We start from the raw sequence: 57,671 nt of genomic DNA, 5'->3' as shown, positions 1-57,671 counted from the left end.
GGCGGACGCAATGCGCGACCTGCTCGACCTCGGAGATTCGAAAGGTCGTCCGAACCGAAACCCGGTCGCGTGGAGCGCGGACGGAAGTCGCATCTACTTCACCTGGTCGGCGACCGATCGCTGGGAACGCGGCCTCAAGCGACTCGACACCTCGACCGGCGCGGTCGAGACTCTCGTCCTCGACGAAAATCTCTACGGGTCGTGGCGGTTCTCGGACGACGGCGGCACTATCGTCTACTCGATGTCCGACGGCGATCGTCCCGCCGATCTCTGGGCGAACGACGGCGAGTGGTCGAATCCGATGAGGCTGACCGACGCCAATCCGCAGCTCGCCGAGGTCTCGCTCACCAGAAGCGAGCTCGTCGAGTACCTGGACGTGGACGGCAACAACCTCTACGGTATCCTCTACTATCCGGCCAACTACCGGCCGGGAACGAAGTACCCGCTCGTCGCGGAGATCTACGAACAGTTCTTCAACAACGGCTTCAACGAGAACATGAACCTGATCACTTCGCAGGGATGGTTCGGGTTCAGGCCCTCGGTCCGCTTCGAGGAAGGCTACCCGGGCGAAGCGTGGCTCAAGGCGGTTCCCAACGCGATCAACAAGATCGTCGAACGCGGGCTAGTGGATCCGGAAAAGGTCGGTGTCTACGGGCAGAGCTACGGCGGATACGCGACCAACCTGCTCATCACCCAGACCGACCGCTTCGCCGCCGCCGCCAACGTCTCGGGCAAGGTGAACATCATCTCCTTCCTGGGAGATTCGCCCAAGATCACCACGCGGAACTACGCCGCCGCCGAGGTCGGGCAGGATCGGATCGGCGCGACCCTGTGGGAGCAGCCGCACAAGTACGTGGACCATTCGGCGGTCATGTTCGCGGACCGCATCGAGACGCCTCTGCTCATGCTCTCGGGCGAGGGCGACTGGAACGTGCCGGCGACGAACCAGCGAGAGATGTATTACGCCCTCCGCCGCTTGGGCAAGGAGGTGGTTTGGGTCCACTACACCGCAGGTGGGCACGGAGCCGGGCGGGCGAGCACCGCCGCGGATTTCGTGGATCACTGGCAGCGCATGTTCGACTGGTTCGGCGAGCACTTCGGGGAAGAGCCGCCGATCGGTTAGGACAGAGCCTCGGGAATCGTGGCCTGCGAGCGTTCATGCCGATCCGGGTCGTTCGGAGTCGGTCGAGAGCTGCTCGGGAGGGGGCCGCAGGTCTTGTCGTTGGCGGAAGAGACCCTTACCCGGCGACGCTTCGTTCGTCTGGGGCTGGGAGCCGGGATTGCCGGTCCCCTGTTGGCCGCCTGCGAAAGGGACGGAGGCGGAAGCGAGGATGGTGGCGTCAGGTCGCCGACAACTCTCACCCGGCTTCTTCCTTTGGGCGACTCGGCGGTTCGCATAGCCTCCTCCGCCGCTGCGGATGAGGCGACGATCGCTTATGCCTCAAGAGATTCCATGACCATCCACGTTCATCCGGGATGGCGAGACCGGGCCCTGGCCGCCCTCGGAGCGCACATCTCGGTCAGCACCGGGCACTGGCGCATTCGCGGACCCGCCGATTCGGCGAAGGAGCCGCTGACGCCGGGATATCCGGAGCGGGAGTTCGAGGAGATCCGACGACAGCCGAAGATAGACGACCTGGTGGCCGCCCGGGGCGACATCCGAATCGTGCAGGCGAGCGAACGGATCGTGCGGGTCTACGAACCCGCCTGCGTCGAGGTGCCGGCGGTGGGCGTGGTCGAGGGTGGTCCCTGGCGAGTCCCCGGTTGCGTAGATTACGCGGGTCCGGAAGACGGGTCGGTGGAAGGTGCCGGGTGGACCGAAGGCGCGGCTCCGTCCGCAAACGTCGAAGCCTGTCGGGAGGACCTGCTTCGGGTCGGCGCCGCTTCGGTCGCGGAGGGCGGATGCGGTGAGGAAGAGGTCGTTTCGTCTGCGCGGACCGCGGTCGACGTTTTCGCTTGGACCGGCTGACTCCCTGAAACCTATCCCCTCTCGATCCCCGCACTTCCGGTCCGGACCACGAATCTCGCCTTCGTTTCGACCTCACCGTCGGGCTCGGTGATCACAGGCACCACCCGATAGTCGCTCGTCCAGCTCTCGGGAGTCAGCGTCGCGGTGACGTATCCGCGCTGGCCGTTGTGGAACTTGATATGAGGGTTGTTGGAGAGAGCGGCCGCGCCCCACGAGGTCGTCTCCCGGCCATTTCCTCCCGAGCTGATCGACGTGCCCGCGAACTCCGTTCCGATCGGTGCGGATGAAATCGAGGCGAAGTCGGTCTTCAGCTCCGAAGCCCAATTCGAGTGGGTGTCGCCGGTGAGAACCACGGGGCCGGGCGTGCCGGTCCGTTTAATCGTTTCCAGCAGCTCCCGGCGCTCGTGCGGGTAGCCGTCCCAGGCGTCCATGGAGAAGGAGTCCTCGCCGTCCGATCCGCTGTTCACTTCGGCCATGACGATCTGTTGCGCGAGCACGTTCCAGGTAGCGTCGGCCGATGCCATCCGCTCGAGGAGCCAGTTCCGCTGTTCGTCGCCGAGCAGGGTGCGTCCCGACGCGTGTCGCTCGGCGCACTCGCCTCGGCGATCGCCGCACGGCTGGTCGTCACGGTACTGTCGGGTGTCGAGCACGCTCATGTCGAGAAGCTTACCGAACCGGAGCGCCCGGTAGAGACCCATGTTCGGTCCGAGGGGCATAGCGGATCTGCGCAGCGGCATGAACTCGTAGAAGGCCTGGTAGGCAGCGGCGCGGCGCAGGGCGAAGCCGTCGAGGGGTTGATCGTCCTCGGGAATCCCTGCCGCGTAGTTGTTGTCCACCTCGTGATCGTCCCAGGTGACGACCCAGGGGGCCGAAGCGTGGGCCGCCTGGAGGTCGGGGTCCGAACGGTAGGTAGTGTAACGGGCGCGGTAGTCGTCGAGGGTGACGATCTCCGGTCCCTCGTGATGGCGGACGAGATCGCTTCCCCAGGAGGTTTCGTAGATGTAATCGCCCAGATGCACGATCAGATCGAGATTCTCCTCCGCCATGTGGCGGTACGCCGTGTAGAACCCGTGTTCGTACTGCTGGCAGGATGCGAAGGCGAAACGGAAGCGATCGATATCGGCGTCCGGCAACGGCGCGGTGCGGGTGCGCCCGATCAGGCTCGCCTCGCCCCCCGCGATCCAGCGATAGAAGTATTCCCGGTCGGGTTCCAGGCCGCCGACCTCGGCGTGGGCCGAGTGACCGAGAACGGCCGGAGCGACTATCGAACCGGTGGCCACGATTTTCGAGAAGCTCTCCGAGGACGCGATCTCGTAGGCGAGGGAGACGTCCGTGGCAGGACCGCCCGACGCCTCGACCGCTTCCGGCGCCAGGCGGGTCCAGAGAACGACCGAATCCGGTCCGGGATCGCCGGACGCGATGCCGTGCGGGAAGGGATCGACCGGGGTGCGGCGGAGAGCGTCGTCGCCACGCGAGCACCCGACGCCGCCGAGGGCGACGAGGCCCGCCACCGATCCGCCGACGCGGAGGAAGTCGCGTCGGGTGGCCTTGGCGTGAAAAAGGTCGTACCACTGCTGTTCGCTGGTTTTCATGGGCTGTGCGAGGGAGTTGTTTCGGGAACCGTCTACGACCTCAGAACGAGACCTACCCGCCCAACTGGAAGAGCGTCAAGATCGAGTTCGCTTCTTCTCCGTAGTGGAGTACCACGAGCAGACAGACAGGAGCTTACCCATGACGTTCGTCCCAAGCGGTTAAGGTGATATCGTGCCCAGGGACCACGCCCCGAGGTTCCCCTTCGCTACATCGATCTCGATCGGCGGGGGTGAAACGAATCTACGTGGACGCCCACGCTCCAACAAGGCGCGTAAGAGCGTCCGCCCTCGGCGAGGCTACGGCCAGGCACAGGTGGTCGGTCACACGGGACGCTGGCGGGAACACCGCCGCGAGCCGTTCGAAGGGCCACGCTCGCGAGACGCCCGTCCACGTTCGGCGCTCGTTATACTCCCCGCATGAAAGCCGTAATCTTTCACGGAACCGAAGAGCTCGAGCTGGCCGCCTTAGCCGATCCCGTCGTCGAGGCCGACGACGACGCGATCGTCCGGGTCCGCGCCGCCGGCCTCTGCGGCTCCGACCTTCACCCCTACTTCGGTCGTGAACGCGGGCTCGATCCAGGCACGGTCATGGGCCACGAACTGGTCGGCGAAGTGGTGGAAACAGGCCCGGACGTCTCTCGCTTCAAGCCGGGGGATCGGGTTGCGGCCCCCTTCTCCACCTGCTGCGCAGCCTGTGGAGCCTGCCGGAGAGACCTGCCGTCCCGCTGCGATCGCGGTCAGCTCTTCGGCTGGGTCGAGAACGGCGTCGGACTCCAAGGCGTCCAGGCGGAGTTCGCCCGAGTGCCGCTCGCGGACACCACCCTGGTCCATGTACCGGCCGAACTCGACGACGGCATGGCGGTTCTTGCTGCGGACATCCTTCCCACCGCCGCCTTCGCCGTAGAGCTCGCGGGCGTATGCGACGGCGGCAGCCTGGCGATCATCGGCTGCGGACCCGTCGGCCTCCTGGCGGCCTTCGTGGCGCGACGAAGAGGCGTCCGCGCGCTCTCGGTGGACATCAACCCCGACCGGTCGAAGCTGGCAACCCGGTTCGGGGCCCGGGAGGCGACCGATCCCGAAGCTGCGGCCGCCGAAGGCCGTGCCTTCGACGCCGTGATCGATGCGGCCGGCACGGCCGCCGCCTCGCGTCTGGCCTACTCGCTCGTCCGACCGGGCGGAGCCGTCGCGGCCGTGGCCGTGAACACCGACCCGCACCTCGCCATATCGCCTTCGGAGCTCTACGACAGGAACGTCACCTATCGAACAGGAAGATGTCCGGCGAGACGTTACATGGAGTGGGCTCTTGAAGTCCTGGAGGCGGATGACGGGACGCTCGCCTCGCTCGTCTCGCACCGGCTTCCGCTGACCGAAGCGATCCGGGCCTATCGGGCGTTCGGATCCGGGAAGGTCGGATGGAGGAAGGTGGTGCTGATCCCTTAGGAAGGACGGCGCCCGCCCGGTTCGCGCCGGCCTCGCGCGTTCATCCGTGCGGGTGCCCTACCTCGTAGTGAAGGGACAGCGCGTCCCCACCGAAGTCGTTCTCCAGATCCCGCCACACCGAATGCACGTGGTTGGCGTTTCCTTGGGTGTTGTCGTACTCGATCAGGAATGGCGGTGCGTGCACGCGGTAGTAGTGGCCCTCGCCCGGCTCGGTCGAACCCGCCCAGGCGAAGTAGAGGTCGTCCGGCGAGATCTCGTCTCGGATCCGCGCCATCCACGCGCGCGCGGCGTCGGCCTCCATGTTTCCCACATACTCGGCGATCACGGCGAAGAGCATTTCGCGCTGGGTCTCGCCGAGAGCCGAAGCCGCTATCCCCTCGAAATGTTCCAGCCTCGCCTCGCGCTCGTTCCCGGTGATGATGTCCCGGGGGGCGTCGGTGGCGATCATCGCCAGCGCTCTCTGCCCATCGGCCATGCTCAGCACCAGAGCTCGTGCCAGGTCCTCTTCGCGGCCGAGCGGTCGCCAGCCCGCCTTCGGGCCGGACGGGACGGTCGCGGGGTTGGCGCCCAGAAACGCCGGGCCCACCATGAGGTCGTTCGCCGGCGACGAAAAGTTCAGCGAGAGATGATGGCCCTCGAAGCGCCACGCCCACGCCTCGCCTGCGGCCGGAACGCCGAATACGGTGACGAAGTAGTTCTCCGGATCGCGCCGCTCCGGACGATTCTCGATGATGCCGAGGATCCGTTCGAGCTCGATAACGGCGTTGGTTTTGTGGTACCCCTGGCTGCTCAGGGTCGCCTGGAGCATGGCGTGAACGGCCGAGCGCTGCTCCAGCGTCATTGCCTTTAGAGGAAGGCCGTTCCTCGACACGGGCGTGAAGTTCCAGTTGAACCGCTCGTCGTGGCCGAGGTCGTAGGTGACCTTGGCGAGAGCGTCGTCGCCGAGGAGATCGAGGAAGAAGGCTGCCGCCTCCGCGACCCCGTCGTCCGAGGTCTCGGGGGAACGTCCCGATGCGGCGGTCCAGGCGGCCGCGACGAGCGTCGTCGTGCACGCGACGCCGACGAGGAGCTTGATATTTCTGGTGCTGTTCATGTTCGTGCTTCCGTTGCGAGCTCTCGAGGCTCTCGCGTCACTCTCTCGAGATTCGAACACTACGATCCGCAAGGCTCCCGTGCAAGGGCGAACGGCTTTCGCGCCCTGCGGCATCTTCCACCCGGATCGTCAGGATGTCGATGTCGCGATACTGCTGGTGGCGGATGGACGAGGCGTGGTGCCGCATTAGTCGCAGCGGGGTCTCGGCTTCGTCCGGGACCTCGGCCGAGGCGGTCAGCATAGCGAGCTGGTCCTCGATGTTGGTCGCGTCGGTGGTGGCGATGAATTCCAGGTCCGCCGCCTCGCGGTCGGCGCGAGCGATCACCAGCAGTCTGCGCTCCGCGGCGCCGGTCCCGTTCCCGGCGACACTGGTCAGAACCTGCATCGTCTCCTCGCCCACCGCCCGCAGCCGGTTCTCCATCTCCTCGGCCCATCCCTTGCTCGCCGCGAACTTCACATACTGCACGCCCAGCCCGACGGTTACGGGTAGCGGCGGCTGGTCGTCGGGCTGGTAGCGGACGCCTGGGCGGGTTCGCGACATGGGCTTGTCAGGCGGTCGGAGGTCGCCGGTACGCCTCATCGGCATTGAGAGCGCATGAAGTCTCCCGGGCGAGTGGACCGGTTCAGGAAGAACGTAAGTTCCTTCGACGTCGAGCGCCAAATCGGCCGACGCGGACCGCAGGGCAAGGCCCACCTCTCCCGGCGGCGATGCGTTTCGGTTGCAGGCGGATCCAAGTGACCTCAGGTGGCGGTGGCGAATTTGAAGCCGGACATCCTTCCACTCCGTGACGTATCTTTCTTGCCCGCACAGCAAACCTGCTGCGCTACCCGGCGCACTCCATGCCGGAGCATCCCCAAATCGACCGAACGAGGAACATCCGCATGCTGACCGCTCCCTCATCTTCCCGACCATCTTCCCCCACGACCCCGCACCCGACCCGAGTCGCCACGACCGTGTGCTCGTTGGCATTCCTGACCCTCGCCGCCGTTCCCACGTTATCCGCCCGGCCGCTCATCGCGCAGGGATTCTCAGACGTCGAATTCGAGGTGACGCACGTCGCCGGAAACGTCTGGGTGCTCGACAGCGGAAGAGGCGGCAACATCGGCGTCTCCTACGGCGAGGACGGCTTCCTGATCATCGACGACCAGTTCGCTCCGCTCGCCGACAAGATCCGAGCCGCGCTCGGCGAGATCGCCGGCGGCGATTCGGGTGCGCCCGAGTTCGTCCTGAACACCCACTGGCACGGCGACCACACCGGCGGCAATGCCGAGTTCGCTCCGGACGCCACCATTATCGCCCACGAGAACGTGCGCGTCCGCCTCTCGACGGAGCAGCGACGCGGGACGAACGTCACTCCTCCGGCCCCGGCGGAGGCGTGGCCCGTCATCACCTTCCACGACGGACTCTCCATCCACTTCAACGGAGAGGAGGTCAGGGTCCGGCACCTGCCCGACGGCCACACGGACGGTGACGCCGTGGTCCATTTCCTCTCCTCGAACGTCGTCCATCTGGGCGACGACTTCTTTGCGGGCCGCTTCCCGTTCGTGGACATCGCGAGCGGAGGGAGCGTCGAGGGACTGGAGCGCGCCATCGCGCACGTGCTGGAAAACGCACCGGACGACGTGCGCATCATTCCAGGCCACGGTCCCCTTTCCGACATGAACGACCTGCGCCTCTATCATCGCATGATCGTCGAAACCATCGAGAGCGTGCGCGGCCAGATCGCGGCCGGCGGCAGTGTCGACGACGTGAAGGCCGCCGGCGTGTCGGACGAATGGGACGGATGGGGAAGCGGGTTCATCAGCACCGACCGTTGGCTGGAGACCGTGTTCCTGAGCCTTTCGGGATCGGAAGGCGACGGACCCATGGAGCACGGACACAGGTGAACTCGTTGTTTCACCGAATGATCGGCTGTCCGCCAACCCGTCGATGACCCCACCCCACTTCACCGACGCCGTCTTCGAATTCCTCGCGGAGCTCGCCGAGAACAACGACCGCTCGTGGTTCCAGACCAACAAGCCCCGGTACGAGGCGCATGTGAAGGAACCCGCGCTTCGGTTCATCTCGGACTTCGGACCGTCGCTAAGGCAAATCAGCACGCACTTCCGGGCCGACCCCAGGGCCAACGGAGGCTCTCTCTTCCGGATCTACCGCGACACGCGCTTCTCCAGGGACAAGAGTCCGTACAAGACCCATGCCGGCATTCACTTTCGCCACGAAACGACCAGCGACGCCCACGCTCCGGGATTCTACCTGCACCTCGAGCCTGGCCACTGCTTCGCCGGATGCGGCGTCTGGCGTCCGGCCGGACCCGCGCTTCGAAGGATCCGGGCGCACATCGACGAGAGCCCGGGCGCCTGGAAGGACGCTTCCCGGAGCGAGCGTTTTCGCAGGTCTTTCGAGCTTGTGGGAGATGCGCTCGTCCGCGCGCCGATGGGCTTCAGCGTCGGGCACCCGCTCATCGAAGACCTCAGACGCAAGGATTTCATAGGGGTTGCGAAGCTCGACGCGGGAACTGTGACGGCGCCGGACTTCATCGACACCTTCGCGGATCTGTGCCGCGACGGGGCCGGTTTTCAGCGATGGCTTTGCCTTGCGCTCGGGGTGCCGTTCTGAACAAGTTGGCGGCTTTCCCCCGGTGACTCTCAAGCGACAGAACGGATGATCGCGGAGGCCATCGTTGTGACGCTCACCCTTGGGCTAGACGTCGTCCTCGACGTGGATTCGGATCCCCAGGCCAATTTCCACGACCTCCCCTTGCTCGACCCGCGATTTCGGGGAAGATTAGGAAGCGTTCGAGATCGCGGCGGGAGCCGGCGTTCCCGCAAGGCCGCTTCTCGCCAACCCCGATCCTCACCACTAGGGAGTCCAACGTGAAGCAGAGTACACTGACCACTTTCGCGGCCGTGCTGGCCATCGTCGCCTTCCCGGTCCCGTCGTTCGGGAGCCAGGATGCGAACATGAGCTTCTTCATCACCAGCGAAGGTCCCGGCGACGGCGCCAACTTGGGCGGCCTCGAAGGAGCGGACGCGCACTGCCAGAGTCTGGCGGAGGCCGTCGACGCCGGGGAAGCCACCTGGATGGCCTACCTGAGCGCGATACCGGCGGACGGCGAAGAGGCCGTTCACGCCCGCGACCGCATCGGCGGCGGACCATGGCACAACTACGGCGGGGTCGAAATCGCCCGCGATCCGGATCAACTCCACACCGACGACGCCAACCTCACCAAGGAGACCATCCTCACCGAGACGGGCGAGATGGTGAACGGGCGGGGCGACTCCCCCAACATGCACGACATCCTGACCGGATCGACGCTCGACGGAATGGCCTACATGGGCGGCGAGGGCTACGACAACTGCGACAACTGGACTAGCGCGAGCGACGGTTCGGGAAGCGCCCGCGTCGGACACCACGACCGTACGGGCGGGGGCGAGAACCCGACCTCCTGGAACTCGGCCCACTCTTCCCGGGGATGCAGCCAGGCCAACCTTCAGGCCACGGGCGGCAACGGCTTCTACTACTGCTTCGCGACCACTCCGCCGAACCCGCCGTCGCCCTCCCTTCTCGGTGCTATGAGGACCGTGCGATGAGGGACGCTCGCCGGCTTTCGGCTCGGACCCGGGCCGTCTTGGTCCGGACCGCCGTCACCATCCTCCTTAGCTTGCCGGCGGGCGCGGGCGCGGCGCAGGAACGCGGCACGCCCGAAGGCGAATGGCGCTTCTGGGGAGCCGACTACTATGGTACGCGCTACACCCCGGCTGATCAGATCGGCCCCGATAACTTCCGGGATCTGGAGGTCGCCTGGATCTGGAAGGGCGACAACTTCTCTCCCAACGAGCCCGATCCCCTGCTCCGCTCCACACCCATCTACGTGGACGGCAGGCTCTACACGGTCGCCGGCCAGCGCCGGACCGCAGTCTCCATCGACCCGTCCACGGGAGAGACCTTGTGGACCTTCCGCGAACCGCCGACCAAACGCTGGGAAGACTCCATGCGCAAAAACTACGGCAAGGGCGTCACCTACCATCGGGTGGGGGACGAGGACCGCATCTACCTGGTCACTCCCGCCTTCTTCCTCTGGGCGCTCGATGCGGAGACCGGCTATCCGGTGGAGAAGTTCGGCGAGAGCGGAGAGGTCGACCTGCTGGAGTACCTGGGTCCGTGGAAGCATGATCGGGAAGACGGCCTTCCGCCCGAGATCGGCTACATCACCAATTCGACGCCGCCGATGATAGTGAACGGCGTGGTGGTGGTCGGAAACTCCCACGAGCAGGGCTACTACCAGACCCGAAAGGAGAACGTCCCCGGCAACATCATGGGCTTCGACGCGGGGACCGGGGAGCACATGTGGACCTTCAACGTCATCCCGCAGGAAGACGAGTTCGGCAACGACACCTGGCTGAACGACGCCTGGCAGTGGACCGGCAACGTCAGCGCCTGGGCGCCCATGACCGCCGATCCCGAGCTCGGCCTCGTCTACGTGGGCACCGACCCGCCCACCATCGACTACTTCGGAGGCTTCCATCCCGGCGAGAACCTCTTCTCCACCACGATCCTCGCGATCGACGTGGCCACCGGCGAACGGGCCTGGCACTTTCAGACGGTCCACCACGACATCTGGAACTACGACAACCCGGCCCAGCCCTCGCTCCTCGACGTGACCATCGACGGCGAACCGCGCAAGATCCTCGCCCAGACCACTAAGCAGTCGTTCGTCTACGTGCTGGATCGTGAGACCGGGGAACCCATCTGGCCCATCGAGGAGAGACCGGTCCCGCAGACCGACGTGCCCGGCGAGTGGACCTCGCCCACCCAACCCTTTCCCACCTGGCCGGCGCCGTACGAGATGCAGGGGCTCGGCGAGGACGACATCGTCGACTTCACGCCCGAGCTCAGAGCGCAGGCCATGGAAATCCTGAGCCGCTTTCGGATGGGTCCTCTCTTCAACCCGCCCATGGTCACTGACGAAGACGGGATACTCGGCGCGATTCACTGCCCGGGGGCGAACGGCGGCACCAACATCCCCGGGGGAACGGTGGCCGACCCGGAAACCGGAATACTCTACACCGCGAGCCAGCGAGGATGCAGCGCTCCTCGGCTGCGGCCCGGGACCGAGGTCGATCCGGAGTCGAACGTCGACTACGTCTCGGTGGGTCCGGGAGGGGTGCCCAGCCTTCGGGGGCTGCCTTTGTGGAAACCGCCTTACGCGAGCATCACGGCCATCGACATGAACACCGGCGAGCATCTCTGGAGCATCCCGAACGGGTTCACGCCCGAGCGCATCCGCAACCACCCGGATCTCCAAGGCGTCGAGACCGGCAACACCGGAAGCAACGGCCACGCCACCGCCGTGGTGACGAAGACGATGTTCCTGTACGCGGAGGGACGGGGTCAGGCGCCTCTCCTCCACGGTGTCGACAAGATGACCGGCGAGCACCTGGGTTCGGTCGAGATCCCCGCTCCGACGACGACAGCTCCCATGAGCTACGTGCACGAAGGCGTTCAATACGTCGTTCTCTCGGTAGGCGGAGCCGGCATGAGCGGATCGCTCGTGGCGCTGCGCCTGCCTCCTCAGTGAACCATGACCGGACCCGGCCCTCCGGTCAGGTCCGGGCGCTTCTGGCCGGCGCGGCCGCTTTCGCCGCCTTAGGCCCTGGGGCGACGGCCCAGGGCCAGTCGCCGGAAAACGAGGACCGCGGAATCGAGGCGGTGGCCGGCGTGGCGATCGGGCACCGCACGCTCTCGGAGAGGCCGACCGGATGCACCGTGATCTGGGTTCCGGGAGGGGCTGTGGGAGGCGTGGACGTGCGCGGCGGTGCGCCGGGAACGGTCGAGACCGACCTGCTCGACCCCGTGAACACCGTTTCGGTGGTGCACGGTCTCTTTCTCTCGGGCGGATCCGCGTTCGGGCTCGCGGTACGCGACGGTTTGGTGCGGGCGCTCGATGAGCGTGACATCGGGTTCAAGGTCGGCTCGAAGAACGTGCCGATCGTGGCCGGCGCGATCATTTACGATCTCGGACTCGAGGGGGAGACCAAAGTCCGACCCGGCCCCGAGTGCGGATACGAGGCGAGCGAGATGGCGGCGGAGCGGATGGCGCGAGCCGAAAGCGAGAATCCTCCGCCACCCGCCCTCGTCGGACGGGTCGGCGCAGGTGCAGGCGCCACCGTGGGCAAGCTCATGGGAGCCGAACGGGCGATGGCGGGCGGATTCGGCAACTTCGCCATCCGGATGGAGAACGGTCTGGTGGTGGCCGCAGCGGTCGTCGTCAACTCGGTCGGCGACGTGATCGACCCGGGAACCGGCGAGGTGGTGGCCGGGATCCGGGATCCGGCGAGCGGCGAACTGCTCGACGCCCGGCTCGTCCTGCGCGGGCGTGCAGCGCCGGGGCGCAACGCTGCGGGAGCCGGAGCCGCACTCACTTCTCTACCCGGAGCGAACACGACCATAGCCGTGGTCGCCACCAACGCCGTCCTCACCAAGGCACAGGCGACCAAGGTGGCTCAGATGGCCCAGGACGGCATCGCCAGAGCTATCTATCCCGCCCACACGCCCAGCGACGGAGACACCGTCTTTTCACTTGCGACCGGCACTCTGGAGAGCGGCGCCGACGTGATGCTGGTGGGAGCGCTCGCGGCGGACGCGCTCGCCCGGGCGATCGTGCAGGCGGTACGCACCGCGAACTAAACTATCCGGCAGGCGGCTGAGGTACCGCGGCCGAACAGGTTTACGGGCCGCCGACCCGGCACCTACCAGACTATGTGGAACTCGGTCTGGCGTCTGAACGCCCAGTGGCGGTCGCCCTCGGTGTCGAGGTAGGCCTCTTCCTCCTGCCTGCATCTCGCGGGCTTCCCGCCCCACTCGTCGATCGGGACGGTCGCCTGTAGCTCGATGGAGTGCCAGGTGGAGGGCAGCAGCACCGCGTCGCCCCTGCCGGGCACGCCCTCCTGACGGTCCCACAGCCCGATGAGCGGGCCGGCCCCGTGGCCGTGATCGCCGATGGGATGCGTATAGATTGTGCCGTCGATCCCTTCCTCGCGCATCTGGGCCAGAGCCGCACCGAGTATCTGATTGCCGGTCAGCCCCGGTTCCATGTTCTCGAGAAGGATGTCCTGGAGGCGGTTCGATCGGGCCAGGCAACGAACAAGCCCTGCGGGAGGCCCGGTCTCGCCTTCGCGCAGGACGTAGCCGAGATGCTGGGTGTCGGTGTGGAGATTCATCGCCTGGGTGCCGAAGTCGGTCCAGAGCAGGTCGCCCCGCTCGATGACGACCGGCCCGTCCGCCGGAAGCTCCCCGTCGCGCTGGACGTCGACCGAGGTGTGGAACCAGGTTGTGTAGCCGAGATCGCGCACGCGCTGGCGTAGCCACCAGCGCACGTCCTCGGTCGTGGTCGCGCCGGGAGTGACGACCGCGTTCGAGAACGCCTCCGAGATCACCGCGTGCACGGTCTCCTGGATCTTTCGGTAGCGCCGCATCATCTCGGGCGGACGGAGTGCGATGTAGTTCATCGCGAGGCGGGGCTCCCGCTTGACCCGCGCTACGTATTCGGCTCCCAGCCCTTCCTCGAGAGCCTCCCGTTCCCCGGCGTGCAGTCCGTCGGAAAAAGCCCAAACCGGGTCGATGTTGAGGACGATGTTCTCAGGATCGCGATCCTCGACGACCTCCCTCAGCAGCGTCCACTGCTCGCTTCCCCACAGCTCCACCGTCTCCCGGGTAGGCGCCGGACGGGTGGAACGGTATGCCGTGAAGAGTCCGCCCTGGCTCGTTCCGCCGAGGGCGAGCCGTTCCACGCTGCCGTCTTCCTGTCTGGTGAAGACGTAGATGGATCGACGCCGGGCCGCGAAGGTCGTGGGCGACTTGATGGCGTCGAAGACGGGATCTTCGGCGTATTCTCGCATGGAGAGGATCCACATGCGGACGTCGTATTCCGTCATCAGCCTGGGAAGTACGCGCTCGAGCCGGAGGCGGAGCCACTCCTGCTGTTCCTCGGCCTGCTGCCTGAGCGAGGGAAGAGGCTGGATCCGGGCGGGAACGCCTTCGGGGAGGACCGCAGGTGCCTGAGCCCCGGCGCCGGCGGGCAGAAGTGAGGCGCACGACAGGGCACCCGCGAGCAGCGCGGCGAAAGGCGGCCTCGGGGTTCGGGCGGCGAGCCGGGACACCGATTCCGTACGGCCGCGTTCCTCCGCGGCGGACTTCTCCGGAGTGGAGCGGGGGCGGCAGGAAGCGTTCATGGTGTTCCCATTGTGCAGGTCTCCAGTATGGTGCTCGCCAGCGCCGCCACCCTGCGCGGCGTGTCGTCGGTCCACCTCGAATCCCGGAATTCCCAAGCAGCCTGATCGCAATCGCCGGTCTCCAGAGCCCCCAGCGCCAATTGGAAGCTCAGCAACCCGTCGGAGCCCAGCTGGAACGCCGCGTCGCAGAGGGCGATGCGCAGACCTATCGGCTGTTGCATCAGCGGCGGCCATCCGGTCTCGAACCGCCCGCATTGGGTCCGCGCGTCGGCCAGCGCCTGTTCCAGCGCCTCCCTCCTTGTGACGAGCGGATGAGCGTGGGTCACACCCGCGTGCTTGCCGATGCCGACCGTCCAGCCTTCGGCGTCGGGATAGGGATGTGCGCGGTAGCCTTCCTGCTCGGCCAGCCGCACCAGCAGGCGCACGGTCGCGCCTTTCCCGAGGATCGGCTCGATCGCGCCGTGCCGACCGACCGTCTCGTGGGCGAGGGCGGTCCAGCTTGCCCGTTCGGCGGCTTGGGCAGCCCCGTCCGGTGCGGCCATGCCGGGGTTCAGGGTCAAAGGTGAGGACGTCCAGCGCCATCCGTCAGGGAAGCCGGTCCGAGCGATCACGACGCCCAGGACGACGCCGAGCACGATCCAGACCGCCGCCGGAACGCGCCGGTTGTCGCTCACGTCGCGCTTCTTCCGACGACGAATTCGCTGCCGAACGGCGCCCCGGTGCCGACGGCGGGGAGGTCGTCGACCACGTAGCCGGCGACAGCGGCGAGAATCTGACGTAGCATGAGGGCTCCGGGCTGCAGGTCAATCGTTCGCGGCCGCAGGCGCGGTCACGCGCATCGGTGCTCCGCCGGATAACATATGCCGGCGCCGGCGCCGGCGGTAGGTCGAACGACAGCCCGTGGACAACGCCAACAGAGGCTGCGCGACGCCGTCTCAACTCGGTAGGCCACGCTCGGTGTCGCTCTCCGGGCGAAGAGCGGCGCTGCAGTCCCTCAGCGCGCGGAGCTTCATGGCACTCGGTGTTCGTGAAACTCAGCCATGGGCAGCTAAACCCGAATCTCTATGTCGCGCCACCTTCCCCGGTCGAAACGCAGCATGCTCAGCAGACCGCGCACCATATGGCCGACCACGATGGCGAACCAGACGTGACGTGCCTCGAGGCCGAGCGTCCCGGACGCCACCGAGCAGATCAGGAGCGGGACGGCCACCTGCGAGATGAGCGAGATGTAAAGCGGGCCCCGGGTGTCGCCCGTGCCCTGGAGGCCTCCGGTATAGGTCAGCGCCAACGTGACGAAGAACCCGGAGACGCACAGGAAGGCCAGGAGCTCACGCCCGATCGCGACCACGGTTTCGTCTTCCATGTTGAAGAGCGAGAGAAGATGATCGGGGAGGAGGACGAAGAGCGCACCAGCCATCGTCGCCACACCGAGTCCCATGATCGCTGCGGTCCTCACCGCCCTGACGGAGCGCTCCGGGCGATCCACGCCGAGATTCTGGCCGGCCACGGTGGCGGCCGCGCCCATCAGCCCCACCGAAGTCCAGGTGATCAGCGAGAAGAGTTGAGCGTAGGCCACCGAATACGCGGCCTGCGCCTCCGCGCTGTTCGCCAGCGAGCCGATGAAGCCTAGGAGCAGGACGCCGCCCACGTTCATGGCGATGCCCTGGAAGCCGGTAGGAAGCCCGAAGCGGAAGAGCTCCCGTATGATCTTCCAGTCGGGACGCAACCCCATGCCGCGGGTGAAGTGGACCACCCATTTTCCCGAGATGAGTCGGTAGAGCGAATAGAGACCGACTGCGCTTCCCGCCAGAACCGTTCCGATGGCCGCGCCGGCCGTACCCCAGACGGGAATGAAGACCAGGTTGAGCGCCAGGTTGAGCACGGTGAGCGCGATGCCCAGCCGAAGGGGTGTCTTGGCGTCCCCGGCCGAGCGCAGCGCTCCGCTCAGCATGAAGAACATCATCATGCCGAAACTGAAGAGGAACATGATGCGGAGATACGGCAGCGCCTCCGCCTGCACGGACGGTTCCGCGTTCACGAGGTCGAGCAGGACCGGGGAGAGGAAGTAGCCGAGCGGCGCCATGACCCCTACCGCGAGGGCCAGCGCGACGAGGAAGGCCTGGTAGACGGCGCGGTCGACCTTGTCGGGCTCGTCGGCCCCGGCGAACCGGGCGACCAGGATGCCCATTCCCGTGAAGATCGACGCGATGAAGACGATCACCACGATGAAGATCTGCCCGGCCACCCCCACTGCGGCGTTGCCCGTGAATCCGACCGTGTGGCCGACCATGGCGTGGTCGACGATCCCCTGGAGACCGCCGATCACGTTCTGAAGCATGGTGGGCCAGGCGAGCCGCCACACCGCCCTTCCCACAGGACCCTCGACGATCGACCTGTCGAGCGACCGCTTCCTTACGGCCAACTCGTCGAACCCTGGGTGACGATCGGGAGGGCGGTCCCCGCTCGACCGGCGATGACCGATGAACTTGGCTTGACGTGGCGGCGCCAGCGGGCGCTCTCGAACGGCATCCGTGAAGATAGCGACAGGCGGCGGACGCCGGAGAGGCTCGGAGCGACAGGATGCAAGGGAATCCTCGATGCGCGTGGCGTGTTTGCGCCATGCCCTTGCGAGCCCGGCCCTCCGCAGGTATCGTGGCGTCAGGACCGGGCGACGCGAGATCGCGTTGCGCGCCATCGCCCGCACAATTCTCGACCCGTCCAACCTCCCTCCGTCCGTCCGCATGCTCCCCGTTCCCCGCCTTTCCTTCCTCCGCTCCTGTTCGCTCCTCGCGCTAGGCCTGACCCTGCTCGGCGGGAGGCCTGGAGCTTCAGGTCAGGAAATCCCGACCTCCGCGCTCGATGCGCTGCGTTTCCGCCACATCGGACCCGTGGGCAACCGCATCACCTCGGTGTCCGGGGTGCCCGGCGACCGTTTGACCTACTACGTCGGCGCGGCGTCCGGCGGGGTCTGGAAGACAGAGACCGGCGGCCTCCAATGGCGCCCCGTCTTCGACGATCACAAGATCCACGCCATCGGCGAGGTGGCGGTCTCACGTTCCGATCCGAGCATCGTCTGGGTCGGGACCGGAGAGCCCTTCATCCGCTCGAACGTCTCCATCGGAAACGGCGTCTGGCGCTCGCTCGACGCGGGCGAGAGCTGGGAGCACATGGGGCTCGACGCCACCGGGCGCATTTCCCGCATCATCGTTCATCCCACCGACCCGGACGTCGTCTACGCGGCCGCGATGGGTCACGGCTATTCGCCACAGCCGGACCGCGGCGTTTACCGGACCGTCGACGGGGGGCGGAACTGGGAACACGTTCTCTTCGTCGACGAGGAGACCGGCGCCAGCGATCTCGTCATGGACCCGTCCAATCCGCGCACGCTCTTCGCGGGCACCTGGCAGCTCGCCATCCGCACCTGGAACCGCCGTTCGGGCGGCCCCGGCAGCGCCATCCACATGTCGCGGGACGGCGGCGACACCTGGACCCGACTCGAAGGCGCCGGCCTGCCGGAAACCGACGTGGGCAAGATCGCCCTGTGCACGAGCCCCGACAACCCACGGCGCATCTACGCGCTCATCGAGACCGGCGACGGCGTACCTTGGGAGGGAGGCGAGACCACCGGCGGCGAGCTTTGGCGCAGCGACGACGGCGGCGCGAACTGGGCGCTGACCAGCTACGACCGCGACCTCGCAGGGCGCACCGCCTACTATAGCCGCTGCGAGGTGAGTCCCGACAACGAGAACGAGATCTTCTTTCTCGCCGCGGCGTACTCCTATTCGCTCGACGGCGGGGTGACCTCGGAGTCGGCGGCCTTCGGCCAAGCCCCCAATTGGGATCACCACGACATGTGGATCGATCCCACCGACGGCGAACGTCAGGCTGTGGCCGGAGATGGAGGCGTCTCGTTTTCGAACGACCGGGGCAGGAGTTGGTTCCGGATTCAGCTTCCGGTTGCTCAGATGTACCACGTCACTGCGGACGACGCCATACCCTACAACGTTCTCGGCAACCGCCAGGACGGCCCCTCCACCCGCGGCCCGAGCAACTCGCGCCTTCAGGGCGGCTTCATCGCGGGCGGGATTCCGCGCGGCCTCTGGCACACGGTCGGCGGCGGCGAGTCGGGATTCGCCACGCCTGACCCGACCGATCCGCGGATCGTGTGGTCGAGCGCTTCCGGGGCGGGTGCCGGCGGCGGCATCGTCGTGCGCTGGAACTCGGAGAGCCGCCAGTACCGCGAAACCGAGGTCTGGCCCGAGACGACGACAGGTCATCCCGCCGACTCCGTCCGCTACCGCTTCCAGTGGACCTTCCCCCTTCTCATCTCCCCTCACGACAACGAGACCGTTTACGTCACCTCGCAGCACGTGCACCGCACCCGGAACCGCGGTCAGAGCTGGGAGGTGATCTCTCCCGACCTCACTACCAACGACCGATCCCGCATGGGGATCAGCGGAGGGCTCACACCGGACAACATCGGGGTCGAGTTCTGCTGCGTCATTTACGCGTTCGACGAGTCGCCCCTGGAGGAGGGAGTTTTCTGGGCGGGAACGAACGACGGCCTCGTGCAGGTGAGCAGGGACGGCGGCGAAAGCTGGACCGACGTCACCCGAAACGTCCCCGACCTCCCGCCCGACGGCGTGGTCAGGGGAATCGACGCCTCCCGCCACGCCACGGGGAAGGCCTACATGGTGATCGAGCACCACCAGGTGGGCGACTTCGAGGCCCGCGCCTACAGGACGGAGGACTACGGCGAGAGTTGGACCCCGATCTCCGGCGGCATCGACGACGGCGTCCTCAGCTACACGCGCAGCGTCCAAGAAGACCCCGTGCGACCCGGTCTGCTCTACCTGGGGACGGAGGCGAGCCTCTGGCTCTCCTTCGACGACGGCGATTCCTGGCAGTCGCTCCACACGAACCTTCCCCATTCCCCCATGTACGGCATCGTGGTCCAGGAGCGCTTCAACGATCTCGTGATCGGCACCTACGGGCGCGGATTTTGGATACTCGACGATGTCACGCCGCTCCAGCAGCTCACTGCCGAGGTGGCGGCATCGCCGGCGCATCTCTTCAGCCCCCGGGAAGCGTGGAGATTCCGACCGGTTTCGGAAGAGTTCTCCATGTCGGACGATCAGTCGGACGGCGAAAATCCGCCCTACGGCGCGTCCATCAGCTACTGGCTGCGCGACGGTGTCGACGGCCCGGTCTCGCTGGAGATAGCCGACGCCTCCGGGGAGACCGTGCGAGAACTGGCGGGAACCGGGCAGGCTGGAGTGAACCGCGTGTGGTGGGATCTGAGAGGAGAACCGATCCGCGACATTCGGCTGCGCACCAAGCCGATGCATGCCGACGACTTCGAGCTGGGCGAGGAGCGGGAGCGCCCCTTCCCCGGCGGACTGTTCGGCGGACCCGGTCCCAGCGCCCTGCTCCAGAAGCCTGGGACCTACACGGTCACTCTGCACCTGGACGGGGTGGAGGCGGAGGGCGCCGCGATGACCCGGGAGCTCGAGGTTCTCAAGGACCCGCACTCCGAAGGATCGGAGGAGGAGATCGCCGAGCAGTTCGGGATGCTGACGGAGCTGCGGTCGAGCGCCGACAGCGCTGCGGCTCTCGTCAACGCCGTGGAGTCGGTGCGTCGGCAACTTCTCGATGTCGCGGATGCGCTCAGAGAGCGTGCCGATGGCGATGACCATGACGGACTCGATACGCTGGCGGAAGCCGCCGACTCCTTGGAAGCGAGGTTCGTCGAAGCCGAGGAGGGGCTCTTTCAACTCCGCGCCACGGGCACCGGCCAGGACGGGATCCGCTACCCGACCAGGCTGATGGAGAGACTCAACTATCTGATGTCCGCCGTGAGCGTGGCCGATTTCCGCCCGACCGATTCGGCCGTGGAGGTCAAGGTCATCCTCGAGGAACGACTGGCGCGGATCGCCGGAGACATTTCGCGCCTGATGGAGGAGGATCTCGCCGAATTCAACTCACGGTTGACGGCGGAAGGCATGAGGGTGATCTCGTGAATACGGCCGTCCGCATGGCCTGTCGTCGGTTGACCTCGGCGGCGCTGCCGGCTTGTGCGCTCGCAGTGGTGCCGGCCGCGTTGGCGGCTCAGAATTATCCGCCGGCCACCGGAGCCGAGCTGGTCGACGCGAGCGGCGAACGGATCTACTCAGGGTCGTGCGCCAACTGCCACGGGATGGACGGAACCGGCCTGCCCCCGTCCCTGGTCGGATTCGAAGAGGAGCTTCCCGACTTCTCGGACTGCGACTTCGCGGCTCGGGAACCGGACGGCGACTGGATAGCGGTCGCCCACGAGGGAGGGCCGGTCAGGGGGTTCAGCGAGATGATGCCGGCGTTCAGAGGAGCCCTGACCGAGGAGCAGCTTGCCCGAGTCATGGGCCACATCCGGACCCTGTGCACCGACGAGGCCTGGCCGAGGGGGGAGTTGAACCTGCCCCGAGCGCTGTTGACGGAGAAGGCGTATCCCGAAGACGAATGGGTGATCGAAGCCGACTTCGACATCGAAGACGGAGGCGACGCGGGTGGAGCCTACGTCTACGAGCATCGTTTCGGCCCTCGGAGTCAGCTTGAAGTGGCCGTTCCTTTCCGCTGGAGGCGGGAGGGCGGCGAGGTGTCTCGCAGAGAAGGGGAAGGCGGGGCGCTGGTCGACGAAGGCGAACCGACCGGAGATTTGACGGTCGGCAACGTCTCCCTCGGTTGGAAGCACGCCTTCTACCATTCGCTGGAACGAGGTGCCATCCTCTCGATCATGGGCGAGGCGATTCTCCCCACGAGCCCGCGCGAACAGGGTGGCGAGGGGGCTCTGGAAATCTTCCTCTCCGCAGGTCAGCTCCTGCCCTCGGACGCGTTTCTGCAGGCGCAAGGGGGGATGGAGGTAGGGGCCCACTACCGTTACGGGCTTCCTTTGTACGAGGACGGGCGCGACCAGGCCTTCGCACGCGTCCTGCTTGGATTGAGCCGAACCGAGGGACCATGGGGGCGCACATGGTCTCCCATGCTGGAATTCCAGGCCAAGCTGGGTCTGGAGGACGGCGGGACCACGACCATGGACCTCGTGCCGCAAGTGCAAGTGGCGCTCAACACCCGTCAGCACGTGCTTGCCAACGTCGGGGTCATGCTCCCGGTGGGGGAGGCCGTTGACTCCCGTCGGCCCCGACTCTTCCTTTACCTGCTTCTCGACTGGTTCGACGGCGGCTTCTTCGAGGGGTGGTGAGGGTGATATCGACCAAATCGCGAAGCCGGCGGCCCGGCGCGGCGCCCCTGGCGGCCGCAGCCCTCGCTCTCGCCGCTCTCGATGCGCCCGCTCAGGAGAACCCCGGCGAACTCTTCCGCACCTCGGGTCGCTGCATCGCCTGCCACAAGGGGGTGTTCGGCCCGGACGGCGACGACCTCTCCATAGGGTTCGACTGGCGCGCCTCCATGATGGCCAACAGCGCTCGCGACCCCTACTTCCAAGCCGCAGTCAGACGCGAGATCATGGACTATCCGAACGCGGCCGCGGACATCGAGGGCGAGTGCGCCCGCTGTCACATGCCCATGGCGAGCGTCGCCGCAGCGGCGACTGGAGAGATCGGACAGGTCTTCGCCAACCTACCCGTCGGGGGCGCCGGAGGCGAGTTCGCCGATCTTGCGGCAGACGGAGTGTCGTGCGCACTTTGCCATCAGATCCAGCCCGACGGTCTCGGCGAGGAGGAGAGCTTCACCGCTCGCTTCCACATCGCGGGAATGGCAAGCGGATCGTCAAGCGGAGCAGGCGCCGGCGATCCCAACGCACGAGCTCTATTCGGTCCATTCGAACCCGACGCCGGCGGCGCGGGCATCATGCACTCCGCCACCGGGTTCGAACCTCGTCTGGGCGAACACGTCACCTCTTCGGGATTCTGCGCCAGTTGCCACACCGTCATCACCCGTCCGGTGCGCGACGGCGGAACCGAAACCGCGTTCCCCGAACAGTCGCCTTATCTGGAGTGGCTGGCGAGCGACTACGCCGAGGGCGGATTCCTCGAGCGGAGCTGCCAGGACTGCCACATGCCGGAAGTCGCTGAAGACGTTCCCGTGACCATGGTGCTCGGGCAGGCGCGTCCGGAGGTTTCCCGACACGTTTTTCGGGGCGGCAATTTCTTCATGCTCCGTATGTTGAACCGCTTCCGGAGCGAGCTCGGAGTGACGGCCCTGCCGCAGGAGCTAGAAATCGCCGCCGCGCGAACCGCCGATCATCTGCGGACTGCCACGGTCGAGCTCGAACTTGTCGGGGTGGGCGTGGGTGAGGGCAGGCTCGAAGCCACCGTGCTCGTGCGCAACCTGGCCGGCCACAAATTCCCCACCGCATATCCCTCGCGCCGCGCCTGGATCAGGTTCGCGGTGATGGACGCGGACGGGAACAGGGTGTTCGAGTCAGGGGCGTTCGCGCCGGACGGCAGCGTGGCGGGGGACGACCACGATCTCGACGGCAAGGATTTCGAGCCGCATTACGACATGATCGAGTCGTCGGACCAGGTTCAGGTCTACCAGGGCGTCATGGCTAACGCCGCGGGCGAAATCACCACCGGACTGATGTCGGCCGCGAGCTGGACCAAGGACAACCGCATCCTCCCGCTGGGCTACGACGCGGCATCGGCCGATTCGCGGACCCGTCCCGCAGGAGCCGCGACCGACGATTCCGACTTCCTGCCCGGATCGGACGCCGTGCGCTACTCGGTCGCGGTGAACCCGTCGAGCGGCCCCTTCAGGGTCGAAGCCGAGCTGTGGTTCCAGCCCATCGCCTATCGGTGGGCCGAGAATCTGGCGGAGTACGACGCGACGGAGACCGACAGGTTCGTCGGCTACTACCGTGAGATGGCGGAATCTTCGGCGCTCGTGCTCGCGAGGGTCGAAGGGGTGGTTCGGCAGCCCGAACCCGCCCGAAAGATGTCGATGTAGCCTCGCCCGGTGTCATCCCATCAACATTCTCGAAGCCAGCCCCAGAAGTAGGAAGAAGCCGCAGAGGTCGGTCAAAGTGTGGACGAAGACGGACGAAGCCACCGAGGGATCGACTCCTAGCCGTTCGAGCAGCGTCGGAAAGAAGGCTCCGGCGAACCCGGCGACGATCTGGTTCCCCCACATGGCGATCAGCGCCACGAGGCCGAGCCGGACGTCCCCGCCGGGAACGAGCATCGCCAGCAGAGCCACCCCGGCTCCGAGGGCGGCGCCGTTGACGAGACCGATGGCGGACTCCCGTCCGACGGCCGAGAGCGCGGCCTTGCTGGCTCCACCTTCTAGCGTCAGACGTCTGATGGTGACCGCCAGCGACTGAGTGCCGGAACTTCCCCCGAGAGCGGCGATTATCGGCGCGATGAAGGCCAGGGTGGCCACTTGGCGGATGGCGTCCTCGAACACCAGGATCACGGCCGCAGCTAGCGCCGCCGTCACCAAATTGAGCAGCAGCCAGGGCAGACGCGCCCTGACCGATTCGCCCCAGGTGTGGCGGAGTTCGTCCTCGTTGGCGACGCCGGCAAGGCGCAGGATGTCTTCGGTGCCCTCTTCCTCGATGACGTCGATGACGTCGTCGAAGGTGATGCGCCCGAGCAACTTGCCATCGTCGTCCACGACAGGGATCGCAGCGAGGTTGTAACGGGCGATGAGCCTGCCCACCTCTTCCTGATCCACATCGGGCCGGACCACCGCGACGGGTTCCTCGACGATGGACTCGATGGGTTCGTGGGTTTCGGCGATCACGAGGTCGTCGAGCTTGACGGTGCCGAGCAGCTTGTCGGTCGGATCCACGACGAAGACGGTGTAGAAGTCCTCGACATCCCTTCCCGACTCGCGTACCCGGGCGATAGCCCGCCCGGCGTTCATCCTACCCTCTACCTTGACGAGCTCCGAAGTCATCAGCCCACCGGCGGTGTCATCGTCGTACACCATCAGCTCTCGAATCTCGGCCTCGGCCTCATCCGGGAGCGCGCTGAGGATGGCGCGCCGCTCGTCGGGTCCGAGCTCGGCGATGAGATCGACGGCATCGTCGTCGGCCAGCTCGTGAACGAGCTCGGCGCCTCTTTCGGGGGCGAGGGCCGCGAGCAGCGCTCCGCGGTCGGGGCCTTCCTCCATCTCGGCGAGGGTCTCGGAAGCGGTCTCGGTCGAGAGGACCTCGATTACCGCTACTCTTTGGGACTCCGGAAGCCCTTCGATTATGTCCGCAATGTCGGACGGGTGAAGCCGGGCGAGCCGTTCGGCCAGAGCGGCGTGCTCTTCCCGGGAGCCGTCGGCCTGCGGCTCGCGAGCCGAACGGCCGCCTCCCCGATCCGCCATCGTCTTCCCGCCGCTAGCGGCGGCCTCCTGCGGGGTCGTCCCGTTCGGACCAGGCATCCGTCCGGCGATCCGTCGCCATCACTTGCTCGACCAGTGTCTCCTGTAGATCGAACATGGCCGACGAACAGCGGGCCTCGCCGTCAGGGTGATCGAAACCGATCACGTGGAGGGTGCCGTGGATGGCTAGTCGCGTCATCTCCTCATCGAGCCTCACCCCGTGTTCGGCCGCCTGGCGGGCGGCCTGATCACCTCCGAGGTAGATGTCTCCCAAGGGCCAGAACTCCTCCCCCAGCGAAAAAGCGATGACGTCGGTGGGGCCTTCCTTTCCGAGGTACTTTAGGTTGAGCCGCGCCATCTCCGAGTCCGGGAGCACGGTGATCGAAATGTCGCCTCCCCCGCCCCGCTCCTCCAGCGTTCTCCTGACCGCGCGTTCGATCAACTCCGTCCGGATATCGAAGGGACCGGACTCGATGGAGATCACGGCATCGTCGGTGAACGCCACGGGCGGTCCCGCAGTCAAAACTCTTCCCCCGAGGTCGGGGCCGAATCCGGGGCCGAATCCGGATCGCCCGCCGGTCCGGCATCCGGGGTCGTAACCTCGTCTCCGGCGGCCACCAGCTCCGGGTACACGGTCCGTATGTGTCCGCTTCCGTCCAGCACCCGCACGAACTCGTCCCTGATCTCGGCAAGATCGGCGAGAGTGACCGGCGCCTTGTCGAACTGTCCGTCCAACAGCTTTCCGGTAATCACCTTGCGCACCCGCTCCCGAATCTGCTCCTTGGTGGGGCGGTCGATGGCTCGCACCGCCGATTCGCAGGAGTCGGCGCACATCAGCACCGCCGTTTCCTTCGATCTAGGACGGGGACCGGGATATCGGAAGTGCCGCTCGTCGATCCTCGGCTTCTCGGGCGGTCCGTCGTTCAGGGCCGCAGCGGCTTCTCTAGCCTTTTCCAGGAAGAAGCCGATACGCTGAGTTCCATGGTGCTCGGTGATGAAAGGAAGTATGCAGCGCGGCAAACGGTATTCACGCGCCAGGCGCTCGCCCTCTACCACGTGCTCCTTGATCAGGCTGGCGGAGAGTTCGGGCTCGATCTCGTCGTGGAGATTGCTGGCCCCGCCCTGGTTTTCGATGAAGCACTCGGGCCGGACAAGCTTGCCTATGTCGTGGTAGTAGGCTCCGACGCGTGCCAGCAGTTTGTTCGCACCGATACGCTCGGCGGCGGACTCGGCGAGATTGGCGACCGCGACACTGTGCGCGTAGGTGCCCGGGGCCTGTATTGAGAGCTTTCTCAGCAACGGACGCAGGGGATCGGCCCACTCGGTAAGGGTCTGGACCGTCGTGATTCCGGTGAAGAGCTCGTAGATGTAAAGCAGTCCCAAACTGATCAGCAACGATATGACCACGTTCCCCAGAAGCGCCGGGGTCCGGCCGAGCGCTTCGAGAAACGGAACCTCGGTGAAGAGGGCGTGGGCGACGATCACCAGAGCGCCCACTGCCGAGAGTATCACGATGGCCAGCCACACGCGCGACCGTCTGGGCACGATCATGGAGCAAAGCGCGGCGAGCGCCCCAGTCGCGAAATGAGCCAGCAGGGTCGCGTCCGACCCCTGGTACGCCGGAAGCGCCCAGGTCATGCTCACCAGGACCGCCGAGAGCACCAGAGCGACGCTGGAATTCCAGAGCACGGCCACCGGGAAGATCACGAAGATGAGCGGCAACCACTCGCCCGGCAATTGGGAACTGTGAATGAGCGAAGCCAGGCCGAAGAACGCGAACGCGAGTATGCCGATCAGGCCGATCCAACGGACGTTGCGGTATATCTCCCGGTGCGAGACGAGAATGAAGAGCCAGAAGACCGCGAGGAGAACGATCTGGACGATGAAGAGTCCTAAGAAGCCACTCGTCCGTCCCACCTCGGCCGGACGTCCGGTGACCATGGCGTCCTCACGAGCTTGGAGACGTCTCCGGACCTCCTCGTCGACCGCATCTCCGGGACGCACGATCACTTGGCCGGCATGGATGGTCTCGATTACCGGATCGACGCCGTCCGACGCCTGCGTCCGGTCGCGTCCGGTGGCTACGTTATCGAACCTCAGCGAGTGTTGGAGGTGGGCGCCGAGAAACCGACGGTAGAGATCGACGACCTCGGCGGAAACGTCCGGGGCGAGAAAACGTTCGGTCTCGTCGAGAAACGCGGTCGAGGTCAGCAAACCGGAGGTCGGGCGGATGGAATCGACGCCGCTCGGTCCCCGGACTATTAGGCTGTCGGCCGTGATGGAGGAAGCCTGCATCGGGTCGATGATCGCGTCGAGCCCGTCGACCGCCCGCCGAACCGCCGTCCTCAGAACAAGCCAGATCTCGGGGCCGGCAAGCGCCTGGGAAAGCTCGGAGGAGATCTCGATTCCCCAGATCGAGTCGAGAAGCTCGATGGCCGCTTCGACCCCGGCCGCCTCCCTGACCGAATCCAGTTTGGCGAAGGCGGCTTCCACCAGGACGCGGGTGGAGTCGTTAGCCTCGGGGATATGCCGGAAGGTCGGAGGAACCGCTGCCATCGCGGCTATCCGATCCGACTCCAATTCGGCGGAGCTCTTGCGAACCTCGAACTCGATCTCGGCTACGACCTGCCGCGGCGCCACCTCCCATTCGCTGAAGTCGAGCTGCGAGCGCGAGCCGGCGTCGCGCACGAAGAGCAGCGTGGCCCAGAGAGCCACCGCCACCGCGATCAGCCACCTCGCCGCATGGAAGCTCGCGCCGGCCGGGAGAAAGCTCACTCCGGCGACTTTCGCTCGGCCTCGTCGCGCTGGTAGGCCAACAGGATCTCCTTGACCAGACGGTGGCGGACCACGTCACGGTGATCGAGATGAACGAGCGATATGCCCTCGACCCCCGCGAGTACGCGCTCGACCTCGAGCAGGCCGGAATCCGCTCGGCGCGGCAGATCGGTCTGGGTCTTGTCACCCGTGATCACGACCCGCGAGTTGACCCCGAGGCGAGTGAGCAGCATCTTCATCTGCCCGGTGGTGGCGTTCTGGGCCTCGTCGAGGATGACGAAGGCGTCCTGGAGCGTGCGCCCCCTCATATATGCGAGGGGGGCGATCTCGATGGTCGAGTCCTCCAGAGCCCGGGCGAGCCGGTCCCGGGGCATCATGTCTCCCAAGGCGTCGTAGAGCGGACGCAGGAACGGGTTCACCTTTTCCTGCAGATCTCCCGGAAGGAAACCCAGGTGCTCGCCGGCCTCGACCGCAGGACGAGCGAGTATGATCCGCCTCACCCTCCGTCGCGAGAGCGCGTCCACCGCGCATGCCACCGCCAGATAGGTCTTGCCGGTTCCCGCCGGGCCTATGCCGACCACGACCTCGTGCTCCGTGATCGCCCGGACGTATCTGCGCTGGCCGGAGGACTTGGGCATGATGACCTTGCGGGAACCCGGAAGGGCGAGGCGGAAGGACGCGTCATCGGATGCGTCCCGGTCGGAGACGGCCCCGGAAGGCCCGGAAGCCCCGGTCGACGCGCGCTTGCCGTTGAATGCGGTTTCCACGAGGTCGGCCAGAAGCCGCTCGTCCACCCGTCGTCTCTGGCGGGCGCGCAAGATCACACGGCGCACTACCGGTACCGCTCTGCGCACGGCGTCGTTCTCGCCGGAGACGATCACGGTCTCGCTGCGGAGCACCACCCTGACGCCGAGCAGTCGGTTGAGCTCTCTCAGGTTGCAGTCGTTGACACCTGAGAGCGTCAGGGCGTCGATGCCCTCGGCGTCGAGCCTGTGTTCAACCAGTTTCGCGGTTTCGATCAATATCCGGGGTGATGGAGATGCGCAGTTCTTGGAGATCGGTCGTCGGAACCGGGGCGGGCGCACCCTCGAAGCGGGAGCGGGCGGCGGTGGTCTTGGGAAACGCGATCACATCCCTCAAGCTACGCGATCCCGTAAACTTCTGCACGATTCGGTCGATTCCCAGCGCGATCCCCCCATGCGGCGGCGCACCCGCGCCCAAGGCCTGGAGGAGGAAGCCGAAGCGTTCGTCGACCTCTCCCCTGCCGATGCCCAGAGCCATGAGTATGCGTCGCTGGAGATCGGGCAGATGCACGCGAATGCTGCCGGAACCGAGCTCGGAGCCGTTATACACCAGATCGTACGCCGTTCCCCGGACCGCGAGAGGGTCGGACTCGATCAGATCGAGATCGTCGGGATGCGGCATGACGAAGGGGTGGTGCGAAGGCGTGATGCCGCAGTCGGCTTCCTCGAAGACGGGGAAATCGGTCACCCAGAGCCACGAGTGTTCGGTCGCGCGCTTGCCCGCACGGGCGCCTGCCGCGTCGCGCACCGCGGCGAGCACCGGCGATGTGAGCGAATCCGGCCCGACCGCGACCAGCGCGAGATCGCCGTCGACGAGGCCCATGCCCCGACCTTCCTCCGCGGTCAGGAATTTGCCCAGCGGTCCGCTCCCCGACCCGCCCGCCCACTTGGCCCAGAGCAGACCGGGAGCGCCAGCCCCGCGAGCGACATCCTCCAAGGATCCGATCTGTCTGCGCGAGAGTCCGGCTCCGCCTGGCAGGCGGACCGCCCTCGCCCTCTCGCCCTCGGCGATGGCGTTGCGGACGAAGTTCATGGCGACGCCGGCGAGCGGAACGGAGCAGTCGACGATCTCGAGACCGCAGCGCAGGTCCGGCTTGTCGGAACCGTAACGTTCCATGGCTTCGGCCCAGGTCAGTCTGGAGAAAGGCGGGGTGGCGTCGACCCCGGCCACCCCGGCCAAAGTCGCCATCAGCCCCTCGGTCCAACCCAGAACGTCGTCCACCCCGACCCAGGAGGCCTCGAGGTCGATCTGGGTGAATTCCGGTTGGCGGTCGGCGCGCAGGTCTTCGTCCCGGAAGCAACGGGCGATCTGGAAGTAGCGGTCGAACCCCGCCGTCATCAGCACCTGCTTGTAGATCTGCGGACTCTGCGGCAGCGCGTAGAATTCACCGGGATGAACCCTGCTGGGCACGATGTAGTCGCGGGCGCCTTCCGGCGTCGCGCGGGTGAGGATCGGCGTTTCGATCTCCAGAAAATCGTGGCCGGCGAGGTGGTTGCGAGCCGCGAGCACCAGTTCGTGGCGCATGTGGAAGACGCGCTGGACCTCGAGCCTTCTGAGGTCGAGGACCCGGTGGCGGAGGCGCAGCTTCTCCGAGGGGGTCTCGTCTCCGGGGCTGCGGTACACCGGAATCTCCGGCGTCCGCGCGCCGGACACGATTTCGAATTCGTCGACGAGAACCTCCACCGATCCGGTCTCGAGATCGGGGTTCGCGTCAGGTCGTTCCCTGACCGTTCCGGAAGCGCGCACGACGAATTCCGAGCCAAGGGAGCGGGCCAGCTCGAGCGGTTCGGCGGGTGTCCATTCCGGCCCGAAGGAGAGCTGGCCGATGCCGCTCCGGTCCCTAAGGTCCAGGAAGATCAGGTTGCCGAGATCGCGGCGACGGTGCACCCAGCCTGCGAGCGTGACCCGATCGCCCGCGCTCACCCGGGAGATGGAGGCAACGAGATGGGTTCGAAGGCTTGTGGCTTCAGTGCTCACTGCGGATCAGGCTGGACGTGGATGCTTTGGAGCGGGCTCGACGCTGCGGACCGGATGCACGCGAGGGCTGCGGTGAGGACGGGCGCTGCGAGTAGGGTGGGCTAATCGATGCCGTGGAAGATCCGGTTCCAGCGCACTTCCCTCAGCCAGGGGAGCGGCGAAAAGGATCCCTTGTTGTACGAGTAGTAAGTGAAGGAAACCCGACCCTCGAGCCGCCATCCCTCCAGGAGCCCCCAGTAACGCGAGTCCAGAGAAGCCTCGCGGTTGTCGCCCAGCATGAAGTAGCGGTCCTCCGGAATCACGAGCGGACCCCAGTTGTCGCGGGTGGGATGGTAGGTCGACGGATCCACGCCTGGGGCGAGGACCGTGCGCTGCCAGTACATGGATGGCGCCGTGCCGTCCTCGGCGGGGAGGTGGCTCACGTAGGGCTCCGGGTGCACGTCGCCGTTCAAGTAGAGCGCTCCGTCGGTCATGTGCAGAGTGTCGCCCGGGAGTCCGACGAGCCTCTTCACTAGGGTGAGCGTGTCCTCGTGAGCGGGGTCGAAGACTATGACGTCGCCGCGCTCGGGGGTCGCGTATCCAGGAACGCGGATGTCGGTGAACGGCACCTTGCCGCCGAGCGCCGCACGATTCACGACCAGCATGTCGCCGACCAGGAGGGTGTTCTCCATGGACCCGGAGGTGATGACGAAGGTCTGGATCAGAAAGCTCCTGATCAGCAGGTAGAGAGCCCCCGCGAAAAGGGCTGACTTCAACCAGTCGATGAGAGTCGCCGGCTTCCTCTCGGCCTTCCTTTTCTTGCCGTTCGACGGAGCCGCCTCCGCCGCGTCTCCGGCGGTTTTCGCCTTCCTCAATTCCTTTTCTCCTTCACCGGACCCTCCTCCTCACGCCCGAAGCCCGCTTGCGGCTCCGAAGGTAGTCGAATACGTGGCTGTTCGATCACGCTCCATTGGAAAACGTCGCATCAGGAAAGATACCTAAGAGGAGAGTGGACAAGCCGCCCACGGCGATCACAAGGTGCCGCGCGCGCTGCCTTGGGAGGCCTCGCCCGCGGGTTGCCGGTTCGGACGTTGCCTGAACCACCGCCTCACATCCCACCACCGCGCTTCCGGTTCAAGTGGGGGCTGTCCGGGGCGAAGCCACTCGGCTCCCAACAGCACCGTGACGTCCAGGTAGAGCTCGGGATCGGGTGCGATCTCGAAATCACGAACCCCCAGCGCCCGGGCCACCGAACCCGCCATGGCGCTGTCTCCCGCCCGATCCAGCACCCGCGTGCCCTCCTCGGTGAACTCGATCGCGTTGCCGAAGGAGACTACGTCGAAGCCGAGTTCGCGCAGATAGTCGGTGGCGTCGGATGCGAGACCGGCGACCCCGCCGGCGTTCAACACCTCGACCCGCACCCTCGTCCCGGGAGGCGGACCCGGATCGAGCAGGAGCGAGTTGAGCGCGGGTTCCGGAAGACCGCTCTCGGTCGGGAGGTCCGACCCGACGCACTCGCGATCCCCGGACCTGAACAGGAGCAGCGCCGAGGTGACGCCGATGAACCCAGCCCATCCGAGCATGCCTACCCAGCGTTTCATCGGTGTCCTCCCTGGTTGCGGGCCGGTGGAGACGGTCGATCGAATACGGTCGTCGCGAGTTCGTTCACGGGCTGTCAGATTCCTGTATTTCCGCGTTCGTCGCTTCCGTTCTCGGCACAAAGGGCGTTCCAGAAGGCAACGGAGTGCGAGATCAGCGGCTTGCCCTGACCGATCGCGCGGGTCAATCTTCGCGCCGTCACCTCGGGCGTGAGCTCGACGAGCCTTTCGGGGAGTCCGACCAGCATCGCGTCCCGCCACGGGCCGAGTCTTCTGCCTGGTTCGACGAGATCGGCTACGTAGAGCGCCCTGCCCATGAGGCCGAAATCGGAGTGTCCGGTCGTGTGCCGGGCGACAGCCAGGAGCAGCTCCTCGTCGCGAACTCCCTCGGATCTGAGCCTCGCGGACGCGGCCGGCCCGTGGAGCACGATGTCCGGAAGGATCTCGGCGTCGGCCCTGGTCACCTCTCGCCTGAGCTCGTCCGCAGGCGCCTCGCGGAGCACGTCATGGAGGAGGCCTGCGGCACGCCAACGCTTGCGGTCCGACCGATCCGCACCCAGCCGCTCCGCCCAGGCGTCCATGAGCAGAGCGACCCGCTCGACGTGAGCCCGCCTCCTTGCGCCCAGGACGGCCCAGCCAGGAAGCTCGCCCTCCGCCGCAGCCATGATGATGGGATGCACCGGTCCGGATACACGCGACCCGGCAACCCGTTCGCGAAGGTTCGCGAGTCGGTCAATGGGGCCGAATCCCTCCGGCGGACCCTTCATCTTCCGCCTCCCTCGAGAGCGCGTGGGCTCTGAGCTGGCCGCAGGCGGCGTCGATGTCGCGTCCTCGACTCTCGCGCACGGCGACCGTCACGCCTCGAGCCCTGAGTTCGCGGGCGAAACCGGCGATGTGTCTGTGGGACGACGGGCGCCAGTCGTTGTAGGGTATGGGGTTGAAAGGGATGAGATTGACGAAAGCGCCGACCTCCGCCGAGAGACCGGCGAGGGCGGGTACCAGGCTCAGCTCGTCATTGACTCCTCGGATCATCGTGTACTCGAAGGTGATGCGCCTGCCCTTCGTCTTCCGAAACTCTCGGAGGGCCTGCATCACCTCGCCGATGGGGTAACGCTTTTCGAGAGGGATGAGCTCCCTTCGTAGATCGCTGTGCGGCGCGTGGAGCGAGAGCGCGAGGCCGAACTGCTCGGGTCGGCGGGCGAGCTCGAGTATGCCTGGCACCATCCCCACGGTCGATACCGTGATGCGGCGGGCGCCGACACCGTAGCCGGCGTTCAGGATGGTGAGCGAACTCATGACGGAGTTACTGTTGGCAAGCGGTTCTCCCATGCCCATGTAGACCACGTTGGTGATGCCGCCGCGCCCGGTCTCTTCCGCCCAGCGCGCCGAAGCCCGATACTGCGCCACGATCTCGCCCGCGTTCAGTTGGGCGTCGAACCCGCCCCATCCCGTGGCGCAGAACTTGCACGCCAGGGCGCATCCGGACTGCGACGAGATGCAGAGGGTCAGTCTCTTCCCGGAGGGGATCAGCACCGATTCGACGAGACCGCCCGAATCCAGTCGCCAGAGGTGTTTGACGGTGCCGTCGACGCTCTCCTGAAGCCGGGCGCACTCTGGTTCCCGCACCGAAAATGCGTCGGCGAGCCCGGTCCGTTCCGACTCGGGCAGGTCGGTCATCTCCCGAATCGAGCAGGCATGGGCCTCGAAAAGCCAGCGCTCGACCTGTGCCGCTCGGTAGCCGGGCTGGCCGCGACCCGCGAAGTGTTCCCGGAGCACGGTCCTGAGATCGGCCGGAAGGAGCGAGAGGAGGTCGGTGACGACCGGAGAGGCGGTGGACATGGGAAGGGTGTAACCCTGGGGCCGATCATGGGTTCAAGGTCGTTATGGAGCCGAGTCGATGAGTTCGCCGGGCGGTCGAGCGCACGTGGTCCGGTGGGACGCCGTGTTGACGAGGGAGCTCGCCGCAGAGAAGGATCGCGCGCTTGCGAGGTGGAGGAGCCGAGCCCTCCTCTTCGACGGCAGGCGACGGGAAGTCTTCGTCTACTTCAGGGAAGGGACTCTTAGCTGGAGCCTGCGCCACGACGCCGCGTTTCCGACCTTGTTGGAAGCGGTGGAGCCGCCTTCGACCGCGCTCCCCTTCCCCATGCGTCTGCGCGGCGTGCGAACTCCCGTCGACGAACGCGTCATGGTGATGGAGTTCATGCCGCTCAGGAGCGGACCGAGACCCGCCGATCTGGTGATCGAGCTCCTCGCCGGCCAGCTCAACTGTCTGGCGGTCGAGGCCGGGAGCGGGACGATCCGGCATGCGCTCCGCACTCCGTCCCGGCCTCGCCACCTGGCGCGAGGGCGTCCTTACCTGCCGCCCGCACCCTTTCGACGTGAAGGCGCGACAGGCCTGAGCCTGGATCGTTTCGAGGAGATACTGCAGGAGAACGGACGCTCGCTCGCTTCGCGACTGGCCTGGTGTTCGACCGTCAACCGGAAGGCGCTCCGACACGTGTACGCCGGCGAGGGAGCGGAGGCCGCCCATGCGCTCTGGATGAGGCTGGCCGGGATCGCCACGGAGCCCGGCGTCGCCGCAGAAACGAGCGTTCCGACGGAATCGGGAAAAGGGACCGACGAAGGCGCCGTCATTCTCGGCAAGAGCCAGCCCTATCCGTTCGCATTGCCGGGATCGCCTTCCCGCGAGGTCTCATCGCTCCTGGGCGCCTTCGGCGAGCTGGCCGGCTCCGCGCCTCCCGGCCTTGGAACCCTCGAATCCCATGTCCTCCGATCCGGGCTCGACGGCGCATCGAGCGCCGGCCGCGGGTCAGCTCCGGCCGAAACGCCGGACCTCGGACTCCTTCTCCGTCTCGACGAGGCGAGGGAGCGGATCGAACGCAGGATCACGAGCCTCGAACGTGAAAAAGCCGCCTTGGAGGACCCCGGTGCCGCACGAGCGTTGGGTCACCTGATCCTCGCCCGCTACTCGGAGATACGGCCGGGAACAGCCGAGGCGGAGATCGTCGATCTTTCAGGTGAGCCGGTCACAGTACGGCTGGTGCCGGGTGGATCGGTGCAGGAATCGGCCGAGCGTTACTTCCGGAAGGCCGCCAAAGCGGAGAAGGCGGCGAAGCGGCTGCCCGAGTTGGAAGGAGACCAGAGGCGCCGTCTCGAACGCTTCGCGCGACTGACTGCGGCGCTCAAGGCCGGGGCGGTGAGCGAGGGCGAGGTGATTGCCGCGCTTCCGGCGGACCTGCGCGGATCGCATCAGTCCAAGAGCAAGGACTCGCGGACTTCCGCAGGCGCATCGCTTCCCTACCGGGTCTATCGCACCACCGGGGGATCCGAGATCCGGGTCGGTCTGGGAGCGAAACGCAACGACGATCTCACCTTCCGCCACTCTTCACCGAACGACATCTGGCTCCACGCCCGCCATTCCGCCGGAGCTCACGTGATACTTCGTCGAGCCTCCGCTTCCCAGATGCCCTCCGAGGAGGAAGTGCGCGAGGCCGCGGTCGTCGCGGCGGTGCAATCGAAGGCGAGGGGGGCCGGCGTGGTCCCGGTGGACTGGACGTTGCGCAAGTACGTGCGGAAGCCGCGCAAGTCGCCGCCGGGCGCGGTCGTCCCGGAACGGATCAGGACCGTGTTCGTGGAGCCCGATCACGGGCTCGTCGTTCGCATGAGAGAAGAACAGTCATGAAGAATCCCCCGGACGACCGTGAAGTCCGTCAACCCTCCATGGCGGAACGCAACTCGCGCACGAACGCGGTCCCGGCCCGCAGCCCCCCGGCATCGAGGGCCCGAACCAGAGCGCTGCCCACCACGACGCCTTCGGCGAGCCCCGCCACCCACCTGGCCTGTCGCGGCGTGGCGATCCCGAAGCCGACCGCCACCGGAAGCCCCACCGCGTGGCGCACCGCCTGCACCTCTTCGTCGAGTTCCCCGCGCAAGGAGCTTTCGCCGCCGGTGACCCCCGTCCTCGATATGTAGTAGACGAAGCCCGAGCAGTCATTCGCGATCTCCCGCACCCGGCTGCGCCCGCTGGTGGGGGCGACGAGCCGGATCAGGTCGAGCGACGAGACGCGCATGCGTTCTTCGAGTGCAGGATCGGCTCCGACCGGAAGATCGGTGAGCAGGACTCCGTCCGCCCCGGCGGCTGTCGCGTCGGCGACGAACGACTCCGCGCCGTAGGCCAAGATCGGGTTCAGATAGCTGAAGAGCACCACCGGCGTACGCGGATCGCCGGTCCGGAACTCGCGCAGTCCCTCGAGCGTGGAGGCGACCGAAGCGCCTGCGGCGAGCGCGGCGAACGACGAAGCCTGGATGACTGGACCGTCGGCGAGAGGGTCCGAAAAGGGTATCCCCAGTTCTATGAGATCGGCGCCTGCGGCGGCTATGGCGCCCATGATCTCGGCGGGTCTCTTCCCTTCGGGGTGCCCGGAGGTGAAGTAGGGGATGAGGGCGGAACGTCCTTCCTCCCGGCAGCGCGAGAAGGTTTCGTCGATCCGGGTCGGCATCTCAGATTCTCGCAAGGCGGAGGACATGCTCCACATCCTTGTCTCCCCTTCCCGAGAGGCAGACCAGCACCGGCAGATCCCGGCCCGAGTAGTGATCGCGTTCGACGAGAAGGTGCGCGATCGCATGAGCCGACTCCAGTGCCGGGACGATACCCTCCAGACGGGCCAGCCGGTGGAAGGCGTCGAGCGCCTCTTCGTCGGTGACGGAGACGTAGCGGGCCCTGCCGCTGTCACGGAGCCAGGAGTGCTCGGGCCCCACACCCGGATAATCGAGTCCGGCGGAGATCGAGTGCGCCGGCGACACCTGTCCGTCGTCGTCTTGGAGCAGATAGCTCAGCGAGCCGTGCAGAACCCCCGGCTCTCCTGCTGTGAGCGGGGCCGAGTGCCTTCCGCTCCCAAGTCCCTCGCCGGCCGCCTCGACGCCTATGAGCGCGACCTCTTCATCGGTGACGAAGGTGTGGAAGATGCCCATTGCGTTCGAGCCTCCGCCCACGCAAGCCACCACCGTCCCCGGCAGCGAGCCTTCCATCTCCAGCAGTTGCTCCCTGGCCTCCTTGCCGATGACGGACTGGAAATCGCGAACGATCCTGGGAAATGGAGCCGGCCCCACCACGGAACCGATTACGTAGTGGGTGTCGGCGACGTTCGTCACCCAGTCGCGAATGGCTTCGTTGGTTGCGTCCTTGAGAGTGCGCGTGCCCGAAGACACCGGTCGCACCTCCGCGCCCAGAAGTTCCATCCTGTAGACGTTGAGCGCCTGCCGCGAGATGTCCTCCTCGCCCATGTAGACGACGCATTCCAGGTCGAAGAGCGCGCAGGCGGTGGCGGTGGCGACACCGTGCTGTCCGGCTCCGGTCTCGGCGATGATGCGCCGCTTGCCCATGCGACGGGCGAGCAGGCCCTGGCCGATGGTGTTGTTCACCTTGTGCGCGCCGGTGTGGTTCAGATCCTCCCGCTTGAGAAAGACGGGAGTGTCGTCGAGGAGCTCCGACAGTCGCTCGGCTGCGTAGAGTGGGGTCGGGCGTCCCACGTAATTGGTCAGCAGGTCGCCCAGATCCCGTTGGAACACGGGGTCGTTCCGCGCCGCAGCGTAGGCTTGCGCCAGCTCGTCGAGCGCGCGGGTCAGAGTCTCGGGGACGTAGCGACCTCCGTAGCGGCCGAATCTGGTGATGTCTCTCTCGGTCAAACGTCGGTTCCTAGGTTGGCGAGCTCCGCCGCGAAGGCCCGGAGCAGACCTGCGTCCTTGCCGCCCGACCGGCTCTCGATCCCTGACGAGACATCGACCGCGTCCGGGGCGAAAGCAGCCGTCTTCGCTGCGACGTTGTCGGGAACGAGGCCGCCGGCGAGCACGAATTTAGCGCCTGCGGGAAGCACTTCCCGCACCAGTTTCGGCTCGACGCCGAGCTCGGCGCCGCCGTCTCCCGGTTTCCCGGCAGCGCCCTCGACCACGAATCCGCTCACCGAGGAGGCATAGCGAGCTGCGGCGGTGCACAACGACTCGGCTCCGTCCGCCCTGACGCCCTTCCACACGTCCCAGTCTCCGGCATCGGCGATCCGTCGCACCTCCTCGGGAGTTTCGCTGCCATGGAGCTGGAGCACGTCGGCTCCCAGCGCCCGGGCCCGGCGCTCCGCCTCTTCGGGGGGTTCGTCCACCATGACCGCGACCCTCGGCACGGTTGTTCCGGCAAACATTCGGGCGGCCCTTTCGGGGTCCACGCTGCGCCCGAAACCGTCTGAAGCGATCACCCCCAGGTACGAAGCGCCGAGTCGGGCGGCGAGACGGGCGTCGACCTGGCGCTGGATGCCGCATATCTTCATTTCAGGACCCGGAAGGAGCCGGGAGCGCCTCTCCCTTCGCCGAGTCGCGGCGAGCTCGCGGGCGGCGTCTCCCGGGTCGTCCGCGCGGAGAACCGACTCGCCCACGAGGACGGCGTCCACGCCCGCGTCGCCAAGGCCGGCCACGTCCGCGGCGTTCCTGATGCCACTTTCCGAGACGAGCGTGACATCGTCCGGCACACGTTCCAGGAGCGCGAGAGTGGTGTCGAGGCGGGTGGTGAAGGTGGAAAGATCGCGGTTGTTGATCCCGACCAGCTCGGCGCCGAGATCGAGGGCCCGATCCAGCTCTTCGCCGTCGTGGACCTCGACGAGCACGTCCAAGCCCAGAGCCAACGCTTCCCGATGGAGGTCGTCCAGCAGCCTCCCCGGTAGAATGCGAACGATCAGGAGCACGGCGTCCGCACCCATCGCCCTGGCTTCGAGAAGGTGGAGCGGATCGAGGGTGAAATCCTTGCGCAGCGTCGGAAGCCGTGTGGCCGAACGGGCCGCCACGAGGTCCTTGGAGGAGCCTCCGAAGTAGCTCCGGTCGGTGAGCACGCTCATGCAAGAAACGCCGGCGGCCTCGTAGCTCGCGGCGAGGCGTGCCGGGTCCAGATCGGGTCGGATCGGGCCCGCCCCCGGTGAGCGTCGCTTGCACTCGGCGATGACCGCGACCCTGTCGCCCTTCAAGAGAGAGCTGGCGAAGGACCTGGCCGGGCGAGCTGCGGCCGCCAGTGCTTCCAGCTCGCTCCTGCGGGACGCGAGCTTCGCGAGTTCGGCGCGCTTCGTCGCGGCGATCTCGGCGAGGATGCCGAGGGCAGAGGCCTCAGCCACGTCCTTCCCTTTCGGTCATCATTCGGTTATTGTTGTTCGGTTGATGTTCGGTTCGACACCCCCAGCCGGCCGGAGGGCCTCATGACTCTCACTCGTCGTCAGAACGAAGTGCTGAAGTGCGTGACCAGGTACATCGAGGACAGGGAAATCGCTCCCTCGTTGGCGGAGGTCGCCTCGGAGCTTGGGTACAGATCGGTGGCCACCGTTCACGAGCATATCGCCAATCTCGTGGAGAAGGGATACCTGAGGAAGTCCCCGCGGGCGAGCCGGGCGATCGAGCTCTTGCCCAAGGAGATGGCCGGCACCGCACTCGCGCCGTCGGTCGAGCTGCCGCTCCGCGGGAGGATCGCCGCCGGGCTGCCCATCGAGGCCGTCGAGCAGCAAGAGACGCTGTCGGTACCCGCCGACATGGTCGAAGGCAGGGGACCGTCGTACGTGCTCCAGGTCGAGGGCGAGTCCATGATCGAGGAGCACATCTGCGACGGCGATTTCGTCGTCGTGCGACACCAGGAGACGGCCGAGAACGGGCAAGTCGTGGTCGCGCTCGTCGACGGCGAGTCCGCCACCCTGAAGCGGCTTTATCGGGAACCCGACGGCCGGGTCCGCCTCCAGCCCGCGAACGTGGCGATGGATCCGATCGTCGTCGAGGCGGAAGACGTGCAGGTGCAGGGCATAGTCGTCGGCATGCTCAGGCGCTATTGAGCTCCGAAGCTTCCCGCGCGCCCGCCTGCGCTCCTCAGCTTTTCGAGAACCGCCGAGGCGTCCCCCGAGTCGAGGCTCCGCGCCGCCGCGTCCACACCCTTTTCGAGAGTCTCCACGAGCCCGGCGGCCCAGATGGCGGCGGCGGCGTTCAGGACGGTCGCCGAACGGCGGGCGCCGGGCTCGCCCGTCACTACGGCTTCGAGCGAGCGAGCGTTCTCCGCGGGGCTGCCACCCTGCAGTTTCGCCGGGTCGCACCGCTCCACGCCCAGCTCTTCCGGCTCGATCTCCTGGAATGCGACCGATTCCTCGCGAATCTCCGCGATCCGGGTGCTGCCGCACGGACTGATCTCGTCCATGCCCGGCTCACCGTGGACGACCATGGCCCGGGCGCACCCCAGTTCGGCAAGGGCCCCCGCCACGAGCGGAATCATGGCGGGGTCGCTCACCCCGACCACCTGCCTCTTCGCTCCCGCCGGGTTCGAGAGCGGACCCAGAAGATTCATCACCGTGGTCGTTCCCAACCCCCGACGTACCGGGGCCACGTGACGCATCGCGGGATGCAGATTCGGAGCGAACATGAAGACCATCCCGGTCTCCCCGAGCACCTTCGCCATCTCCTGCGGGCGAAGATCGATCTCGACCCCGAGCGCTTCCAGGACGTCGGCGCTCCCGCACTTCGAGGTGAAGGACCGGTTCCCATGCTTGGCGACCCGCGCTCCCGCTCCCGCTGCCGCTATCGCGGCGGCCGTCGAGACGTTGAAGGTCGTCACGGTTCCGCCGCCGGTTCCTGCGGTGTCCACCAGCGAGTCGGGATCGGGTATCGGCACCCGCACCATCGCGTCTCGCAGAGCTCTGGCTCCTCCGGCCACCTCCGAAGCCGCGACTCCCTTGGCGCGCAGGGCGATGAGCCAGCCGGCGGTCTCGATTCCCGACGCGGAGCCTGCCATGATCGCCCCGAAGACGGCGGCGGATTCGTCGGCCGAGAGGTCGACGCTGTCGAGCGCGCGTTCGATCAAAGATGGAAAGTGGGGTTCCGGATTCACAGCTCGGAAGACTCCGGCTCTGGAGGTGGGCCTGACGGGAGCGGCGAGCACCAAAGTTATGCTTAAGCCGGCGGTCGGGATCGGCAGCAGCGACAGGTCGATATCGTTCGAGGACGCGACCCGCAACGAGGTTTCGGTCCGAGCATGCGCGGAACCGGACCGGTCGGGGGACGAAACCGTCCGGATCCGGATGGTACTTCACTACGACGGTGCGGACTTTTCGGGGTGGCAGTACCAGCCGGACAGCCGAACGGTCCAGGGCCAGCTTGAGGCGACGCTGAGGCGTCTGCTAGGCAAGGGCGGCGGGCGCGTCAAGGTCGCGGGAGCGGGGCGGACCGACTCGGGCGTGCATGCCACCGGACAGGTCGCGGCCGTCGACGTTCCGATCCGCTGGAGCGCACGGGAGCTCCGATCGGCGTTGAACGCCACTGTCGGCAAGGGCATCTGGATCGAATCCGCATCGGTCGCTCGTCCGGATTTCCATCCCCGCTACCACGCCAGAGCCCGCACCTACCTTTATCGGGTCGGCACGGATTCCCTCGCCGCGTCTCCTCACGAGGTCGGACGCTGCTGGCCTCTCCGCCTGCCGCTCGACGTCGGCCTCCTCGCACGCGGGAGCGAGCTCCTGCTCGGCAGCCGTTCCTTCGAGCTCTTCGCCCGCGCCGGTCAATCCGAGCGCGGTCACGTGTGCACGGTCAGCGGCGCCGAGTGGGTTCCCTGGCGGCTGGGCATGGCTTTCCGAATCACCGCCAACCGCTTCCTGCACCGCATGGTCCGTTACCTCGTCGGCACCTTGGTCGATGTCGCGCGGGGCAGGCGTCCGCTCTCGGACATCGATGGACTGCTCCGCAGGAAGCCGGGCCTCGTCACTTCACCGCCGGCACCGCCTTCGGGACTCTTTCTCGAGCGTGTGGATTACGAACCGGCTCTCGGTCAGGAATGAGCTCCGGTCTACCGGAGTCTCCCGGATTTAATAGATTTCAGCTCCCCGGCCTCTTGACGCGCATCCGCTCCCGGGGCGTTTCCGGCCATCTGCCCACCGACCGACGGAACTCGCCGTGCTGATCTTCCTCGACACCGCCGATATCGCCGAGATCAGGCGGGCCGCAGACTCCGGTCTGATCGACGGAGTGACCACCAACCCGTCGCTCGTCTCCAGGATCGCAGGTCGGCGGGATCCTCGCGAGGTTTACGCCGAGATCTGCGGCGCGGTCCACGGCCCGGTATCCCTGGAGGTAGTGTCCATGGACGCCGAAGCCATGGTCCGGGAAGGGCGCGACCTGGCCGGCATCGCAGGGAACGCCGTCGTCAAGCTGCCGCTCACCGACGACGGGCTTCTGGCCTGCCGAATACTCGCCGGGGAGGGTGTAAAGGTCAACGTCACGCTCTGCTTTTCGGTCTCGCAGGCTCTTCTGGCCGCCAAGGCCGGCGCCGCGTGGATCTCGCCCTTCGTGGGAAGGATCGACGACCTCTCCGGACAGGGGGTGGAACTGCTCCGGCAGATTCGCCGCGTCTACGACAACTACGACTACGAGACGGGTATTCTCGCGGCCTCTCTTCGCCATCCGCTCCATGTGGTCGAATCCATGCTGATCGGCGCGGACGCCTGCACGATCCCGCCGAAGGTGCTCGCACAGCTCTCCCGTCATCCCCTCACCGACAGCGGGCTCGCCGCCTTCATGGCCGACTGGGCCGATCTCGAGGGCGGCTCCTGACTCCGACGCGGCCCGTGAACCGAAACGACTACGTTCATCCGCTGGGGAGCCGCTACGCCTCGGCGGCGATGGCCGACCTGCTCTCTCCGCAACGCCGGGTCGAGGTATGGAGGAGGCTATGGCTGGCCCTGGCGGAAACCCAGGCCGAGCTCGGACTCGACATTTCGCCCAATGCGCTCGCCGAGATGCGTACGGTCCTGAAATCGGTCGATCTCGAACGCGCGGCCGAATACGAGAGCAAGCTCCGCCACGACGTGATGGCGCACGTGCACCTCCTCGGCGACGACGCGCCCGCCGCCCGCGGCATCATTCATCTGGGCGCGACGAGCGCCTTCATAACGGACAACGCCGACCTCCTCGTCACCCGTGACGCCCTGCATCTGATCCGCTCCCGCGTGGTCCGCTGCCTCTTGGCTCTCGCTGAGTTCGCGGACCGTTACGCCGCGCTGCCCACTTTGGGCTACACCCACTTCCAGACGGCACAACCGACGACGGTGGGAAAGCGGGCGACCCTATGGGCTCAGGACCTCCTGCTCGACCTCGAGGAGCTCGAACACAGGACCGCCTCGCTGCGCTTCCGGGGAGCGAAGGGCACTACGGGGACACAGGCCTCCTTTCTGGAGCTCTTCGACGGCGACGGCAACAAGGTGGACGCGCTCGACCGGACAGTCTCGCGGAAGATGGGCTTCCACGAGAGCTATGCCGTCACCGGCCAAACCTATCCCAGAAAGGTCGACCAGGCCGTGGCCGCAACTCTCGCCGGAGTCGGGGTCTCGCTTTCGAAGAGCGCCCACGACATCAGACTGCTTTCGCACCTCCAGGAGCTCGAGGAGCCTTTCGGGAAGAACCAGGTAGGCTCGTCGGCGATGCCGTACAAGCGCAATCCCATGCGTTCGGAGAGAATCTGCGCCCTCGCCCGGCACGTCATCGTGCTGGCGCAGGATCCGGCGGTCACCGCCGCCACCCAGTGGCTCGAGCGCACCCTCGACGACTCCGCCAACCGGCGGGTCTCGCTGAACGACGCCTTTCTCGCTCTCGACGGTGCGCTGGTGGTCGCCGAAAACGTCTTTTCGGGGCTGGTAGTGAACGAAGGCGTCATTGCCCGCAGACTCGACGCCGAGCTGCCCTACCTGGTCTCGGAAACCCTCCTTATGCGGGCCAGCGCTCGGGGCGGCGACCGGCAACGGCTCCACGAACGCATCCGGATTCACGCCCTCGCATCACGCGCCGTGCAGACGGAGAGCGGCGGCTCGCCCGACGTTCTCGACCGGATAGCCTCCGACGCCGCCTTCGGTTCCGTCGACCCCGACGAGATCGAGGCGGTGCGCACTCCGGCCGCCGCCATAGGCCGGGCGCCCGATCAGGTCGCCCGCTTCCTGGAAGGGCTCCGTCCGGCCATCGCCCCCTTCCTGGAGGAGGCGAACTCGCTCGAAGACGCGTCGCTCCGCGTGTGAACCGAACCGGTTCGCCGCAGTCCCGCTGAACGGGGCCCGACCACCGACCTCGCGCAGCCAACTCCGACCACACCGGACTCCCCCGACAGAGCATGACCCAACCTTCTCCTTCAATCCATCTCCCTCTCCTGCGCAGCGGCAAGGTGCGCGAAGTGTACGAGGTCGACGACACCACCCTCCTGATGGTGGCCAGCGACCGTATCAGCGCATTCGACGTCGTGCTTCCGCAAGCCATCCCCGGGAAGGGCGAAGTGCTCACCCAGATGACCGCGTGGTGGCTCGACAAGCTCAGGGGCAGGGTCGCCCACCATCTCCTTTCGGCGGATCCGGACGCCATCGTCGAGCGTCACCCCAACCTGGCGCGGTCGCGAGCGGCCTGGGAGCGGAGGGCGATGCTGGTTCGCCGGACCGATCCGGTCCTCGTCGAGTGCGTCGTTCGCGGCTACATCACCGGTTCCGCCTGGGCCGAGTACTCCGGAAGCGGCACCCTTGCGGGCGAAGCGCTCCCCGAGGGGCTCCAGGAGTCCGAGAGGCTGATGCCTCCCCTATTTTCGCCGGCGACCAAGGCCGAGGCCGGCGAGCACGACGAGAACATCACCTTCGCCGCGATGCAGGAGGTCCTCGGGGACGAACTGGCCGGCACGCTGCACGAACTCTCCCTCCGCATCTACCTCTTCGGTCGCGAGATCGCCGAACGGGGCGGTATCATCCTCGCCGACACCAAGTTCGAGTTCGGCATTCCGGTGGGAGCCGGCGACGCCGAACCCATTCTGATCGACGAGGTACTCACTCCCGACTCCTCGCGTTTCTGGCCGCGTGAAAGCTACGACGTTGGCCGCAGCCAGCCCTCGCTCGACAAACAGCCGGTGCGCGACTGGCTGGCGACTCTCTCGGACTGGGATCGCGCGCCGCCGGCGCCGGACCTGCCCGACGAGGTGGTCCAGGCGACCTCCGAACGTTACCGAGACGCCTTCAAGCGACTCACCGGCACGTCGCTTTCCGACTACGAGTCGCCGAACTTCATCGGAGACGGATCGTGACCAACTACGAGGTCGAGGTGCGCATCATGCCCCGCAAGGGACTCCTCGATCCGCAGGGCTCCTCAATCCGCCACGCCCTGCGCTCGCTCGGTTTCCGGGAGCTGGCCGACGCCCGAGTGGGCAAGACCGTCCATCTCGAACTCGAGGCGGAAGACGTCGCGGCGGCGGAGCAGGCCGCGGCGGCGATGTGCCGGAAGCTGCTGGCAAACCCCGTGACAGAGTCCTTCGCCGTGGTCGAGTGCCGGGAACTCGAAGGGTGAGGGCGGCGGTCGTCACCTTTCCGGGCTCCAACTGCGACGTCGATCTCGCCGAGGCCGTCGCGGCGGCAGGCGGAAACGCCGAGCTCGTCTGGCACCGGAACGCCGACCTCGACGGCTTCGACGCGGTGCTGCTCCCGGGCGGATTCTCCTACGGCGATCATCTGAGACCGGCGGCCATCGCTCGGCTGAGCCCCGTCATGCGCGACGTGCGGAGCTTCGCGGCCGGGGGCGGGCTCGTCCTCGGCATCTGCAACGGCTTCCAACTCCTCTGCGAGGCCGGGCTGCTTCCGGGCGCCCTCGTCGTGAACACCTCTCTCCGCTTTCAGAGCGAGACGGTGAGCGTCCGGGTCGAGCGGACCGATACGCCGTTCACCAAACGGCTCGAGCCCGGGGCGGTTCTCGACATGCCTATCGCACACGCCGAGGGGCGCTACTATGCCGAGGCCGCGACGCTCGAACGGGTGACGGACGAGGGACTCATCGCCTTCCGCTACGTGAACCGAAGCGGCGAAACGCACCCCTCCGCCAACCCCAACGGCTCGGCGCATTCGATCGCCGGGCTCGTCAACGCCCGAGGCAACGTTCTGGGCATGATGCCGCATCCGGAGCGCGCCGTCGACATTCTGATGGGTTCGACCGACGGACTCGGCATCTTCGAGTCGCTGACGGCTTCGGCGGCGGTGGGCGCGGCATCGTGAACGAATCTCCCGGGCCCAGGCCGGGCGATCCCGACCTGACCTCCGAGATCTTTCGCGACCACGGCATCTCGGTGTCGGAGCGGAGGCTGATGGAGGACGGGCTCGGACGCGCGCCGACCTTCACCGAGCTCGGCGTTTTCAGCGCGATGTGGTCCGAGCACTGCGGCTACAAGAACTCGAGACCCCTGCTCCGCACTTATCCCACCGAGGGGCCGACGGTGATCCAGGGCCCGGGTGAGAACGCCGGCGTCGTCGAGATCGGAGGCGGGTACGCCGTCGCCTTCAAGATCGAGTCGCACAACCATCCTTCCGCAGTCGAGCCCTACCAGGGGGCCGCGACCGGGGTCGGCGGCATCCTGCGCGACGTCTTCACCATGGGCGCTCGCCCCGTCGCCGTGCTCGATTCCATTCACTTCGGCGATCTCGACACTCCTCGCGTCAGGTACCTCTTCGACGGAGTCGTGCGCGGGATCGGCGACTACGGCAACTGCGTGGGCATACCCAACATCGGAGGAGAGGTCTGGTTCGATCGCGGCTGGGAGGGCAACCCGATAGTCAACGCCATGTGCGTCGGCGTCCTGAAGAAGGACGAGCTCATCACCGCAGTGGCCGCCGGCGACGGCAGCCCTCTGATGGCCGTGGGCGCGCGCACCGGCAGGGACGGCATCCACGGAGCGACCTTCGCCAGCGAGGAGCTGAGCGCGGACGACGACGACGCGTCGCGCCCCAGAGTGCAGGTGGGCGACCCCTTCAAGGAGAAGCTCCTGTTGGAAGCGAGCCTGGAGCTGATCGCCAGCGGCGCGATTACCGGCATTCAGGACATGGGCGCCGCCGGGATCACCTCGTCGGCATCGGAGATGGCGGGGCGCGGCGGAAGCGGAGTCGAGATCGACGCCGCCCTGGTTCCGGTCCGTGAAAGCGGGATGACGCCGTACGAGATCCTCCTCTCCGAGTCCCAGGAACGGATGCTCGTGGTAGCGCTCCCCGGTCGCGAGGCCCAAGTGCGAGAAATACTCGACAAGTGGGAACTCGAGGCCGCCACCATCGGCAGAGTGACTTCGGACGGGCGTTTCAGGGTGTTGGAGGACGGAATTCCCGTCTGCGACATCCCCGCCGGTCTTCTAGTGGACGGCTGCCCCACCTACGTGCGCGAGGCCGTGGAGGGCGAAGAGGCGGTGAAGAGACGGGAGACGGACGTCAATCGGTACACCGAGCCTGACCTCTGGCGGCAAGCTCTGGCGCGGAAGGAGGGCGAGGCGACCGAAGAAGGAGAAGCGTCCGGCGGCGGGACGACCTGCAGCGCGCGATTCCGCAGTGCGCGAGACGGCGCCACACGGGAAGAAGGCGGGCTCGCCGATCTCTTCCTCCACGTGCTTTCCTCCCCGAACGTGGCCTCGAAACGCTGGGTCTACGAGCAGTACGACTCCACGGTGCAGGCTTCGACCGTCGTGGGACCCGGCGGAGATGCCGGCGTGGTGCGCATTCGCGGCGAACGACACGGGATCGCCGCCACGGTGGACTGCAACGCCCGTCACGTCCTTCTCGAGCCGCGCACCGGCGCCAAGGCGGCGGTCGCCGAGGCGGCGCGCAATCTCGTCTGCGTGGGAGCGAAGCCGCTCGCCATCACCAACAACCTCAACTTCGGCGACCCGCGCAAGCCCGCGGTCTACTATCAGCTGGCGGAGGCGGTGGCCGGCGTGGGCGAGGCCTGCAGAGCCTTCGGAACCCCGGTGACGGGCGGAAACGTCTCGCTATACAACGAGACCGACGGTTCGCCCATATACCCGACTCCGGTCATCGGCATGGTGGGAGTCGTCGAATCCTGCGACCGGGTGGTCGGATCGGCGTTCCGCGCCGAGGGCGACGACATCGTCCTTCTCGGCGACAACCGGGACGAGCTCGGCGGCTCCGAATACCTGTACCGCACCTTCGGCGTCGTGGCCGGCGCACCTCCCGGTGTGGATCTGGACGCCGAGCGCAGACTCCAGGAACTCCTTCTCGGTCTCATCTCCGACGGGCTCGTCCGGTCGGCGCACGACGCCTCGACCGGCGGACTGTCGTGCACGCTCGCCGAGTGCACCCTCGGAGGCGGTAACGGCCGTTCCGGGTTCGGCGCCCGGATCACGCTCACCGACGCCCTCGATCCGATAGCCCTGCTCTTCTCCGAGACCAACGGACGGATCGTGATTTCGTGTTCGCCCTCCCAAACCGAGCGGACGCTGGCGCGGGCGGCGGCAGGAGACGTTCCAGCGACCCGCATCGGCCGGGTCGGAGCTCCGGGCGGGGCATTCGCGATCGATATGAGCAGTTCGGGAGATCGTCTGGTCTGTAGCGCGAAATCCCTCGGAATCGCTTATCTTGAGATCTCCTCCATCATGGGCGATTCCTGAGGTCGATGAAGCCTCCTGGAACGCCCTCCGAGCACGGGCAAGAGCAAGATGTGCGGTATCGTAGCCGTTAACGGAGCGCCAAAGGCCTGCGAGGCCGCATTCCTGGCGCTCTACGCGCTCCAGCATAGGGGGCAGGAGGCCGCAGGCATCTACACGTTCAACAGGGACGACGGAGCCCACATCCGCAAGCGCGAAGGATTGGTGGGAGACGTCTTCAAGCCCTGGTCGCTCGCGAAGCTCACCGGAGAGACCGCGATCGGCCACGTCCGCTACTCCACGGCCGGCGGCGGCGGGTCGGACAACGCCCAGCCCACCACGGCGCAGTTCTCGGGCGGCGCTCTGGCTCTGGCCCACAACGGCAACCTCACCAACCACCTGACCCTGCGGAAATGGCTGGTGGAGGAAGGTGCGATCTTCCGGGGCACGTCGGATTCCGAGGTGCTCGTCCACCTCATCGCCAAGTCGCGCCACCACACCCCCGACGCCCGACTCGACGACGCTCTCCAGCACTTGGAGGGGGCGTTCTCGATGGTGCTCGCCATCAACGACGTCGTTTACGCCGCCCGCGACGCTAGAGGCCTCAGACCCCTCGTGCTGGGGCGGCTCGACCCCGGTTGGGTCGTGGCCAGCGAGACCTGTTCTCTCGACATCCTGGGCGCCGAATACGAGCGCGACCTCGAACCCGGCGAGGTCGTCCGCTTCGAGAGCGGCCGGAAGCGCCCGATGCGCTCTCTACCTCCCGCCGCCAGCAGCACGCCCTGCGTCTTCGAACACGTCTACTTCTCACGGCCCGACTCTCGGATCGACGGTCGCAGCGTGGACGCGGCCAGACGCATGATGGGTCGCCGGCTGGCCCGCGAACACCCGGCGGAGGCCGACGCGGTCATCTCGGTTCCGGACAGCGCCAACTCGGTCGCCCTCGGCTACTCCGAGGAGAGCGGCATCTCGTTCGAGCTCGGTCTTCTCCGCCACCACTACGTCGGTCGCACCTTCATCAAACCCTCTCAGCGCGATCGAGATTTCGCCGCGCGCATGAAGTACAACACCGTCGACGAGGTTATCGCCGGCAAGCGCATAGTCGTGGTCGACGATTCGCTCGTGCGCGGCACCACCAGCCGCTCCCTCGTGCGCATGCTCAGGGCGGCGGGCGCCAGCGAGGTGCACTTCCGCATCGGGAGTCCACCGGTCCGCTGGCCGTGTTTCTACGGTATCGACATGCCGACCCGCGGCGAACTCATCGCAGCCACCATGGAACCGGAAGAGATCCGGGCTCGGCTAGGGGTCGAGTCACTCGCCTACCTGAGCCTGGAGGGCATGATCGAGGTAGCCTCGAACGGAAACTCGAGCTTCTGCGACGCCTGCTTCTCCGGAAACTACCGTGCTCCGCTCGTCGATGTCGAAAAAGGTCTCGCCTCCGCCGAAGGGCCTCACTGCAACTGAGGTCCGCCCCCACCGCAATTGAGCGGATCATCCGTGCTTCGATCCATTCCCAAGTCCGAACTCCACATCCACCTGGACGGCAGTCTGCGCCCCGGCACCATGCTCGAGCTCGCTCGCGAGCGCAACGTGGCGCTGCCGGTCGAGACCGCCGACCAGCTCGCGGACTTCATGTGCGTGGAAGACGCTCGAGATCTCAACGAGTACCTTAGGGGCTTCGCGCTCACCCTCTCGATCATGCAGGATCGAGACTCCATCGTCCGCGTCACGAGAGAGATCGTCGAGGATTCGGCGGCCGACAACGCGCGCTACGTCGAGATTCGCTACTGCCCGCACCTCCATGCCAAGGGTGAACTCGACGTCGAGAAGGTCGTTTCGGCAGTGGAGGAAGGTCTGCGCCAAGGCGAGGCCGATACCGGTTGTCGGGCTCAGGGGATCGTCGCCGCTTTGAGGAGTCTTCCGGCGTCGCACTCGATGGAGATGGCCGAGCTCGCAGTCGGCCGTCGCGGACGCGCGGCCTGCGGCTTCGACATCGCCGGACCCGAGAAGGGCTATCCGGTTCGCGATCATGCCGAAGCCTTCAAACTGGCGAGGGAAGCCGGTCTACCCATCACGATCCACGCCGGTGAGGCCTGGGGACCGAGCTCGATCCGTCAGGCGATCGAAGAAGGTTTCGCCCGGCGCATCGGACACGGCACGCGTCTGGTCGAAGATCCGGAGCTTCTCGCCCGCGTCCGCGATCTAGGCGTCACTATCGAAGTTTGCCAGACCTCGAACGTACAGACCCGGGTCGCGGCCACTCACGCGGAGCATCCCCTGCGCCGTTTCTACGAGGAGGGCGTGCGCACGAGCATCTGTACCGACAACCGGCTGATGTCGGGCGTGAATCTCATCGACGAGTATCGCCACGCCCGCGACGACCTGGGCCTCGACAAGGGAGCCCTGCGCACTATCGCCCGAAACGGCTTCGAGGCGGCATTCCTGCCCGACGCGGAACGCGAGGGGCTGATCCGCGAAATCTGGGAGAACTGACGACCGAGCCAACCGCTTCGCGGAGGGCCGACCGCCCTACCTCCGGACCCGCAAACCCTTCCACATGTCCGGGTGGAACAGGAGCAGAACGGTGAAGACCTCGAGCCTGCCCACCAGCATGAGGAAGGAGAGCAGCGCGAGGGCCGGAGCGGGCATCCAGCCGTAGTTGTCCACGGCGCCCACCTCTCCGAACCCCGGACCGACGTTCCCCACGGTGGCAGCGCTCGCCGCGATGGCCGTCAGCGGATCGATCCCCATCGTCGCCAGGGCGACCGCTCCAAGCAGGAGAATCGCCCCGAAGAGAACGATGAAGCCCGTGACGGCGGCGAGGATGTCCTCGTTCACCGGCTTGTTGTCGATTCGGGGGAAGAGGACGGCTTTCGGGTGCAGAAGACGACGGAGCTGGTTGCCGGCGTGCTTGGCCAGCACCATTACCCGCTGTACCTTGACGCCCCCGGAAGTCGATCCGACCATGCCGCCGACGAGGAAGAGCATGAAGAGCAGCATCTGCGCGCCCGCGCCCCAGGTCTCGTAGTCGCCGGCGGCGTAGCCCGTGGTGGTGATTATCGCCACCGACTGGAAGAGACTCTGCCGGACGGCCTCGCCCGTCTCCGCTCCCCCACCAATCCGAAGCGCCGCGATCAGGAGTCCCGTTCCCACGGCCAGCACGGTGAAGACGCGCCACTCGCTGCTCTTCAGATAGACCGGCTTTCCGGTGGCGGCCCGGAAGTGGAGGGCGAGATTGACTCCGCCGCAGAACATGAAGAAGGTGGTCACCCATTCGACGTACGCCGATCCGAATCCGCCGACCGAGAGGTTGTTGGTGCTGAAGCCACCGGTCGCGACCGTGGTGAAAGCGTGTGCGATGGCGTCGAACGCGTTGAGCCCTCCGGCGAGAAGAAGAAGGAAGTGGCTTGCGGTAAGACCCAGATAGACCAGCCAGAGCAGCTTTGCGGTCTGGGTGATCCGGGGTTTTATCCTCTCGGGGGTCGGGCCGGCGGCCTCCACCGAGAAGAGGCGCACGCTTCCAGCCCCCAGGTGGCCCAGAACCGCCACCAGAAGCACGATGATGCCCATGCCGCCCAACCACTGCGAGATCGCTCTCCAGAAGAGAACACCTTTGGGCAGGGACTCGACGTCGCCGATCACCGTAGCGCCCGTGGCAGTGATGCCGGACATGGACTCGAAGAGGGCGTGGAAAGGCGGAAGCGTCCCCGTCAGGACATAGGGGAGAGTGCCCAGAAGCGCCGCCAGACCCCACGCCAGCGCCACGACGGCATATCCCTCCCGGTGCGTGAGGCCGCCCTTGACTCGGTTCGCCCTGCTGAGCGCCGCGCCCGCCGCCAAGGTTACGAGCGCCGCCAGAGCGATCCCGCCGGCATCTTTCCCGCCGTAGAGAGCCGCCACTGCGGCGGCAAGCGTCATGGCGAATCCCACCGCGAGCTGGAGAAGGCCGACGGCGGCGGCGACTCTGCGGAGAGACACTACGTGAAGAGTTTCGCGACTTTGCGCACGGCGTTCCTCAGGGCGAAGACGATCACCTCGTCACCGGGAAGCGGCGCGTCGTCGCCATGAGGAACGATCATCTTGCCGTCTCTCACAATGGCCCCCACGACGGCGCCCGCCGGCATATAGTCTTCGCGGAGCGGACGCCCCGCCACCGGCGTCTCCTGTTCGATCACGTACTCGAGCGCCTCCGCGCTGGCGTCGATCACCTCTGCAAGGGTCGCGACCTTCCCGCGTCTGACGTACCGCATGATGGCATTGACCGTGGACATGCGCGGCGACACCGCGGCGTCGATCCCGACCTTGGGAACGAGCCTCAAGTTGTCGAACTCGTGCACCAGGCTGATGACCTTGGGCGCTCCCGCGCTCTTCGCGAGCAGCGAGACGAGCAGATTGGTCTCGTCGCTCCCGGTAGCGGCCACGAAGCCGTCGACGCCCGACACGCCTTCCATTTCCAGGAGCTCCAGGTGGGTGGCGTCGGCATGCATCACGAGAGCCTTGGGCACCGCCTTGGCGATCTCGTGCGAGCGTGGTTTGTCTCTTTCCACCAGAGTGCAGGAAATGCCGTTGTCGCAGAGGATGCGAGCCAGCCGCTCCCCTTCCGCGCTGCCGCCCGCGATCATGACCCGCTGCAGGTGGGAGCGCTCCTTCCCGGCGAGACGTCCGATGTCCGCGATGGCGTCGGGCGGACAGAGCAGGTAGGTCTTGTCGCCTGCCTCCAGAACGGTGTCTCCACGCGGGATGATCGTCCGGTCCCCGCGCATCACCGCGACCGCCGAGTATCTGCGCTTGCCGGCTTCGGCCTGCTCCTCGCCCAGAACGCTCAGCGAGCGACCGAGCACGGGAGCGTCGGCGTCGAGGCGAAGACCGATCAGGTACACGAGGCCGTCGGCGATGGGAATGACCTCGGTGGCGATCTCGCTCCGGAGAAGGTTGTAGGTCTCCCGAGCGCACTCGCGTTCAGGGTTCACCATCCGGTCGATACCGAGAGCGTCGCCGGAGAGCACGTTGCCGCTCTGGTAGTATTCCGGGGAGGAAATGCGCGCGATGGCCCGTTTGGCGCCCATGCGCTTGCCCGCCATGGAGGCGATGAGATTGACTTCGTCGCGGCTCGTGACCGAGAGAATGAGCCCCGCGTCCCGGACTCCGGCCCGCGAGAGAACGGGAATCGATGCGCCGTTGCCTCCGATGGCGAGCACGTCGAGCTGGTTCGATATGAACTCGATCCTTTCAGGCTCGTTGTCGACGACGACGACGTCCTGGCTCTCGTCCGCAAGCCGTCGCGCCAGATCGAAGCCGACAGCGCCGGCGCCGACGATCAGGACCTTCACGGTTCAGCCCTCCGTTCCGAAGAGCCTGTCGCCGGCGTCACCGAGTCCGGGGAGGATGTAGCCGGACCGGCTCAGCTCGCGATCGAACGAGGCCGTATGAACGGACACGTCCGGGTGCGCGGACTGGAAGGCCAGAGCGCCCTCAGGGCAGGTGACCAGACATATGAACGCCAGGCTGCGAGCGCCCCGCTTCTTGAGCCCCGTGACGACCGCGGTGGCGGTTCCCCCGGTCCCCAGCATCGGATCGAGCACCAGCACGTGCCGAGATTCCAATCCCGGCGGGACCTTGAAGCAGTACTCGGAGGCCTCGAGCGTCTCGTGGTCCCGCTCCATGCCCACATGGCCCACGGCTATGCCGGGGACGAGCCGTTCGACCGCCTCGATCATGCCCAGACCGGCTCTGAGGACGACGACCGATGCCAACGTGCGGGCGGGCACCCGCGAGCCCACCGAGAGTTCGAGGGGAGTCCTTACCGCCACCGCCTCCTCGCCGACTTCGCGCAGGGCCTCGTAGGCCACCAACGCCGTCGCCTCCCGAACGAACTCCCGGAAATCTCGGACGCCGCATTCGGCTGAACGAAGCCGGGTCATCTTGTCGCGGACGAGAGGATGGTCGACCACGACGAGATTCGGGAAGAACTCCGACTTCATGGCCTTCACCCCTGGAGGCCACGTCGCTTCCGCAGTCCGCGACGGTCTCGCGTGGCGGCGCCAGCCACGTTCTTCGGCGCCTGTGCGAGCCCGTCCATTTCCCGCTCGGTCAGGTCGCGCCATTCGCCTGCGGGAAGGGAGCCGAGGCTGACCGAACCGAAACGAGTGCGCGTGAGACGCCTGAGCCCGAGTCCGACCGCGGCCATCATCCTGCGGACCTCTCGCTTCCGCCCTTCCCTGAGCACGAGGCGAAGAGTCGCCTCTCCCCGCGAGCCGAAAGACACGCCGATATCGACCGGTCTTGCCGTCCCGTCCTCGAGGGCGACTCCCCTCGCGAGCCTGGAAACTTTCGCAAGGACCTCGCTTCCCGCGACTTCCACCTCGTACTCCCGATCGACGGCCCCCGAAGGATGCTGGATGGCATGAGCCTTGGCGCCGTCGTTGGTCATCAGAAGGAGCCCCTCGCTCTCACGGTCGAGCCTGCCGACATAGAACAGGTGGGCGAGCTCCCGAGGCAAGAGGTCATAGATCGAGAGTTCCGAGTGGGGGTCGTGCCGGGTGACATCCGCTCCTCTGGGCTTGTTGAGCGCGATCCAGCGGACGCGCCGCTCCCTGACGGCTACACCGTCCACGGTCACTCGGTCGCGTTCCGGATCCACGAGGGCGCCGGGTTCGCTCACCGGCTTGCCGTTCACCGCGACCCTGCCGGCGGCCATCAGGCGCTCGGCTTCTCGGCGCGAGGCGCGACCGCAGCTCGCGACGTATTTGTGCAGTCGGATCGACATCACACCTCGGCTGTCTGGGGAGCGGTGGAGTCCGAGGCGGCTTCAGTGGAGCCTTGATCGGCCTCGGCGGAGTCGCCGGCGTTCGTGCTCTCGTCGGTGAGAACGACGGGAAGGTCGGCAGGCCGCGGCAGATCGTCCAGGCCGGTGAAGCCGAAGTGCTCCAGGAAGCCGTCGGTGGTCCCGTAGAGCAGAGGTCTTCCCAACCCTTCACCGCGTCCGGTCACAGCGATCAGCCCGCGATCCAACAACGTGCGCAGCACCCCGGAGGAACCGACGCCGCGAACGTGCTCGATCTCCACCCGCCCGATGGGTTGGCGGTAGGCGACGATCGCGAGAGTTTCGAGTGCGGGCGCCGAGAGCCTCGCCACCTTCGGAACGCTCGCCGCGCGTTCGAGATAGGGTGCGAACTCCGGTCGCGTGAGAATCTGGTGTCCGCCGGCCGCGTTCACGATCGCGAAGGCCCTCCCCTCGATTGCGTACTCCATCTGGAGCTGCGCCAACGCTCCGTCTACGGCCTCTTCGTCCAGGTCTTCATGGGCTCGCGCGATTTCGTCGGCGGAGAGCGGCACGTCGGAGGCGAAGAGGACCGCCTCGACGATCCTGGAGACATCCAGGCTCACGTTCCCTCCACAGGGTCTGCGCTCTGCCCACCGCTCGTGGCGCGGTAGAGCCATAGCGGCGAAAACTGGCGGACCTGGCGCAGCCGGATCGTTCGCTTCCTCACAAGCTCCAGGCATGCCAGCAGGGTGACGGCGACCTGCATGGCGTCCCTATCCACGATGAGGGAGTGGAACTCGACGCGTCTTGCCGTCCGCAGCCGCTCGACGACCAACGCGGTTTTTTCGGCGACCGTCACCCTCGGAGCCGGCACCGGCGGAGGTTGAGGCGGCCTGACAAGATCGCGCGCGGCTTCCATGAGCTCGTTCCAGCTCAGCCGAAGTTCGACTTCCGGTTTTTCTCGAGTCGGACGTTCCTCAACGTAACCCTTGGAGTAACGGAGCCTGCGAGCCTCCTCCGCCTTCCTGAGGCGGCGTCCCAGCTCCCGCATCTGCTCGTACTCCAAGAGGCGTCGAACCAGTTCCGCCCTCGGGTCCTCGAAGTCGGTCTCGTCGGGGTCGGGCAGCAACATCTGCGACTTGATGCGGAGGAGCATGGCGGCGGTCTCCATGAACTCGCCAGCCTCGTCGAGCTGCAGCGCACCGCTTCCGTGGACGACCTCGAGGAACTGGGCGGTGATCCCCGCGACCGGGATGTCGAAAATGTCCAGATCCTGGGATCGGATCAGATGGAGCAGGAGGCCCAGAGGTCCATGGTAGGCGTCGAGTTCGACAACGAGTGCGTTGGAGGGAGCTCCACCGCCGCCAATGCGTTCCGGTTCCATGGAATTCGCGGCCATGTTCGGCATCATGCGGATCTTTTCACGATCCGGGTGAGCATGCGAACGGTGTCGGCGGAAGCGAGGTGCGGTCAGGCGCCCGAACCGGGAGTCGGAGTCAGCGCACCGCCTCCGGCAGCCTCCTTACCACCACTCGCTGTGCGTCGTACTCGTCCATCTCGATGTAGGCGACGATGCCGTCCGGTCCGAACGCGTCGGGCAACGGGGTGCCCCCTTCGAGAGTGCCGACGTAGCCGTCGGCAAGGTGGACGATGTCGATGGGTCCGTCGATTTCGTGAGGTTTATCACCCCTGCGGCGGATCCAGAGCAGTCCTTCCCAGCTCGATCGGATGCCCCTCAACACCGGGACCTCCGGCCAGAAGACGAGGTTTTTGGGATCCGCTTCCCACTGCTGCATCAATCCACCAACGTCCACCCCGTTCATCACAATCGAAAAGCTGCTTTTCGGTGCTCGTTCTGGTCGCTCTCTCCTTTCCCGTTCGTTGGCCATCACCTCCTCCGTGACGGTCTCGGACGCTATGGCCCGACGGAAAACGCGAAAGATCTCCCCGTCGGGCCCTGCCAACCGGATCTCGTAGTCGGATGAGTCGGAATAGGCGATGCGGCCGTCCGCGAACGAAGTGGCATACATGCCCGGCGTGAACGCTCTCTCGACCTGTAAGTTCACGCTGACCCCTTCCGACAACTGGCCCTGGGGAACTTCGCGCCTTGGCGCCGGCGGCGGCTCCCAGCCCTCGAGCACGACCGCGCTCTCGGCATCTTGACCGGAGACGTTCCAGCGGGTCACCTTTCGACCCGAGAACGCAACGACCTCGTCGCCCTCCCCAAGGGCGCGAAACCGACCCACTGATACCCCCGAAAAACTGAAACTGCCGCCGGCGGCGAGGGCTTCGAAGCCACCACTCGTGGAAACCTGTCGTTCGAATAACCCGTCGGGAGCGAAGATCACGAACGCGCCATCAGCCGCATCGTGGATGATAGTGCGTCCGTCAGGCGTGACGGCGAAGTCCCACGGTCCGCGAAGCTCGCCGGGCCCTTCCCCCTGCCTACCGAAATCCCGGACCAGCCTGCCGTCTCGGTCGAGCACGAACATCCGTGCCACCTGACCGTCGAAGATGTACAGGTGACCGGAATCGTCGAATGCCACCCCTTCCACGTCTCCGAAAGCGTCCCAGCCGGTGGCCTCGAATCCGCCGACGGAGAAGAGCTCCTCGGTCTCGAAAGCCAGGAGGCGGTCTTCATCCGGAAGATCGACCACCTCCTGCGCCGGCGAGGCTGGAACATGGACCGCGGGCGACGAAGTCAGCGCCGAAGCCGCC

Annotated in this window: 48 protein-coding genes (1 of these 48 running past the window's edge); 22 read left to right on the top strand and 26 right to left on the bottom strand. The window is 66.7% G+C overall.

Features of this window, described 5'->3' with window-relative positions; genetic code table 11:
• Positions 1-1,123: the 3' portion of a prolyl oligopeptidase family serine peptidase gene (locus J4G12_00870; protein ID MCE2454361.1), read on the top strand. It extends 1,109 nt beyond the left edge of the window; the window shows 1,123 of its 2,232 coding nt (coding positions 1,110-2,232); its start codon lies beyond the left edge, outside the window; it ends in the stop codon at positions 1,121-1,123.
• 330 nt (positions 1,124-1,453) lie between these two features.
• A complete protein-coding gene (locus J4G12_00865; GenBank protein ID MCE2454360.1) occupies positions 1,454-1,969 on the top strand; it encodes a hypothetical protein in 516 nt (171 codons plus the stop codon).
• A gap of 11 nt (positions 1,970-1,980) precedes the next feature.
• Here J4G12_00865 and J4G12_00860 read toward each other — a convergent pair whose 3' ends face one another.
• Complete coding sequence (locus tag J4G12_00860; GenBank protein ID MCE2454359.1) at positions 1,981-3,561, bottom strand: alkaline phosphatase D family protein; 1,581 nt, start codon at positions 3,559-3,561, stop codon at positions 1,981-1,983.
• A gap of 417 nt (positions 3,562-3,978) precedes the next feature.
• Between J4G12_00860 and J4G12_00855 the strand changes: the two genes are divergently transcribed.
• The gene (locus J4G12_00855) at positions 3,979-5,001 is read left to right on the top strand and encodes an alcohol dehydrogenase catalytic domain-containing protein (GenBank protein MCE2454358.1); all 1,023 of its coding nucleotides are present in this window, start codon (positions 3,979-3,981) and stop codon (positions 4,999-5,001) included.
• Between the two features lie 40 nt (positions 5,002-5,041).
• Here J4G12_00855 and J4G12_00850 read toward each other — a convergent pair whose 3' ends face one another.
• On the bottom strand, positions 5,042-6,094 hold the full coding sequence (locus J4G12_00850) for a DUF3500 domain-containing protein (protein ID MCE2454357.1): 1,053 nt from the start codon (positions 6,092-6,094) through the stop codon (positions 5,042-5,044).
• 37 nt (positions 6,095-6,131) lie between these two features.
• Entirely contained in the window at positions 6,132-6,635 is a 504-nt protein-coding gene (locus tag J4G12_00845) for a hypothetical protein (GenBank protein ID MCE2454356.1), read from the bottom strand.
• Between the two features lie 413 nt (positions 6,636-7,048).
• Here J4G12_00845 and J4G12_00840 point away from each other — a divergent pair, with 413 nt between their 5' ends.
• The 5 genes from J4G12_00840 (at position 7,049) to J4G12_00820 (ending at position 12,782) form a co-directional block, all read left to right on the top strand.
• Complete coding sequence (locus J4G12_00840; protein ID MCE2454355.1) at positions 7,049-7,981, top strand: MBL fold metallo-hydrolase; 933 nt, start codon at positions 7,049-7,051, stop codon at positions 7,979-7,981.
• A 43-nt stretch (positions 7,982-8,024) separates the two neighbouring features.
• Entirely contained in the window at positions 8,025-8,711 is a 687-nt protein-coding gene (locus tag J4G12_00835) for a DUF2461 domain-containing protein (protein ID MCE2454354.1), read from the top strand.
• A 257-nt stretch (positions 8,712-8,968) separates the two neighbouring features.
• On the top strand, positions 8,969-9,685 hold the full coding sequence (locus J4G12_00830) for a hypothetical protein (GenBank protein ID MCE2454353.1): 717 nt from the start codon (positions 8,969-8,971) through the stop codon (positions 9,683-9,685).
• Complete coding sequence (locus J4G12_00825) at positions 9,682-11,673, top strand: PQQ-binding-like beta-propeller repeat protein (protein MCE2454352.1); 1,992 nt, start codon at positions 9,682-9,684, stop codon at positions 11,671-11,673. The genes J4G12_00830 and J4G12_00825 overlap by 4 nt, the downstream gene beginning before the upstream one ends.
• Complete coding sequence (locus J4G12_00820; protein MCE2454351.1) at positions 11,670-12,782, top strand: P1 family peptidase; 1,113 nt, start codon at positions 11,670-11,672, stop codon at positions 12,780-12,782. Before J4G12_00825 ends, J4G12_00820 begins: the two co-directional genes overlap by 4 nt.
• Before the next feature lie 62 nt (positions 12,783-12,844).
• On the opposite strand, the gene J4G12_00815 is transcribed toward J4G12_00820, so the two are convergent.
• The 3 genes from J4G12_00815 to J4G12_00805 all read right to left on the bottom strand — a co-directional run bounded on the left by J4G12_00815 (position 12,845) and on the right by J4G12_00805 (position 16,748).
• Positions 12,845-14,326 (bottom strand): M24 family metallopeptidase, encoded by a 1,482-nt coding sequence (locus tag J4G12_00815; GenBank protein MCE2454350.1) that lies wholly within the window; start codon positions 14,324-14,326, stop codon positions 12,845-12,847.
• A complete protein-coding gene (locus J4G12_00810) occupies positions 14,323-15,000 on the bottom strand; it encodes a hypothetical protein (protein ID MCE2454349.1) in 678 nt (225 codons plus the stop codon). The genes J4G12_00815 and J4G12_00810 overlap by 4 nt, the downstream gene beginning before the upstream one ends.
• A gap of 374 nt (positions 15,001-15,374) precedes the next feature.
• Complete coding sequence (locus J4G12_00805) at positions 15,375-16,748, bottom strand: MATE family efflux transporter (protein MCE2454348.1); 1,374 nt, start codon at positions 16,746-16,748, stop codon at positions 15,375-15,377.
• A 109-nt stretch (positions 16,749-16,857) separates the two neighbouring features.
• Here J4G12_00805 and J4G12_00800 point away from each other — a divergent pair, with 109 nt between their 5' ends.
• The 3 genes from J4G12_00800 to J4G12_00790 are packed head-to-tail and all read left to right on the top strand — an operon-like array spanning position 16,858 to position 23,266.
• Entirely contained in the window at positions 16,858-20,346 is a 3,489-nt protein-coding gene (locus J4G12_00800; protein ID MCE2454347.1) for a sialidase, read from the top strand.
• A complete protein-coding gene (locus tag J4G12_00795; GenBank protein MCE2454346.1) occupies positions 20,343-21,560 on the top strand; it encodes a cytochrome c in 1,218 nt (405 codons plus the stop codon). Before J4G12_00800 ends, J4G12_00795 begins: the two co-directional genes overlap by 4 nt.
• Positions 21,561-21,562: 2 nt before the next feature.
• Positions 21,563-23,266, top strand: a complete 1,704-nt coding sequence (locus J4G12_00790; GenBank protein ID MCE2454345.1) for a hypothetical protein — start codon at positions 21,563-21,565, stop codon at positions 23,264-23,266.
• 12 nt (positions 23,267-23,278) lie between these two features.
• On the opposite strand, the gene mgtE is transcribed toward J4G12_00790, so the two are convergent.
• The 9 genes from mgtE to rlmN form a co-directional block, all read right to left on the bottom strand.
• Complete coding sequence (gene mgtE, locus J4G12_00785) at positions 23,279-24,691, bottom strand: magnesium transporter (GenBank protein ID MCE2454344.1); 1,413 nt, start codon at positions 24,689-24,691, stop codon at positions 23,279-23,281.
• Positions 24,648-25,136 carry an rRNA maturation RNase YbeY gene (gene ybeY, locus J4G12_00780; protein ID MCE2454343.1) on the bottom strand — a complete coding sequence of 163 codons (489 nt, stop codon included), beginning with the start codon at positions 25,134-25,136 and terminating at the stop codon, positions 24,648-24,650. The genes mgtE and ybeY overlap by 44 nt, the downstream gene beginning before the upstream one ends.
• 14 nt (positions 25,137-25,150) lie before the next feature.
• Positions 25,151-27,406, bottom strand: a complete 2,256-nt coding sequence (locus J4G12_00775) for an HDIG domain-containing protein (GenBank protein ID MCE2454342.1) — start codon at positions 27,404-27,406, stop codon at positions 25,151-25,153.
• Positions 27,403-28,410 (bottom strand): PhoH family protein, encoded by a 1,008-nt coding sequence (locus J4G12_00770; protein MCE2454341.1) that lies wholly within the window; start codon positions 28,408-28,410, stop codon positions 27,403-27,405. Before J4G12_00770 ends, J4G12_00775 begins: the two co-directional genes overlap by 4 nt.
• Entirely contained in the window at positions 28,403-30,187 is a 1,785-nt protein-coding gene (gene aspS / locus J4G12_00765) for an aspartate--tRNA ligase (GenBank protein ID MCE2454340.1), read from the bottom strand. The genes J4G12_00770 and aspS overlap by 8 nt, the downstream gene beginning before the upstream one ends.
• A gap of 101 nt (positions 30,188-30,288) precedes the next feature.
• Positions 30,289-31,041 carry a signal peptidase I gene (lepB, locus tag J4G12_00760; protein ID MCE2454339.1) on the bottom strand — a complete coding sequence of 251 codons (753 nt, stop codon included), beginning with the start codon at positions 31,039-31,041 and terminating at the stop codon, positions 30,289-30,291.
• Between the two features lie 156 nt (positions 31,042-31,197).
• Positions 31,198-31,767 carry a LytR C-terminal domain-containing protein gene (locus tag J4G12_00755; GenBank protein MCE2454338.1) on the bottom strand — a complete coding sequence of 190 codons (570 nt, stop codon included), beginning with the start codon at positions 31,765-31,767 and terminating at the stop codon, positions 31,198-31,200.
• Between the two features lie 74 nt (positions 31,768-31,841).
• Entirely contained in the window at positions 31,842-32,531 is a 690-nt protein-coding gene (locus tag J4G12_00750) for an HD domain-containing protein (protein MCE2454337.1), read from the bottom strand.
• Positions 32,497-33,603, bottom strand: a complete 1,107-nt coding sequence (gene rlmN / locus J4G12_00745) for a 23S rRNA (adenine(2503)-C(2))-methyltransferase RlmN (protein ID MCE2454336.1) — start codon at positions 33,601-33,603, stop codon at positions 32,497-32,499. Before rlmN ends, J4G12_00750 begins: the two co-directional genes overlap by 35 nt.
• A 58-nt stretch (positions 33,604-33,661) precedes the next feature.
• Here rlmN and J4G12_00740 point away from each other — a divergent pair, with 58 nt between their 5' ends.
• Positions 33,662-35,446 (top strand): DUF814 domain-containing protein, encoded by a 1,785-nt coding sequence (locus J4G12_00740; GenBank protein ID MCE2454335.1) that lies wholly within the window; start codon positions 33,662-33,664, stop codon positions 35,444-35,446.
• A gap of 28 nt (positions 35,447-35,474) precedes the next feature.
• Here the strand turns inward: J4G12_00740 and trpA are convergent, their stop codons facing one another.
• From trpA to trpC, 3 genes are read right to left on the bottom strand one after another with little or no spacing between them, the layout of a single operon-like run.
• Positions 35,475-36,263, bottom strand: coding sequence for a tryptophan synthase subunit alpha (gene trpA, locus J4G12_00735; GenBank protein MCE2454334.1), 789 nt, complete (start codon positions 36,261-36,263; stop codon positions 35,475-35,477).
• A gap of 1 nt (position 36,264) precedes the next feature.
• Positions 36,265-37,449, bottom strand: coding sequence for a tryptophan synthase subunit beta (gene trpB, locus J4G12_00730; GenBank protein MCE2454333.1), 1,185 nt, complete (start codon positions 37,447-37,449; stop codon positions 36,265-36,267).
• Complete coding sequence (gene trpC / locus J4G12_00725; GenBank protein ID MCE2454332.1) at positions 37,446-38,912, bottom strand: indole-3-glycerol phosphate synthase TrpC; 1,467 nt, start codon at positions 38,910-38,912, stop codon at positions 37,446-37,448. The genes trpB and trpC overlap by 4 nt, the downstream gene beginning before the upstream one ends.
• A gap of 81 nt (positions 38,913-38,993) precedes the next feature.
• On the opposite strand from trpC, the gene lexA reads away from it, so the two are divergent.
• Positions 38,994-39,614 carry a transcriptional repressor LexA gene (gene lexA, locus J4G12_00720; GenBank protein MCE2454331.1) on the top strand — a complete coding sequence of 207 codons (621 nt, stop codon included), beginning with the start codon at positions 38,994-38,996 and terminating at the stop codon, positions 39,612-39,614.
• Here the strand turns inward: lexA and trpD are convergent.
• Positions 39,608-40,630: an anthranilate phosphoribosyltransferase gene (trpD, locus tag J4G12_00715; GenBank protein ID MCE2454330.1), complete on the bottom strand. Its 1,023-nt coding sequence runs from the start codon at positions 40,628-40,630 to the stop codon at positions 39,608-39,610. The two genes, lexA and trpD, sit on opposite strands and share 7 nt — an antisense overlap.
• A 217-nt stretch (positions 40,631-40,847) precedes the next feature.
• Here trpD and truA point away from each other — a divergent pair, with 217 nt between their 5' ends.
• The 9 genes from truA (at position 40,848) to add (ending at position 50,683) form a co-directional block, all read left to right on the top strand.
• Complete coding sequence (truA, locus tag J4G12_00710) at positions 40,848-41,600, top strand: tRNA pseudouridine(38-40) synthase TruA (GenBank protein ID MCE2454329.1); 753 nt, start codon at positions 40,848-40,850, stop codon at positions 41,598-41,600.
• 115 nt (positions 41,601-41,715) lie between these two features.
• Entirely contained in the window at positions 41,716-42,372 is a 657-nt protein-coding gene (fsa, locus tag J4G12_00705) for a fructose-6-phosphate aldolase (protein ID MCE2454328.1), read from the top strand.
• Positions 42,373-42,386: 14 nt separating this feature from the next.
• Positions 42,387-43,826, top strand: a complete 1,440-nt coding sequence (locus J4G12_00700) for an adenylosuccinate lyase (GenBank protein ID MCE2454327.1) — start codon at positions 42,387-42,389, stop codon at positions 43,824-43,826.
• A 92-nt stretch (positions 43,827-43,918) separates the two neighbouring features.
• The gene (locus J4G12_00695; protein ID MCE2454326.1) at positions 43,919-44,866 is read left to right on the top strand and encodes a phosphoribosylaminoimidazolesuccinocarboxamide synthase; all 948 of its coding nucleotides are present in this window, start codon (positions 43,919-43,921) and stop codon (positions 44,864-44,866) included.
• Between the two features lie 26 nt (positions 44,867-44,892).
• A complete protein-coding gene (gene purS / locus J4G12_00690; protein ID MCE2454325.1) occupies positions 44,893-45,126 on the top strand; it encodes a phosphoribosylformylglycinamidine synthase subunit PurS in 234 nt (77 codons plus the stop codon).
• A complete protein-coding gene (gene purQ, locus J4G12_00685) occupies positions 45,123-45,824 on the top strand; it encodes a phosphoribosylformylglycinamidine synthase subunit PurQ (GenBank protein ID MCE2454324.1) in 702 nt (233 codons plus the stop codon). Before purS ends, purQ begins: the two co-directional genes overlap by 4 nt.
• Entirely contained in the window at positions 45,821-48,214 is a 2,394-nt protein-coding gene (gene purL, locus J4G12_00680; GenBank protein ID MCE2454323.1) for a phosphoribosylformylglycinamidine synthase subunit PurL, read from the top strand. Before purQ ends, purL begins: the two co-directional genes overlap by 4 nt.
• A gap of 48 nt (positions 48,215-48,262) precedes the next feature.
• Positions 48,263-49,654, top strand: coding sequence for an amidophosphoribosyltransferase (locus J4G12_00675; GenBank protein ID MCE2454322.1), 1,392 nt, complete (start codon positions 48,263-48,265; stop codon positions 49,652-49,654).
• A gap of 33 nt (positions 49,655-49,687) precedes the next feature.
• Positions 49,688-50,683, top strand: a complete 996-nt coding sequence (gene add / locus J4G12_00670; GenBank protein ID MCE2454321.1) for an adenosine deaminase — start codon at positions 49,688-49,690, stop codon at positions 50,681-50,683.
• A gap of 36 nt (positions 50,684-50,719) precedes the next feature.
• Here add and J4G12_00665 read toward each other — a convergent pair whose 3' ends face one another.
• The 7 genes from J4G12_00665 to J4G12_00635 all read right to left on the bottom strand — a co-directional run.
• Positions 50,720-52,168, bottom strand: a complete 1,449-nt coding sequence (locus tag J4G12_00665; protein MCE2454320.1) for a TrkH family potassium uptake protein — start codon at positions 52,166-52,168, stop codon at positions 50,720-50,722.
• Positions 52,168-53,520 carry a Trk system potassium transporter TrkA gene (gene trkA, locus J4G12_00660; GenBank protein ID MCE2454319.1) on the bottom strand — a complete coding sequence of 451 codons (1,353 nt, stop codon included), beginning with the start codon at positions 53,518-53,520 and terminating at the stop codon, positions 52,168-52,170. Before trkA ends, J4G12_00665 begins: the two co-directional genes overlap by 1 nt.
• Before the next feature lie 3 nt (positions 53,521-53,523).
• Entirely contained in the window at positions 53,524-54,171 is a 648-nt protein-coding gene (upp, locus tag J4G12_00655) for a uracil phosphoribosyltransferase (protein MCE2454318.1), read from the bottom strand.
• A gap of 5 nt (positions 54,172-54,176) precedes the next feature.
• Positions 54,177-54,956 carry an rRNA pseudouridine synthase gene (locus tag J4G12_00650; GenBank protein ID MCE2454317.1) on the bottom strand — a complete coding sequence of 260 codons (780 nt, stop codon included), beginning with the start codon at positions 54,954-54,956 and terminating at the stop codon, positions 54,177-54,179.
• A complete protein-coding gene (scpB, locus tag J4G12_00645; protein ID MCE2454316.1) occupies positions 54,956-55,576 on the bottom strand; it encodes an SMC-Scp complex subunit ScpB in 621 nt (206 codons plus the stop codon). The genes J4G12_00650 and scpB overlap by 1 nt, the downstream gene beginning before the upstream one ends.
• Positions 55,573-56,337 (bottom strand): segregation/condensation protein A, encoded by a 765-nt coding sequence (locus J4G12_00640; protein ID MCE2454315.1) that lies wholly within the window; start codon positions 56,335-56,337, stop codon positions 55,573-55,575. Before J4G12_00640 ends, scpB begins: the two co-directional genes overlap by 4 nt.
• A 112-nt stretch (positions 56,338-56,449) precedes the next feature.
• The coding region (locus J4G12_00635; protein ID MCE2454314.1) for a 6-bladed beta-propeller at positions 56,450-57,671 on the bottom strand (1,222 nt) is incomplete at its 5' end.

It is taken from the genome of Gemmatimonadota bacterium (assembly GCA_021295815.1).
GTDB lineage: Bacteria > Gemmatimonadota > Gemmatimonadetes > Longimicrobiales > Gaopeijiaceae > JAGWBQ01.
The sequence above is the reverse complement of the archived record's forward strand: the minus strand, read 5'-3'. Positions and strand labels throughout refer to the sequence as shown.

Excerpts from the sequence above, each read along its gene's own strand:
- J4G12_00865 (MCE2454360.1), top strand. The coding sequence starts at position 1,454 with ATGACCATCCACGTTCATCCGGGATGGCGAGACCGGGCCCTGGCCGCC.
- J4G12_00860 (MCE2454359.1), bottom strand. The coding sequence starts at position 3,561 with ATGAAAACCAGCGAACAGCAGTGGTACGACCTTTTTCACGCCAAGGCC.
- J4G12_00855 (MCE2454358.1), top strand. The coding sequence starts at position 3,979 with ATGAAAGCCGTAATCTTTCACGGAACCGAAGAGCTCGAGCTGGCCGCC.
- J4G12_00850 (MCE2454357.1), bottom strand. The coding sequence starts at position 6,094 with ATGAACAGCACCAGAAATATCAAGCTCCTCGTCGGCGTCGCGTGCACG.
- J4G12_00845 (MCE2454356.1), bottom strand. The coding sequence starts at position 6,635 with ATGTCGCGAACCCGCCCAGGCGTCCGCTACCAGCCCGACGACCAGCCG.
- J4G12_00835 (MCE2454354.1), top strand. The coding sequence starts at position 8,025 with ATGACCCCACCCCACTTCACCGACGCCGTCTTCGAATTCCTCGCGGAG.
- J4G12_00825 (MCE2454352.1), top strand. The coding sequence starts at position 9,682 with ATGAGGGACGCTCGCCGGCTTTCGGCTCGGACCCGGGCCGTCTTGGTC.
- J4G12_00815 (MCE2454350.1), bottom strand. The coding sequence starts at position 14,326 with ATGAACGCTTCCTGCCGCCCCCGCTCCACTCCGGAGAAGTCCGCCGCG.
- mgtE (MCE2454344.1), bottom strand. The coding sequence starts at position 24,691 with ATGCCTGGTCCGAACGGGACGACCCCGCAGGAGGCCGCCGCTAGCGGC.
- J4G12_00755 (MCE2454338.1), bottom strand. The coding sequence starts at position 31,767 with ATGAAACGCTGGGTAGGCATGCTCGGATGGGCTGGGTTCATCGGCGTC.
- J4G12_00750 (MCE2454337.1), bottom strand. The coding sequence starts at position 32,531 with ATGAAGGGTCCGCCGGAGGGATTCGGCCCCATTGACCGACTCGCGAAC.
- rlmN (MCE2454336.1), bottom strand. The coding sequence starts at position 33,603 with ATGTCCACCGCCTCTCCGGTCGTCACCGACCTCCTCTCGCTCCTTCCG.
- J4G12_00740 (MCE2454335.1), top strand. The coding sequence starts at position 33,662 with ATGAGTTCGCCGGGCGGTCGAGCGCACGTGGTCCGGTGGGACGCCGTG.
- trpA (MCE2454334.1), bottom strand. The coding sequence starts at position 36,263 with ATGCCGACCCGGATCGACGAAACCTTCTCGCGCTGCCGGGAGGAAGGA.
- lexA (MCE2454331.1), top strand. The coding sequence starts at position 38,994 with ATGACTCTCACTCGTCGTCAGAACGAAGTGCTGAAGTGCGTGACCAGG.
- truA (MCE2454329.1), top strand. The coding sequence starts at position 40,848 with ATGGTACTTCACTACGACGGTGCGGACTTTTCGGGGTGGCAGTACCAG.
- J4G12_00695 (MCE2454326.1), top strand. The coding sequence starts at position 43,919 with ATGACCCAACCTTCTCCTTCAATCCATCTCCCTCTCCTGCGCAGCGGC.
- purS (MCE2454325.1), top strand. The coding sequence starts at position 44,893 with ATGCCCCGCAAGGGACTCCTCGATCCGCAGGGCTCCTCAATCCGCCAC.
- J4G12_00675 (MCE2454322.1), top strand. The coding sequence starts at position 48,263 with ATGTGCGGTATCGTAGCCGTTAACGGAGCGCCAAAGGCCTGCGAGGCC.
- upp (MCE2454318.1), bottom strand. The coding sequence starts at position 54,171 with ATGAAGTCGGAGTTCTTCCCGAATCTCGTCGTGGTCGACCATCCTCTC.
- J4G12_00650 (MCE2454317.1), bottom strand. The coding sequence starts at position 54,956 with ATGTCGATCCGACTGCACAAATACGTCGCGAGCTGCGGTCGCGCCTCG.
- J4G12_00640 (MCE2454315.1), bottom strand. The coding sequence starts at position 56,337 with ATGGAACCGGAACGCATTGGCGGCGGTGGAGCTCCCTCCAACGCACTC.